Source organism: Mucilaginibacter sp. MD40, assembly GCF_002288635.1.
Lineage (GTDB): Bacteria > Bacteroidota > Bacteroidia > Sphingobacteriales > Sphingobacteriaceae > Mucilaginibacter.
In genome coordinates, this window is sequence record NZ_NRSW01000001.1 from 2,850,209 (window position 1) to 2,907,879 (window position 57,671).

General features: G+C 41.6%; 44 protein-coding genes (2 of these 44 running past the window's edge). 20 read left to right on the forward strand and 24 right to left on the reverse strand.

What is annotated here, in order from left to right; all coding sequences use genetic code 11:
- A protein-coding gene (locus CKK33_RS12980) for a DUF5723 family protein (RefSeq protein WP_095704515.1) crosses the window boundary here: on the forward strand, positions 1-1,032 show its 3' portion. The gene continues 423 nt to the left of window position 1, outside the view; only the last 1,032 of its 1,455 coding nucleotides appear in the window; the start codon falls outside the window, past its left edge; the stop codon is at positions 1,030-1,032.
- Here CKK33_RS12980 and tsaB read toward each other — a convergent pair.
- The 4 genes from tsaB to rpmH all read right to left on the reverse strand — a co-directional run bounded on the left by tsaB (position 1,029) and on the right by rpmH (position 2,655).
- On the reverse strand, positions 1,029-1,712 hold the full coding sequence (gene tsaB, locus CKK33_RS12985) for a tRNA (adenosine(37)-N6)-threonylcarbamoyltransferase complex dimerization subunit type 1 TsaB (protein WP_095704516.1): 684 nt from the start codon (positions 1,710-1,712) through the stop codon (positions 1,029-1,031). The genes CKK33_RS12980 and tsaB overlap by 4 nt on opposite strands.
- An 86-nt stretch (positions 1,713-1,798) precedes the next feature.
- Positions 1,799-2,041 carry a membrane protein insertion efficiency factor YidD gene (gene yidD, locus CKK33_RS12990; protein ID WP_095704517.1) on the reverse strand — a complete coding sequence of 81 codons (243 nt, stop codon included), beginning with the start codon at positions 2,039-2,041 and terminating at the stop codon, positions 1,799-1,801.
- Complete coding sequence (locus CKK33_RS12995; protein WP_095704518.1) at positions 2,038-2,421, reverse strand: ribonuclease P protein component; 384 nt, start codon at positions 2,419-2,421, stop codon at positions 2,038-2,040. The genes yidD and CKK33_RS12995 overlap by 4 nt, the downstream gene beginning before the upstream one ends.
- Before the next feature lie 75 nt (positions 2,422-2,496).
- On the reverse strand, positions 2,497-2,655 hold the full coding sequence (gene rpmH, locus CKK33_RS13000; protein ID WP_078348371.1) for a 50S ribosomal protein L34: 159 nt from the start codon (positions 2,653-2,655) through the stop codon (positions 2,497-2,499).
- Between the two features lie 139 nt (positions 2,656-2,794).
- On the opposite strand from rpmH, the gene CKK33_RS13005 reads away from it, so the two are divergent.
- Positions 2,795-3,673 carry a ChaN family lipoprotein gene (locus tag CKK33_RS13005; RefSeq protein WP_095704519.1) on the forward strand — a complete coding sequence of 293 codons (879 nt, stop codon included), beginning with the start codon at positions 2,795-2,797 and terminating at the stop codon, positions 3,671-3,673.
- Positions 3,674-3,780: 107 nt separating this feature from the next.
- On the opposite strand, the gene mscL is transcribed toward CKK33_RS13005, so the two are convergent.
- A complete protein-coding gene (gene mscL / locus CKK33_RS13010) occupies positions 3,781-4,170 on the reverse strand; it encodes a large-conductance mechanosensitive channel protein MscL (protein WP_095704520.1) in 390 nt (129 codons plus the stop codon).
- A 163-nt stretch (positions 4,171-4,333) separates the two neighbouring features.
- Here mscL and rpoN point away from each other — a divergent pair, with 163 nt between their 5' ends.
- Positions 4,334-5,806 (forward strand): RNA polymerase factor sigma-54, encoded by a 1,473-nt coding sequence (gene rpoN / locus CKK33_RS13015; protein WP_095704521.1) that lies wholly within the window; start codon positions 4,334-4,336, stop codon positions 5,804-5,806.
- A 66-nt stretch (positions 5,807-5,872) separates the two neighbouring features.
- Here the strand turns inward: rpoN and CKK33_RS13020 are convergent, their stop codons facing one another.
- The 3 genes from CKK33_RS13020 to fucP are packed head-to-tail and all read right to left on the reverse strand — an operon-like array spanning position 5,873 to position 8,947.
- A complete protein-coding gene (locus CKK33_RS13020) occupies positions 5,873-6,889 on the reverse strand; it encodes a type IX secretion system membrane protein PorP/SprF (protein WP_095704522.1) in 1,017 nt (338 codons plus the stop codon).
- Positions 6,890-6,940: 51 nt separating this feature from the next.
- Positions 6,941-7,645 (reverse strand): NUDIX domain-containing protein, encoded by a 705-nt coding sequence (locus CKK33_RS13025; RefSeq protein WP_095704523.1) that lies wholly within the window; start codon positions 7,643-7,645, stop codon positions 6,941-6,943.
- A 27-nt stretch (positions 7,646-7,672) separates the two neighbouring features.
- Positions 7,673-8,947 (reverse strand): L-fucose:H+ symporter permease, encoded by a 1,275-nt coding sequence (gene fucP / locus CKK33_RS13030; RefSeq protein WP_095704524.1) that lies wholly within the window; start codon positions 8,945-8,947, stop codon positions 7,673-7,675.
- Positions 8,948-9,115: 168 nt separating this feature from the next.
- Here fucP and CKK33_RS13035 point away from each other — a divergent pair, with 168 nt between their 5' ends.
- A complete protein-coding gene (locus tag CKK33_RS13035; protein WP_095704525.1) occupies positions 9,116-10,429 on the forward strand; it encodes a DEAD/DEAH box helicase in 1,314 nt (437 codons plus the stop codon).
- Here CKK33_RS13035 and CKK33_RS13040 read toward each other — a convergent pair.
- The 4 genes from CKK33_RS13040 to CKK33_RS13055 all read right to left on the reverse strand — a co-directional run bounded on the left by CKK33_RS13040 (position 10,426) and on the right by CKK33_RS13055 (position 14,301).
- Positions 10,426-10,653, reverse strand: coding sequence for a VF530 family DNA-binding protein (locus tag CKK33_RS13040; RefSeq protein WP_095704526.1), 228 nt, complete (start codon positions 10,651-10,653; stop codon positions 10,426-10,428). The genes CKK33_RS13035 and CKK33_RS13040 overlap by 4 nt on opposite strands.
- Before the next feature lie 35 nt (positions 10,654-10,688).
- Complete coding sequence (locus tag CKK33_RS13045; RefSeq protein WP_095704527.1) at positions 10,689-11,162, reverse strand: DUF4920 domain-containing protein; 474 nt, start codon at positions 11,160-11,162, stop codon at positions 10,689-10,691.
- Between the two features lie 43 nt (positions 11,163-11,205).
- Complete coding sequence (locus CKK33_RS13050) at positions 11,206-13,581, reverse strand: GAF domain-containing protein (RefSeq protein ID WP_095704528.1); 2,376 nt, start codon at positions 13,579-13,581, stop codon at positions 11,206-11,208.
- A 129-nt stretch (positions 13,582-13,710) separates the two neighbouring features.
- A complete protein-coding gene (locus CKK33_RS13055) occupies positions 13,711-14,301 on the reverse strand; it encodes a phosphatase PAP2 family protein (protein ID WP_233138213.1) in 591 nt (196 codons plus the stop codon).
- A gap of 219 nt (positions 14,302-14,520) precedes the next feature.
- On the opposite strand from CKK33_RS13055, the gene ppk1 reads away from it, so the two are divergent.
- From ppk1 to CKK33_RS13070, 3 genes are read left to right on the forward strand one after another with little or no spacing between them, the layout of a single operon-like run.
- The gene (gene ppk1 / locus CKK33_RS13060) at positions 14,521-16,563 is read left to right on the forward strand and encodes a polyphosphate kinase 1 (protein WP_095704530.1); all 2,043 of its coding nucleotides are present in this window, start codon (positions 14,521-14,523) and stop codon (positions 16,561-16,563) included.
- Positions 16,560-17,411, forward strand: coding sequence for an SdiA-regulated domain-containing protein (locus tag CKK33_RS13065; protein ID WP_095704531.1), 852 nt, complete (start codon positions 16,560-16,562; stop codon positions 17,409-17,411). The genes ppk1 and CKK33_RS13065 overlap by 4 nt, the downstream gene beginning before the upstream one ends.
- Positions 17,412-17,426: 15 nt before the next feature.
- Positions 17,427-20,003: a BamA/TamA family outer membrane protein gene (locus CKK33_RS13070; protein WP_095704532.1), complete on the forward strand. Its 2,577-nt coding sequence runs from the start codon at positions 17,427-17,429 to the stop codon at positions 20,001-20,003.
- Between the two features lie 66 nt (positions 20,004-20,069).
- Here CKK33_RS13070 and CKK33_RS13075 read toward each other — a convergent pair whose 3' ends face one another.
- The 7 genes from CKK33_RS13075 to CKK33_RS13105 form a co-directional block, all read right to left on the reverse strand.
- Complete coding sequence (locus CKK33_RS13075; RefSeq protein ID WP_095704533.1) at positions 20,070-21,479, reverse strand: efflux transporter outer membrane subunit; 1,410 nt, start codon at positions 21,477-21,479, stop codon at positions 20,070-20,072.
- A gap of 102 nt (positions 21,480-21,581) precedes the next feature.
- Positions 21,582-24,782 carry an efflux RND transporter permease subunit gene (locus tag CKK33_RS13080; protein ID WP_095704534.1) on the reverse strand — a complete coding sequence of 1,067 codons (3,201 nt, stop codon included), beginning with the start codon at positions 24,780-24,782 and terminating at the stop codon, positions 21,582-21,584.
- A 171-nt stretch (positions 24,783-24,953) separates the two neighbouring features.
- The gene (locus CKK33_RS13085) at positions 24,954-26,081 is read right to left on the reverse strand and encodes an efflux RND transporter periplasmic adaptor subunit (protein ID WP_095705848.1); all 1,128 of its coding nucleotides are present in this window, start codon (positions 26,079-26,081) and stop codon (positions 24,954-24,956) included.
- 321 nt (positions 26,082-26,402) lie between these two features.
- Positions 26,403-27,005, reverse strand: a complete 603-nt coding sequence (locus CKK33_RS13090) for a TetR/AcrR family transcriptional regulator (protein WP_095704535.1) — start codon at positions 27,003-27,005, stop codon at positions 26,403-26,405.
- Positions 27,006-27,113: 108 nt separating this feature from the next.
- On the reverse strand, positions 27,114-27,581 hold the full coding sequence (locus CKK33_RS13095) for a MarR family winged helix-turn-helix transcriptional regulator (protein WP_095704536.1): 468 nt from the start codon (positions 27,579-27,581) through the stop codon (positions 27,114-27,116).
- A gap of 50 nt (positions 27,582-27,631) precedes the next feature.
- Positions 27,632-30,208: a DUF5686 and carboxypeptidase-like regulatory domain-containing protein gene (locus CKK33_RS13100; RefSeq protein ID WP_095704537.1), complete on the reverse strand. Its 2,577-nt coding sequence runs from the start codon at positions 30,206-30,208 to the stop codon at positions 27,632-27,634.
- 44 nt (positions 30,209-30,252) lie between these two features.
- Positions 30,253-30,513, reverse strand: coding sequence for a hypothetical protein (locus CKK33_RS13105; RefSeq protein WP_095704538.1), 261 nt, complete (start codon positions 30,511-30,513; stop codon positions 30,253-30,255).
- Positions 30,514-30,843: 330 nt separating this feature from the next.
- Between CKK33_RS13105 and CKK33_RS13110 the strand changes: the two genes are divergently transcribed.
- Together CKK33_RS13110 and CKK33_RS13115 are read left to right on the forward strand one after the other, a co-directional pair.
- A complete protein-coding gene (locus tag CKK33_RS13110) occupies positions 30,844-32,175 on the forward strand; it encodes a cytochrome ubiquinol oxidase subunit I (protein WP_095704539.1) in 1,332 nt (443 codons plus the stop codon).
- Between the two features lie 6 nt (positions 32,176-32,181).
- Positions 32,182-33,207 (forward strand): cytochrome d ubiquinol oxidase subunit II, encoded by a 1,026-nt coding sequence (locus tag CKK33_RS13115; protein WP_095704540.1) that lies wholly within the window; start codon positions 32,182-32,184, stop codon positions 33,205-33,207.
- 10 nt (positions 33,208-33,217) lie between these two features.
- Here the strand turns inward: CKK33_RS13115 and nhaA are convergent, their stop codons facing one another.
- Entirely contained in the window at positions 33,218-34,372 is a 1,155-nt protein-coding gene (gene nhaA / locus CKK33_RS13120) for a Na+/H+ antiporter NhaA (protein WP_095704541.1), read from the reverse strand.
- Positions 34,373-34,522: 150 nt separating this feature from the next.
- Here nhaA and CKK33_RS13125 point away from each other — a divergent pair, with 150 nt between their 5' ends.
- Positions 34,523-36,859, forward strand: a complete 2,337-nt coding sequence (locus CKK33_RS13125) for a mechanosensitive ion channel family protein (RefSeq protein WP_095704542.1) — start codon at positions 34,523-34,525, stop codon at positions 36,857-36,859.
- Here the strand turns inward: CKK33_RS13125 and CKK33_RS13130 are convergent.
- Both CKK33_RS13130 and CKK33_RS19535 read right to left on the reverse strand, forming a co-directional pair.
- On the reverse strand, positions 36,831-38,054 hold the full coding sequence (locus tag CKK33_RS13130; protein WP_095704543.1) for a glycosyltransferase family 1 protein: 1,224 nt from the start codon (positions 38,052-38,054) through the stop codon (positions 36,831-36,833). The genes CKK33_RS13125 and CKK33_RS13130 overlap by 29 nt on opposite strands.
- A 25-nt stretch (positions 38,055-38,079) precedes the next feature.
- Entirely contained in the window at positions 38,080-38,238 is a 159-nt protein-coding gene (locus CKK33_RS19535; protein ID WP_158223437.1) for a hypothetical protein, read from the reverse strand.
- Between the two features lie 292 nt (positions 38,239-38,530).
- Here CKK33_RS19535 and CKK33_RS13135 point away from each other — a divergent pair, with 292 nt between their 5' ends.
- From CKK33_RS13135 to CKK33_RS19720, 6 genes are all read left to right on the forward strand, one after another.
- Positions 38,531-40,060, forward strand: coding sequence for a GAF domain-containing protein (locus CKK33_RS13135; RefSeq protein WP_095704544.1), 1,530 nt, complete (start codon positions 38,531-38,533; stop codon positions 40,058-40,060).
- Complete coding sequence (locus tag CKK33_RS13140) at positions 40,061-44,911, forward strand: chemotaxis protein CheB (protein WP_095704545.1); 4,851 nt, start codon at positions 40,061-40,063, stop codon at positions 44,909-44,911.
- 124 nt (positions 44,912-45,035) lie between these two features.
- Entirely contained in the window at positions 45,036-45,425 is a 390-nt protein-coding gene (locus CKK33_RS13145) for a hypothetical protein (RefSeq protein WP_095704546.1), read from the forward strand.
- An 89-nt stretch (positions 45,426-45,514) separates the two neighbouring features.
- The gene (locus CKK33_RS13150) at positions 45,515-46,660 is read left to right on the forward strand and encodes an efflux RND transporter periplasmic adaptor subunit (RefSeq protein WP_198952468.1); all 1,146 of its coding nucleotides are present in this window, start codon (positions 45,515-45,517) and stop codon (positions 46,658-46,660) included.
- A gap of 39 nt (positions 46,661-46,699) precedes the next feature.
- Positions 46,700-49,864, forward strand: a complete 3,165-nt coding sequence (locus CKK33_RS13155; RefSeq protein WP_095704547.1) for an efflux RND transporter permease subunit — start codon at positions 46,700-46,702, stop codon at positions 49,862-49,864.
- Position 49,865: 1 nt separating this feature from the next.
- A complete protein-coding gene (locus CKK33_RS19720) occupies positions 49,866-51,311 on the forward strand; it encodes a TolC family protein (RefSeq protein ID WP_233138214.1) in 1,446 nt (481 codons plus the stop codon).
- Between the two features lie 98 nt (positions 51,312-51,409).
- On the opposite strand, the gene CKK33_RS13165 is transcribed toward CKK33_RS19720, so the two are convergent.
- The gene (locus tag CKK33_RS13165; RefSeq protein ID WP_233138215.1) at positions 51,410-51,772 is read right to left on the reverse strand and encodes a DoxX family protein; all 363 of its coding nucleotides are present in this window, start codon (positions 51,770-51,772) and stop codon (positions 51,410-51,412) included.
- A gap of 177 nt (positions 51,773-51,949) precedes the next feature.
- Here CKK33_RS13165 and CKK33_RS13170 point away from each other — a divergent pair, with 177 nt between their 5' ends.
- The 4 genes from CKK33_RS13170 (at position 51,950) to CKK33_RS13185 (ending at position 57,490) form a co-directional block, all read left to right on the forward strand.
- Entirely contained in the window at positions 51,950-52,432 is a 483-nt protein-coding gene (locus CKK33_RS13170; protein WP_095704549.1) for an SRPBCC family protein, read from the forward strand.
- Between the two features lie 100 nt (positions 52,433-52,532).
- Positions 52,533-53,762: a Pycsar system effector family protein gene (locus CKK33_RS13175; protein ID WP_095704550.1), complete on the forward strand. Its 1,230-nt coding sequence runs from the start codon at positions 52,533-52,535 to the stop codon at positions 53,760-53,762.
- Entirely contained in the window at positions 53,762-54,649 is an 888-nt protein-coding gene (locus CKK33_RS13180) for an SdiA-regulated domain-containing protein (RefSeq protein ID WP_095704551.1), read from the forward strand. The genes CKK33_RS13175 and CKK33_RS13180 overlap by 1 nt, the downstream gene beginning before the upstream one ends.
- A 246-nt stretch (positions 54,650-54,895) precedes the next feature.
- The gene (locus CKK33_RS13185; RefSeq protein ID WP_095704552.1) at positions 54,896-57,490 is read left to right on the forward strand and encodes a hypothetical protein; all 2,595 of its coding nucleotides are present in this window, start codon (positions 54,896-54,898) and stop codon (positions 57,488-57,490) included.
- Positions 57,491-57,493: 3 nt separating this feature from the next.
- Here CKK33_RS13185 and CKK33_RS13190 read toward each other — a convergent pair whose 3' ends face one another.
- Positions 57,494-57,671 carry the 3' end of a family 16 glycosylhydrolase gene (locus CKK33_RS13190; protein WP_198952469.1) on the reverse strand. It continues 614 nt past the right edge of the window, so 178 of the gene's 792 nt are visible here — the last part of the coding sequence; its start codon lies off the right edge, out of view — the gene reads right to left on this strand; its stop codon occupies positions 57,494-57,496.

A 57,671-nucleotide genomic window follows, 5' to 3' on the forward strand; every position in this document is an offset into this window, starting at 1 on the left:
CTTAACGGAACAAAAAACTTTGTTGACGGCGCACCATATATTAACGTACTTAATAACAACTTCCGTTACCAGGCTTATCACCAGTTTAGCTTTGCTTACCGTGAAAAGTTCAGCAAACAATTTGCTTTAGGTATAAAATTAAGTGCTTTGTTAGGAATTCAATATCAGAGACTTAATATAGATCAATCTTACCTGCAGATAGACAATGCAGCGAATAATGCCCAATTAGGCCTACAGGGGGATTATAGAATAAGCTATACACCAGGCAAATTTAGCGGTCATGATCTATTGCCGTCATTCCGCAACCCCGGTGCTTCTATTAGCATTGGTACGCTGATCAAAACACGTGATAACTTCAATATACAGGCAAATCTTAAAGATCTTGGTTTTATTCACTGGAGTAACAAATCAATACAAAGTTTATTTAATGATGTAAATAATCCCTATGTTATTCCCAACGCTAATGATGGTTACAAGCTTGAGGAAAAATTATACGGAAGCGCACGCGAAATTGTAAGATCAGGCGATAAAACAACCGGTTTTATGTCGCCAACCAATGCTAAATTTGAGCTAAGCGCTAATAAATCTTACTGGTTGGATAACCAGATGACCTTAAGGTACTCACCTACCCTTATTGTTCAAAAAGAGCTTTTTTATGATGGCTATACAGCGGCGCTATCTAACCCCATTCAATACAAAAACTTCACCGGAACAGTTGTAGCAGCTTATAATAATTACAAAGTTTTTAATGCCGGTTTACAGTTGATGGTTAAATCGCCCAACGCCGAATTTTTTATTGGCAGCGACAGGCTATTTCAAAGTGTGAGTTTTGCAAGTGCCGCAAGTAAAAACAATAGTAGTATTAATAGTAACCCATTTTACACCGGGGCCGATTTCTTTTTGGGATTCTCCGTTAAATTCGGCAACGTAATAGAGCATCCGCTTAATTCCAGCCATATACCACTTGGAGAAAAGCCGGGATTAATTAAACGTATGTGGAATGGTATATGGGGAAAAGATAACGGCGATTAACTAATCGCTTTTTTACCGGCAATAAAATCTTTTAAATAGTAGGGCTCAAAATAGGCAACATCTTCAAACAGCCCTTTTTCAAACTTATTTTGTACTATTTGAGTTAAATGCCTGGCAGAATTGGTAAACCCTTCAATAAAGATAGCGTTGGGATGTGTATCTAATAACTCGCGGCATTTTTCTGAACCATCGCCGAAAAAAGAAATCTTATTTTCCCGCAATATATCGGCAAAACTTTCCGGTGTTATAATTTCAGCGGCTATAGGCTTTATTTGATTGCCACTTTGGTCATAAATAGCGGTATAAACCTCCATTCGCCTTGCATCAATCATAGGGCATAATAGCGTGTTGCTTTCTATGGTTTTAGTAGAAGCCAGTCCGCTTGCCATGGATGCCAGTGTATCCACAGATATTAGCGGCTTGTCTAAAGCAAAGCATAAACCTTTGGCAGTTGAAACCCCAATACGTAACCCCGTATATGAACCCGGTCCACTGCTTACGGCTATCGCATCAATATCGTTATAATTATAATTCCCTTGTTTCAATATCTCATCTATATATAAAGTAATTACCTCGGCATGTACATTGCGCATGTTTATCTCCCGGTAAGCAATTACTTTACCAGCTTTGGCAATAGCAACAGAACAAGATGTAGTGGCAGTTTCTATCTGTAAAATCATAATGAAATTCAAAAGTAGAAATTCAAAAGTAGAAATTGAGGATCGTGCATTATTTTTGACTTCTTAATTTGAATCCTGACTTAATGTCAAGGCACCGGATCATGGCCATGACCTCCCCAGGGATTACAACGCGCTATACGCTTTAAAGTGAGCCAACCGCCTTTAAAAGGGCCATATTTACGGATAGCTTCTACACCATATTGCGAACAGGTAGGCGTATACCGGCAAGAATTAGGTAATATGGGTGAGATGAGATATTGGTACAGCCTTATCAACAGCAAAAAAAAAGCGCTGAAGATGGCTTTTATACCACTCCACAGCGCATTCATTTGGTAGCCTCCGCAGCAAGTTGAGCTAAAAGCTTTACCATTTTCTTTTCAAAAAAATCATATTGGGCAATTTCTTTACCAATATAATTTACTGACAATATGAGCCTTTTACCGTTATCGTTTAAATGCTGATATAAAATTTGGTGCTTGTTTAGGCGATAAGCTTCACGCATACGCCGTTTAACCACGTTACGGTCAACAGCGCGTTTGTAGCGTTTTTTTGATACCGCGAAAACTATCTGCACGGGGTATAACTGCTCCTCAGCAGTGTACATCCACGATACACGGAAGGGATAACATAAAAAAGAAGAACCGTTATGAAAAAGCCCATCAATAAGCTTCTTATTACATAACCGTTCTTCTTTTTTAAAAGTATACATAGTTGTTAATGCTGAACCGGAGCTATGAGATAATCAATCGGTTAGCTTTCTGCACGTGCAGAAAAACAACCATGATTAAGCTTTGTGGCTGCGCTCGTCAGATACAGTTAATCTTTTTCTGCCTTTAGCTCTTCTTGCAGCAAGTACTCTTCTGCCATTGGCAGATGACATACGCTCACGGAAACCGTGTTTATTTTTTCTTTTCCTCTGTGAAGGCTGGAACGTTCTTTTCATGGCTATATTTTATTCTATTCGTCTTCTAAATCGTTGGGTTTAAAAACAAGAGTGCAAATGTAGTGTAATTTTTAGTTTTTTCAAATACTTATGCAGTTATTTGGCTAAATTTATTAACAGTCAGTTCAACTACCAACGCATGAAAAAACTTGTAGCCATACTATTTTTAATTGTGCCGTTAATTACTGTGGCGCAAGAAGACATGTCTGCGCACTATAAAATTTATAACACCGCAAAAAAAGCGCCCGCCACAATAGATGATATTGTGAACGCTTTGGCTAAAGCTGATGTGCTCTTTTTTGGCGAAGAACATAACGACTCAACGGGCCATTACCTTGAAGCATTATTGTTACAGAAGATCGTTGAGAAATACCCTGACAAATCAGCTTTATCCCTGGAGATGTTCCAGACGGATTGCCAAACTGTACTGGACGAATACCTGGCAGGGTTTATCCGCGAAAAAAACCTCATAACAGAAGGCCGTGCCTGGAATAACTATAAAGATTACCGCTCTATGATTGAACAGGCAAAAGCAGCGCACATACCTGTAATTGCAGCTAATGCGCCTATCCGCTACACCAATATGGTTACCCGCGATGGGCTGGAAACTTTAAACCGGCTAAGCAAGCAGGCCAAAAGCTGGTTGGCGCCGCTGCCAATTGATACTGCAACAGGGGCTTATTACGAAAAATTTGTGACTATTATGGGCGGGCATAATGCCATGGGTAACATGAAGATCTATCAGTCGCAAAATGTGTGGGACGCTACCATGGCTTACCATATTGCTCAATTTCTTAAAACGCATAAAGGCTTTAAAGTAATGCAGGTAAACGGAGGTTTCCATAGCGAAGAAAAGCTGGGCGTTGCCGCCCAGCTTAAAAAATATCTATCGACCGTTCGTATGGTCAACATTGCAGCCTACGCTGATGACAGCTTTGAAAACCCCGACTGGGCCAAATTTGAAAAAATGGCCGACTTTATTGTACTTACGGACCCTAAATTACCAAAGACGTTTTAATTTGGGGGCATTCGGTCGTTAAGGAGTTCTCAAACCCATTATTGCTATAGTATATCAATAGTGACTCAATGACAGAGAAGCGTAATGACCCAATGACCAAAATAAGTTTAAGCCTTTTTAGCTAACAAATCTCTTATCTCGGTTAATAATACTTCTTCTTTAGTTGGAGTTGGCTCTACTGTAGGTGCAACAGCTTCTTTCTTTTTAAAGCTATTAAGGCCTTTAATGATAATGAACAACGCTAACGCGATAATGATGAATGAAATAACTTGAGAGATAAAGTTACCGTATTTAATAGCTGTACCGGGTATTACCAGCTCGCTTAGGTTACTTAAATGAGCAGCCTTTAATGCAGGCGTAAGTATTGCAGGAGTAATAATATCATCAACCAATGATTTTACGATACTACCAAAAGCACCACCGATTACTACTGCAACTGCCAGATCTAATACGTTGCCTTTAACGGCAAATTCTTTAAACTCTTTTACAAATCCCATAATGTTTTCCGTTTGTTGTTTTAACTAAAGTTAACAATAAATATCTCTTTACGCCAAACAAAAGCACACCCAAAAACATTTTACAACGTAAATGCGGCTTTTATAAGTTATTTTAAAACTTACACGTAATTGCTGTATTTTTGGCTCCGCGTCTATTTTTATTATGCTAAAACAAAATCTTCAACAGAAACTTTTACAAAAGCTTTCGCCGCAGCAAATACAATTCATCAAATTGCTGCAGGTGCCTACCGTATCATTAGATACCCGTATCAAGGAAGAACTGGAAGAGAACCCGGCACTTGAAGATATGAGCCTCACCAATATAAATGAGCCTGAGGAGCAATACCCGGATCGTGATCCTGATGATAATTATGATAACGATAACGAGGGTGGTGAAATGGACGAATTTAACATTGACGACTATTTACAGGACGACAGTGTAAATGATTATGGCAGCCGTTACGATAATAATGGCGATGACGACGACGACCGCAAAGAAATACCAATAGCTGTACAAAGTTCATTTTTTGAAAACTTACAAGCTCAGTTAGATCTGTTACCGTTATCTGATAAAGATTTTTCTATTGGCAAACAGATCATTGGCAGCCTTGATGATGATGGCTATCTCAGACGCCCTATTATGTCGCTCACAGACGACCTGGCATTTTCGCAAAATGTGATGGCCGAGGATGAGGAAGTTGAAGACATGCTGAAAGTGATACAGGGTTTTGACCCGGCAGGGGTTGGCGCACGAACATTACAAGAGTGCCTGCTTATACAACTACGCCGTAAGGATGTAAATGACCCGGTAATTAAAAAAGCCATTTTAGTGGTAGAAAATTACCTTGAAGAGTTTACCCGTAAACATTACGATAAGCTGGAAAGAGCGCTCAGCATGAACGCTCATGAATTACGGGCTGTAGTAGGAGAAATCCTTAAACTTAACCCTAAGCCTGGCGATAGTAATGAGGTAAGTACCAAACAAATGCAGGTTATACCCGATTTTCATATCAAAAACAATGATGGTGTACTGGTACTTACACTGAACTCTAAAAACGCGCCCGAATTAAGAGTAAGCCGCTCTTATCAGGAAATGTTTCAACATTATGATAAAGCTTCACAAAAAGATAAAAAGCTAAAAGAGGCCGTTCAGTTTGTTAAACAAAAGCTCGATTCGGCAAAATGGTTTATTGATGCTATTAAGCAAAGGCAGCAAACTTTGCTTAAAACCATGAATGCCATTATGCAATATCAATACGATTTCTTTTTAACCGGCGATGATAAGAATCTGAAGCCAATGATCCTGAAAGATATTGCCGACCGTATAGGTATGGATATATCAACGGTATCACGTGTGGCTAATTCCAAATATGTACAAACAGAGCATGGCACCTTTCTGCTAAAATCATTCTTTAGCGAAGCTATACAAACGGAAAGCGGCGAAGAGGTTTCTAACAAAGAAGTTAAAAAAATACTGGAAGAGCATATAGGCAAGGAGGATAAACGCCATCCATTAGCCGATGAAAAACTTACAGAAATTTTAAAGGAAGCCGGTTATAATATTGCCCGCCGTACGGTTGCTAAATACCGCGAACAGATGAACATACCGGTTGCAAGGCTAAGGAAAGAGTTATAAGATTTGAGCTTTTTTACTGCCGGAAAAATATCCGAAAATACAGAGCTGTAAGCTTAAATAATACTGTTACCAACCATGTTGCGGGCCCGTAAGCTTATATTTATTATTGAGTAGTATCCCCAATACCAGCTCGTGTGAGCCGTTGCTTACCGTTCTGAGCGGTGATGTGGTAGCATCGTAAGCGTAACTCACATTAATAAGTGAACTGAGGTTAAAACCTGCCAATACGCCAAAGGAATCATTACGCCTGTAAGAGCCTCCAAACCAAAACCTCTCTCTAAAAGACATCTTCACATTTACATCAAATGTAGCCGGTAGCGGATCAATAAACTTTAGCAATGCCGATGGCAGTATCGAAACGTCATCAGAAAGATAAAGCCGTACCCCTGCCGTTACAAAGTAATGCGGAACAGTTTTATTAATGTTAGCATTATTGGTAGAGGTAGAAATATATTGTGTTTGAGGTAATATTTGCTGCGCCGAAACACCAAAATAATAGTTGGCAGAGTATGCCCACAACCCTAACCCTAAATCCGGCTTCCATTTATTATTTTCAAGATAATTAAGTACGGGGTCATTTGGGTTTTCAAAGGTTAACTGCGATGTATTTAAATGCAGGTGATTGGCACCTGCTGATACACCAACCGCTAAATTAAGTTTACTGGTAATACCCAAGTGATAGGCATATGTCACGGCAACATTTGTTTGATCTAATGGCCCTGCCTTATCAGTTACCAACATAAACCCTATGCCGTGGTGCGGCTCTGCCGCGCGATAGTCACTGGTGTATAAACGGCTGTATGGGCTTTCCCCTCCCATCGGCTCTAAACCGGCAGCATCACCCTGTGTAAACGCTGTTCCTATCGGCGCATTTATGGTAGCGAACGCTGTGACAGGTGCGCCGTCTATCCCGCTCCACTGGCTTCTGTAACCGAGCTTAACATCTGTATAATTCTCAATGCCAGTAACAGCGGGGTTCAATAAAAAGTTATTAAGAACATACTGTGTGTATTGAGGTTTTTGCTGCGCGTTTACCAATGCAGCAAAACTTACAAGAATAATAAGTGATAAGGCTCTTTTCAATTAAATTGCAGGAATAATTACCGTAACAGTTAACAGGCTAACTCCGTAAAATTATATAAATTTATCTGGGTTAGGTACCAGGTTAAGAAATTTTTCGATGTTCTTTTCATAACTTGATTGATCGAGCTGATAATAAAAAGCGCCTTTTTTTGATGATTGCTTATCTTTCTCGTTCTGCTTGATGAGTAAACCGGTTGATAATAATTTACGGCTAAAATTTCGGTCGTCAAATTTGGTTTGGTAAACCCCTTCGTAGAGTGTTTGCAATTGCGGTATGGTAAATTTACCCGGCAATAACTGAAATAGTATAGGATGCAAAGCGGCCTTATAGCGTAATTGCTTTAAAGCAAGCTTAACCATTTCGCTGTGGTCAAAAATAAGTTCGGGCATTTCTGTAAGCAGGAACCACTCCGGATGGTTTACATCCACCAATTGTTTCTCGTATTGATGGATATCTATCAACGCAAAGTAGGCTATAGATATCGTACGGTCTACAGGGTCGCGGTCTGGGTTACCAAAAACCCTAAACTGCTCCATGTATACATTTTTTAAACCGGTGCGCTCATACAAAACCCGGTTGGCGGCATCTTCGGGGCTTTCGGTTGGGTTAATAAAACCACCCATCAGGCTCCACTTCCCTATTCCCGGTTCAATGGCACGTTGTACCAGCAAAAGTTTTACGTTCTGCCCGTCAAATCCAAAAATGATACAATCTACAGCAACTAATATTTTTTTTTGACCCGGATACTGGTGCATTTTTCTATAGTTTATTGATCTGAATACTTAATGAGCGTTAACTACATCAAGCTTTTTAACACGCAGGTTTTTAATGCCAAACCACAGTATGGCCGCAAAACATATACATGGTACAATATACGAAAATTGGATGTTGGTTAAATCGGATATCTTACCCATTATTGGAGGCAGCACGGCACCGCCAACAATACCCATAATAACCAGTGATGAGCCCAGCTTCGTTTTCTTACCAAGATCACGGATACTTAATGAGAATATGGTTGGAAACATAATCGACATAAAGAACCAAACTGCCATTAACACATATATAGCTGCATGGCCTTCTATGTTAATTGCTGTGATAATTAAAGCGATATTGATGATAGCATAAGTAACTAACAGCCTAACCGGGTTAAATATCAACATAAGCCCTGTGCCCGAAAGCCTACCGATCATAAATAGCAGGAACGCAATACTTAATAGTTCAGCAGCATCTTTTTCGCCAATACCTGCAACGTGATAGCTATAACGTATAAAAAAGCTGCTTACACAAGCTTGTGCGCCAACATAAAAAAATTCGGCCAGCACACCAGACATCAGATGTTTATCTTTCAATAGTTCACCAATACGTGCAGACAAAGGCATCTTGTTATCGAGCGCCTCATCTGTTTCTTCTTTTACTTTCGGAAAATGAGTACGCCATACCATCACTGCAACCGAAAAAACAAGCAGGCCGATCACCAGGTAAGGTATTTGTACCGAAGAGGCTTCATGCGTAAGGTAAGCATCCAGTTGCTGAGGTGACATTGCCTTTTCTTCGGCCGGACCAAGCAGTTTACCCGATAAAATAAAACGGCCGCCAATTAACGGCGCCAAAGTAGCTGCAAGCCCATTGAAGGTTTGAGCCAGGTTAATTCGCACTGTAGCGCCTTTGGGTTCACCTACCAATGTTATAAGCGGGTTGGCAGCAGTTTCGAGGAAAGCCATTCCTGAAAACACAATAAAAAGCGAGCCCAAAAAAAACGCGTAATTACGTACAGCAGCAGCCGGGTAAAACAATATGGCGCCTACAGAAAAAAGCAATAGTCCAAGAATGATCCCTCCCTTGTAGCTATATTTTTTCATGAACTGGGCTGCCGGTATGGGTAAAATAAAATAAGCGATGTATGACGCGGAATCAATTAACGATGATTGGAAATCTGATAACTGGCAGGCTTTTTTTAAATGCGGTATGAGTATAGGGTTAAGGTTTAACGCTAATCCCCACATAAAAAAAAGAGATGTAATAAGGGCCACTGCGGCCAGGCTCTTGTCTTTTGACATTATAGGTATAATTGGTAAAATTAAGCGCTGAATATAAATATTTAAAGGCAGCTAAATAAATAAAGCTGTAAAGAATTAATTACCATCATAAATAAAGGCGTCCTTGGTGTTGCATGGGCATAATTGCACTTGTGTTTTGGTATCTTTGCAAATTCTATACATAATCATATGGCCTGGGCAGAAAAAATTAAGCTAAATAAACAATTGATAAGAGCGGTAACTGAAGCGGGATTCAATGCTCCAAAAGAAATTCAATTAAGAACGCTTAACAGGATTATTGGCGGGCAGGATGTAATAGCCATTGCACCACAGCAAAGTGGGAAAACAACTACGCTTGTATTAGCAACGCTTAACCGCTTTAAGCATAGTGCCGACAATGTGCCAAAGGCCCTCATTTTGGCCCCCGACCAGGAAACGGTTGAAAACATATACAACTCTTTCGACCTTATTAATCGCAACAAAACTATACGTATCATTACATTACATAATGGAGCTGGGGTTGATAGCCAATTGGATGAACTGGCCGAAGGTGCTGATATTGTCATAGCTACCCCAGATCGTGCCCGGGCTATTTACCTTAAACTCGGCCTCAATCTCAATAAAGTTGAATTACTGATTATTGATGATGCCCATGCCATAGTAAAAAAGGGCCTGCAACTTCCGGTTGCTGAATTATCAAACAGCATTGATAAAGCACAACGACTGGTATTTACCGAAGTGATGCATGATAAGATTGATAAAATGGTAACGCCGCTGATGGTACAACCCGCTACAATAGAAATTGACGAGTTGGGTTTAGAACAGGTGCCGGTATACCCGCAGATGTTATATCATGTACCCAATTTTGGCACCAAATTAAACCTGCTTAATCTTTTTTTACAAGATAGCGAAGTGTTTACAAAAGTGGTTGTTTTTACTAATACCAGGCTAACTGCGGAAACTGTTTTTAAAAGCTTGTTGAGAAAGCCACGGCTTGCCACAGCCTTTATTAAACCGCTTTCATTTGAGTATAAAGCAGTAAATACTATAAGCGAGTTTATGCACGATGATAAACTGAGGGTTTTATTAATAGCAAATGAGCTTGAAGAGCAACATGCGCTTGATGAAATTCCCTTTATTATCCACTTTGACCTGCCGGATGACAAACAGGTTTACATCAATCACATTGAAGCGCGGGATACCGATAATAATGAAACTATCGCGCTAACCTTTGCAACCGATCTTGAACTTGACCAGGTACGCAGGATAGAACAGGTTACAGGGCATAAATTGCAACGAGCCGATCTGCCTGATGATCTGGTTATTGAAAAAGACCGCAAAGAAAAAGAGGCTCTAAAGGCTGCAAAACAAAAACAGGTACATAAAGTGGCAGAAAAGTATGTACCCGGAGAAGCCTTTCATGAAAAGAAGCCTGAAAACGCGAAAAATTACAACTATAGTTCTTCAAAAAAAGCAAAAATGAACAAGAAAAAAAATCATTAATTTTTTAGCTCCGGGGCATATTGCAGATACAAATCTTCTACTTTCTTACGTGCCCAGGGTGTTTTTCTGAGGAACTTAAGGCTTGAATTAATACTGGGATTGTCTAAAAAGCAGTTTATATGTATCCTGTATCCCAGCTCGGCCCAACCCAAATGCGCTACAAGTGATTTTAATATTGCTTCAAGGGTTTTACCATGCAAGGGATTATTAGGCTGTTCGTTCATTCCTTAAGTAGTAAAAGTTAAATAGTGTGTGTGTATTACTTCACTACCAACACGCCATCGGCCATAATTCCAATATCGCGCTTGGGTTCTTTTATGGCAGCAATCTCCTCTTTTGTTTTACCAGCATCAGCCGCGTAATGGCGTAACCGTTCAACAGGTGTTTCTTTCACTTTTGCTTTTCCCTCAACTACAACGGTTTTCCCTACAATATCCTGAGGCATAAAGTAAGCATAGTCTGTAAACTGAACCATTATGGGCGCGCCATTAGCTTGTTCCAACTTCATAAAACAACCTTTTTTCTTACAAACCTCAACTACACGCCCCGTTATCTTGCCGTTGTATACACTATCATTTAGCAATGCTTTATTTAACACTTCCGTATTTATGGCGTTTTGCACTGTAATGGTTTTACCATAGCTTACACCTGCCTGCGCGGGTTTTATCTGCGCCTGTACAACACCCATAACACATAACATAAGTAAAACAGCAAGTTGGAATATCTTTTTCATATGTTGGAGAAAAAAGTATAAAAGTAAATATATTATTAAAAAATTAAGCCGTGATAATTTTCTTTTGATGATCAAGCATCTCCTTGTAAGTATAAAACTTTCTGACAGGCAAGCTTGCATTATAACAAATGCCTACACGCAGCGCCTTTAAACCTGAAACTCCCTGGAGATCCTCCACCTCCAACATCCCGATATCATTTTCAAGTAATTGCTTTTGCTGTAAAAAATGCAAATACTGCAGGTATTCTTCTTCCTCATCATGGTTGGAGTATACGATGGTTAACTTACCTACCATAGTAAGCCGCTCCGTTGTACCCTTTATCACAGCCTTATCTATACGCTTCTTCACAATCTCAAAACGTGCATTATAGCTACCATCAACATCAAAATGCTTTTCGTCCATTCTAAAGCGTATAGACATTTCCTGACTATAGACAAGTATAAGAGAAGCTACCTCAAGCGCGTACGGAAGATCGGCCTGTAAGAACCGGTGTTCAAGCTCCATCTGGCACATGATCTGTAGCTGCCATAGCCTAAGGTTATAAAGCTTGGTATCATCGTACGTTTTGGCTGGTACAATTGAAGCACCTATGTACATATTGTGCTCAATGCCATCGGTTTTAAAACGCTCATAATAGTGAGGAAAGGCAGCTTGCGCATCTATTTGTGCCTTATCAATCAAACTCGCCATCTTTTGGTTGATGACAGAAACTGTCTCCTCGTATTTACGCCTGTTTTTATGAAAATCTCCTGTTTTGCCAGCCTCCATAAAATATGTATTCACACGCTCTCGTTGGTTATCATCTAAATTTTCAGCATTCCTAAGCAGCGGGTGAATATGTGTATCCAGGTAATTTTGAATAAGTTGCTCGGTATCAGCCTTCAGCGCGCTTTGTACATCCATAACCAGTTCCTGCAGGTTATGTATATTTTGCCTGAGGTTTTCATCGCTGCTTGCCGAGCAGATCTCTTCAACAATAGGGATCAGCGCTGTAAGCTGATCCTGCAGGTCGATCTGTACACTTCTGTTGCGTGTTTCCGACGATCCTTTAATATCTATTTGCCCGTATAGTGGGGTAACGTCCGTAAACGTGATCTCCTTTAAAGTATATGGCCTTTTCTCAGCATGGGCTGTAATGGCCTTCATGGCCTCTTTCCTGAATTTCCAGTACACGCTTGGGTGTATGGTGGTATACTCGTTCTGGATTATGGCCTGTATCTGGCTTTGCATGTAACTAAGCTGCCTGTCAATTGTGTCAGTAATATAGGGCATTACGATTTGCAATTGATTAGCATTAACACTATTCAGATCACCTATGTTGGGTGATACTAATTCAATAACACCTAACAAGTGGTTATTCTTCACGACAGGCGCCATTATCACACTCTTGATGCCCTGCTCGATGAAACGCCTTGCCATTACATTACCAGGGCTATCACTTAAAAATTTTGGCACGTCAGCTATCGCGAAATATTTCCTATCGAAAACGATGCGCGACATCGATCTTTCGCAGATAGCCTCAAAACACTCTTCCTGTCCTTCATTATTTAACAGGTAACTTTTTACAGCAGGTGTAAAGGCTGATACGTTAAATTTATTATCTGCCTCGTCAAATGAGGTAAAACCAAGCTTCATGTCCGGCAATTTGTATATAGACCGGAACACTTCCAAGATTTTAACATGCAGTTCATCATCATAATCAATGCCCAGCAACGAACCTTTTAAAGCTGATATTGCGTTCTCAACCGTAGCATCATATAAATTAACAATGGCAAAGCCTTTCAATATCCAGCTCCCCGGAGGAAAGAATTTTTTCCATAGCTCAAGATCTTCAAAGTTGTCACGTAACAACTCAATGTCATCAGGTGTAATTTTAACGGCTCGTTCGGTAGGGATCATTTCCATATAATCCGCATTATATAAAATGCGGTAATGCTTCATGATGCCCTGAGCATTGGGTATATCATAGAACAGCGGGCGCGAGAAATTGAAATTGGTGCCGTAGTGCTCATTAAGAATGATACAACAGGTGTTCACGTACATCTGATGGTCATTAAAATCGCGTATAGTGATATCAAAAGCCGGGCCCGCCTCTGCTAAAATTTGCTGTAATCTCTTAGTTGGGTTAATTAAAATATCCTGAAATGGTACCGTTATGGCCTTTATCTCATTGCGTGTAAGCATCTCAGGAAAAAGATCTGCCAGAAGTTCACTTATAATGTTAACATGGGCGGCTATCCAGTCTGCATTATCTGTTCCTGCGCGGAACTCAGGATAGGGTTCAATTAATTTTAGCAGATACTGCGCCCTTTGCGCTGGGAAACCTTCGCCCCGGGCTATTTCTTCCAACTGCTCAATCACCATATGGAATGAAATACTCAGCTGTAAAGGTGTTTCAGTGTATCTTTTAAAATTCATATGTATTACGGCGCATAAATTGCCCGCACGTTAAAACTAATGCGAAGTTATGCAATATCTCACCTCAATATACGTGATAATTACATTTTTGACTTTTACAGGAAGAACATTTTTTCAGGATTCTGCGGCTTAGTTTTTTATTGGTTGTAATAACAATGCTGTGCCTGTGCCTAATATAGCACCAGCCGTAACATCTGTAGGATAATGAACACCCAAATACATACGTGAATAGGCCACAGAACCAGCCCACAAATAGGATGGCGCAATAACATACCATTTAGGATAAGCCCTGGATAATGCCGTAGCTGTAGAAAAAGTACTTGTTGCATGCCCGGATGGGAATGATGTACTGCTGGCTCTGTAAACGGGTACAATATTAATATTCTGCACAAAGGGACGACGGCGCTTGGTAATATGCTTTATAAGCAGCATGGCACCATATGAAATAGCTGTGCTGCTGGCAATATATAAAGCATTTTGGCGCATCTGGCTGTCATTAGTTATGATGCCGCCAATAAGCAGCCCGGCCGGCACGCCAACATCAACGTACTTATAGCTACGTGATAAAAAGAGCATTACCTCTGTTTGCCCGGGCGTGCGGCTTGCAGCAAGATCAAGCATTACTCTGTCATCAAACTGCTGAATTTTTGATTGCGCACAAGAGATGTTTACAAATGACACAAATATCATTACGTATATGGCAACAACCAATACCTTCATTAACCGATAACAACCCTGCTTCATTGATTGAGCCTTTCTGTTAATTTTTTATTTTTACCAAAGTAAAACAAAAAGGCAATACATGGTTAATTATCGGTAAAGTAACAGAGTACTATCCTTACAAGATACTTATTTTTAGTAATTAGGGCTTATATTACTTATTGAAGAACACATCATGACTGATGCTTTAATTTATACATCAAAAACCGGCCATTGATAATGATAGATCCTCCATATTTTAACCGCGATATCAGTTGGCTAACATTTAACGGAAGAGTACTTGAAGAAGCTGCTAACGAGCGCGTACCAGTGATGGAACGAATACGCTTCCTGTCAATCTTTTCTTCCAATCTCGACGAATTTTACCGTGTGCGTTTTCCCGTAATTAAAGCGTTGAAAAAGATAGGTGAAAAAAACAGTGAACATGCTGACGCCGGTGAACAGGAAAATATTATACAAAAAGCCAATAAGTTAATACTCAAACAACAAATACACTTTGGGCAGCTACTCACACAGAAATTGATACCCGCTTTAAGCGAAAATAATATTAACCTTGTTTATAATAATGCGCTGCCAGAAGAACTAAACGGCGAGACCACCGCCTATTTCCTTTCGGAGGTGTTGGCATTTCTCCAGCCGGTATACATTGCAGAAGACACCGCCTTTTTCCCCGAGAATAATAAGCTGTATTTCCTTGTTCAGTTGTATGATGGTGTACAGCAGGAAAAACTGGTATTATTGAATATCCCTTCAGACCATCTGCCCCGCTTTTTTAGCAGTGTTGCAGATGGTGTACAGCATATTTGTTTCCTCGATGATATCATACGTGCAAATCTTTCAAAAATCTTCCGTGATGTAACTATCGGAGGCTGCTATAGCATAAAGATCACCCGCGATGCAGAGCTGGATTTGAAGGACGAATATTCGGGCGAATTATCTGAACAAATTGAAAAGCAACTGCAAAAGCGGGATCAGGGCCTTGCTACCCGTTTTTTGTACCAGGCAGATATGCCGCTACGTATGCTGCAAATGTTAAATGAACATTTAGGACTACAAAACGCGAATGCTGTTGAAGGCGGCCACTATCATAATCTTAAAGACTTTTATGGTTTACCGGTAAATAATAAAGCGCTCTTTTACAACCAATGGCCCGCACTGCCACTTAATTTAACCGACAAAGAATTGTTGGCTGATATCATTTCCCGTAATGACCTGTTAGTGAATACTCCTTATCAGTCGTACGATACCATTTTGCGCTTTTTTAATGAGGCCGCGGTAAACCCGGCTGTAGAGGAAATAAATGTTACTTTATACCGCGTTGCAAGTGATTCAAAAATTGTAAATGCGCTTATAAGTGCTGCTAAGAATGGTAAATCCGTTAAAGTTGTTATAGAGCTTAAGGCAAGGTTTGATGAAGAAAACAACCTTAAATGGGCTAAAAAAATGAAAAATGCCGGCGTGCAGATCATTTACAGCGTTACAGCGCTTAAGGTACATGCTAAAATCGCGCTTGTAAAAACCCGCCGTAATAACCGGATAGTTTATACCGGCCTGCTGGCTACCGGGAACTTTAATGAAGGCACCGCCCGCTTTTACACCGATCATATCTTACTTACGGCCAACCATAAACTGCTGCGCGAAGTTGAATTGTTATTCATTTTCCTGGCTAAACGCGAAAAACCGACGTCGGATAATCAGATAAATTTTAAAGAGTTATTGGTTGCCGGCTTTAATTTGCATAAACGTTTTATAGATCTTATTGATAGGGAAATTGACCTGGCAAAAAATGGTCACCCGGCATCTATCACTATTAAATTAAACAATCTCGAAGAACGGGTGCTCATTGATAAGCTTTACGAGGCGTCTGTGGCTGGTGTTAAGATCAGGCTGATTGTACGGAGTATATGTTGCCTTGTACCCGGCGTGCCTGGACTAAGCGAAAACATTTGTATAAAACGTATTGTTGACCGCTATCTGGAACATGGGCGTATATTTATATTTGGTAATGGTGGCAACGCGGAAGTGTTTATGGGTTCGTCCGACTGGATGAACCGCAATATCTATCATCGTATAGAAGTTTGTTTCCCGGTTGAAGATACCAACATTAAAAAGCAGGTAAGCGATCTGGTAGAAATTCAGTGGAATGATACCGAGCAGGCCGTAATAATTAATGACCAGCTAAACCAGGTAAAGCCTGTTATTGAAGGACAGCCATTAGCTTCCCAGGAAAGTATTTATCAATATCTCAAAACGATTGTATGAAAAAACTGAATCTGATTTTACTGGGGGGCTTTTTAAGTTTAAGTGTGGCTTCATGCGGGCAAAACCGAAACAGTTATAAAAGCCCCGCAGGTTATGATTTGAATCACCCGGTTAAGTATAACATGCCCGCTGATCTACTGGAAATTTCGGGTATAGCCTTTAATAATGGCGATGCTAATACCATTTATGCCGAACAGGATGAGGATGGCAAGCTTTTTTATTTTAAGCCCGGCGACAAAAACATCAGGCATACCAAATTTGCCAAACATGGCGACTATGAAGATGTGGCTGTTATTAATAATTATGCAGTCTTAATGCGAAGCGATGCTACCTTTTTTACATTCCCCTTAAGTGGCATAAAAAATAAGGACGCCGAAAATGTACAAGAATTTAAAAAAATACTACCCGATGGCGAATACGAAGGTATGCATGCCAACGGTGGCAAACTCTATGTACTGTGCAAAATAGGCACCGGGGTTGACCATAACAAGTGGTGTAACGGCTATATATTAAATATTGATGCAGAAGGCAAACTGGAGCAATCCGGTAACTTTGTAATCGCTGTTAAAAATATTGCTGCCAAATTAGGCGAAAAAAAGATGAAGTTTCACCCTTCGGCGCTGGCAAGAAATCCAATTACCGGCCAATGGTATATTTTATCGTCAGTTAATAAAATCATCGTAACAACGGATAATAACTGGAACGTACAACAAGTTTATCCCATAGATCCTAAAATTTTTCTGCAACCCGAAGGTATGGCCTTTGACCGTCAGGGCAACCTGTATATATCTAACGAAGGCAACAAAACACAGCCGGGCAACATACTTTTCTTTAAACACCATCCCTAAAGCTTATCTCATTATATGACCTGCAAGAAGCAACTGCTTACCACTATATTTTTGATTACTATCACTTTTGCCGCATACGCCCAAAAGGATGTAGAGCCCGATTACCATTTCCGGGACAGCACAGTAGTAAAGGTACACCCAAGATATAATGATGCCGGGAAGGTTCATCGTTGGTTGTTCGGTAATAACCACCGCACCGAGTGGGCAACTGCTGTAAAACTTCCGGTGATACATATATCAGAAGTAATGGGCGGTCTTGTTCCTGAAAAAGAAGGCGGTGGCATGCAATCAAAGTCTTTAAGATTAAAAGACAAAACCGGGAAAGAATGGGTGATCCGCAGCGTGGAAAAAACACCGGATAAATTATTACCACCTACATTAAGGCAAACCTTTGTAATTGATTGGCTCGACGATGCCTTAAGTGGACAGCATCCATTTTCGGCGTTAGTAGTTCCGCCATTGGCCAAAGCGGTTAATGTACCCCACTCGCATCCGGTTATAGGCGTTATTGCGGCTGATAAAGCCTTGGGAGAATATAGCGATAAGTTTGCAGGCATGGTTTGCCTATTAGAAGAACGCGAACCTATTGGCGATTCTGACAATACCCTAAAAATGCTGGATAAACTGGTTGATGATAACGACAACCATTTTGATGGCGACGAGTTTTTGCGCGCACGCATGCTTGATTTGCTGATTGGAGATTGGGACAGGCATGAAGATCAATGGAGATGGGCCGACCTTCAAAAGGGTAAGGGAAAAATGTATGTAGGCGTACCACGTGACCGCGACCAGGTTTTTCACCTTGAAGAGGGTCTGTTCCCTACCATTGCCGCCCTACCCTATATCAGCCCCTTACTGGGCGATTTCAGTTACGACTTACCAAAGGTAAAATATAACCTGGCTAAAACACGGTTTCTGAACCCCTATTCTGATTTCCAGATGTCGCACGAACACTGGATGCAGGTAGTAGATGACTTTGTAGCTAAACAAACGGACGCTGTTTTTGAAGAAGCATTAAAACGGTTGCCCGGCGATACCTATAAAATGGGGCATGATGTTTTACTGGCCAAGTTGAAATCGCGCAGAGCCGCTTTGCCCGAAGCTATGGACCGTTATTACAAGTTCATATACCGTATTGTTGACCTCAGATTAAGCGATAAGAATGAACAGGTACTTATAACCGGCCAGCCCGACAGTAGCTTGCTCATACAGATAAATAAAATAAGTAAGGAAGGAAAAATTAAAGACACTTTGTTGTACCATGCTTATCTGCCGCGTTATACTCACGAGATACGACTTTATACATCAAAAGGTGACGACCAGGTAACTGTTGATAATAAAACTTCGCCTATACATGTGCGCCTGATTGGGACCGACGGTGAAAAAACCTATAACATTGTTAATTCAGATGCTATACTGCAGGTTTATACCCCACCGGGTGCAAAATTTGAAGGTTTGGACAGAAAAGTAAGTAAGCATATTTCCGCAGATACCACCAATACACGCTTCCTGCAAACCAACTTATATAATATATGGATGCCTTTAGCCACAGCGGGACTTAATGCCGACGATGGCTTATTGTTAGGCGCCGGTGTTAAATACATTAAAAAAGACGGCTTCCGCAAGTTACCTTATACCAGTTCGCAGCAGATAATGCTTACTCATGCCTTTGCTACAGATGCATTCAGAATAAAATATAATGGTGAGTGGATAAAAGCCATTGGGAATGCGGACATTACTATGCAGGCCTACATACAAGCGCCTGATAATACTACAAATTTTTTCGGGTTGGGTAATGGTACGCCTATCAATAAAAACCAGCCTAATTACCGCCGGTATTATCGTACCCGATTTGATACTTACCAGCTTGACCCTGCTCTAAGATGGGTAACGAACAATAACACCACTTTTAGTATCGGGCCCTCGTTTCAGTTTTATCACCTGGACCTTAGGGATAATGAGGGTCGTTTTATTACCCAAACAGCCAGGATAGGCTCCTACGACAGCCTGATATTGGATAAAGATAAAGCTCATTTGGGGATAGTGCTCAATTACAATTCCAATCAGCGTAAAGGTAGCATACTTCCGGTTGGAGGTTATTATTTCAATATTAATGTACAGGGGTATAATGGCTTAAATAATTATTCTAAGTCTTACATTCAAATACGGCCCGAATTTAGTTTTTATCAGAAATTGAATAATAAAGGCACCATAGTTTTATCAGACCGTGTGGGCGGTGGAGTAACATTTGGAAATCCGGCGTTTTACCAGTCTATGTTTTTAGGTGGGCAGGGCAACCTCTTAGGTTATTTGCAGTACCGTTTTGCAGGAAAGCATATGATATATAACAATTTACAGGCACGGATAAAACTATTTAATATTGCCAGTTATATTGTGCCCGGCCAAATGGGTATTACCGGATTTTATGATGCCGGGCGCGTTTGGGCCGAAAGTGAGAATTCGGATAAAATACACCAGGGTGTTGGTGGCGGCATATACTTCTCCCCTGCAGGCTTAACCGTTTTACAGGTGCTAATGGGCCATTCAGAAGAAGGTTGGTACCCATATATATCCATGAATTTCAGAATCTGATAATTAAAAAAGCCGCTCCCAACTTGCGTCGGGATGCGGCTCCTCAGATCACTCATCAACAAGAGATCATTTCCAGCCACCACCAAGCGAGCGATAAAGCTCTGCCACGGCGCTTAGCTGCTGGCGTTTAATGGAAGCCAGTTCCAGTTCGCTTTGCAACACATTACTTTGGGCAGTTATCACCTCAAGGTAATTGGCCATGCCGTTTTTAAACAGCAGGTTAGCATTGCCGGTTGCCTGCTGCAAGGTTTTTACCCTGTTAGCAGCAATGGCTTGTTGCGCTTTTAGCTTTTCTATTTTTACCATTGCATCTGATACTTCGCCAACGGCATTTAGTACTGATTGACGGAACTGTAGTACAGTTTTTTCGCGTTCAACCTTAGCTACTTCGTATTGGGTTTTTAACCTTTTGCGGTTGAATATCGGTTGTGTGATACCACCGGCCACCGTACCAAATAAAGAAGCAGGCAGGCTGAACCAGTTGCTTGCCCTGAAGGAGTTTACACCACCCTGCGCGGTAATGGTTAGTGACGGGTACATATTGGCAGCAGCTATACCCACGTTGGCATTAGCTACATTTAGTTCCAGTTCCGCGCTGCGCACATCCGGCCTGCGGCTCACAATGGCTGATGGCAAACCGGTAGGTACATTCTCAGCTACAGGTAACTGATCTAAACGAGTATTGCGCTCAATTGCGGAAGGCAAGGCACCTGCAAGTATGCGTAAGGCATTTTCCTGTATGATGATGTTTTGCTCAAACTCGGGCACCAGTTGTGCAGCTGCCAGGCGCTGTGCCTCAGCTTGCTGTACAGCCAATGAAGTAACCTGCCCCGATTTGAATTGCAGGTTTAAAATCCGCAAAGTGCTATCGGTCAGTGTTACATTACGTTTAGCAATTTGCAACTGCTCATCCAGCATCAGCAGGTTATAGTAACCTTGAGAAACGGATGCGACTATGTTAGTTTGAATGGCCTTGCGCGCCTCATATGTTTGCAAATACTGCGCTAAAGCGGCGCTGGTTTGATTGCGGATCTTACCCCAAATGTCTGCCTCCCATGATAAGCCGAGGTTAGCGTTGTAATCCTCTATATGTTTTGAGCCAAGAAACTGACCAAGGCTTAAGCCGTTAAGGCTGTTATCACTTGGGCGGGTGGTGTTGGCGGTAACGTTAAGGTTTACCTGCGGGGTGTAATTAAACTTGATCTGGTTGAACAATAACCGTGACGATTCAATATTTTTCAAAGCGATCTGCAAATCATAGTTGTTGCGGATGGCATCGTCTATCAGCTTTTGCAAAGTTGCATCAGCAAAAAAGTTTTTCCACTGGACATCTGCAATACTGCTGGTATCCGCAGTGGTTACTGCATTCCTGAAAGCCACAGGCAGTTCAGGTTTTGGTGTTTTAACGTTTTTTGAAACGTTGCAGGCGCTTATGATCAGTGACAATACAAATAGCCCGCTTAATATCTTTTTCATTTTGTTGTTGTGTTGAGGAGCCTCTACCCAACCCCTCTCCAAAGGAGAGGGGCTAAGATATTCCTGAACCCTCTCCTTTGGAGAGGGCAGGGTGAGGCATTTTTAATTTAATTCCGGTTCCAATTGTTTAGCGTGTTGGTCGTGGTTAGTACCGTCAAGGTGCTTTTCTATGGGCGTACCGCTTATTTTTTCCTGTAAATGCTGGAAGATGACAAACAGTACCGGTATAATAAATAATCCTAATACTACACCGCTCACCATACCTCCGGCAGCACCAATACTGATAGAGTGGTTACCTTGTGCTGATGGCCCTGTTGCAATACTCATCGGGAATAAACCGAACACGAATGCAAGTGAGGTCATTACGATAGGGCGAATCCTTAGTCGTGACGCTTCTATTGCCGCGTTAACTAAGCTCATACCCTGGCGGCGTTTCTGTACCGCGAACTCCACAATCAAAATAGCGTTCTTGGCCAGCAAGCCGATAAGCATGATGAGCGCTACCTGCACGTAAATATTATTCTCGATACCAGTTAAGCCCAATACAGCAAACGTACCGAAGATACCCGTAGGGATCGATAGAATAACGGCCAACGGCAGGATGTAGCTCTCATATTGTGCCGATAGCAGGAAATACACAAATACCAAACACAGCAAAAACACTACGGTTGATTGTCCGCCTGATGAGATCTCCTCACGGGTTTGACCCGAAAACTCGTAGGCGTAACCCGCAGGTAACTCCTCTTTAGCAGTTTCTTCAATCGCCTTAATAGCATCACCGGAGCTGTAGCCGGGTTTTGGTATGGCGTTCACCTCAATTGAGTTGAACAGGTTGTAACGAGAGGCGGTTTCCGAACCATATACGCGGGTGAGTTTAACCAGGGTGTTAATAGGCACGGTTTCGCCTGCTTTGTTTTTCACGAATACACGGTCGATAGTTGTAGGGTCGGTGCGGTCGGCAATATCAGCTTGTACAACCACACGGTAGTACTTACCAAAGCGGTTAAAGTCTGATGCCTGTGCGGTACCGAAGTAAGCCTGCATGGTAGATAGGATGTCTTTTACGCTCACACCCAATTGGTTGGCTTTTTCGTCGTCGATCTCTAATTGCAGTTGCGGATAATCCGCCTTGTATGAAGTGAAGGCATAAGCAACAGCAGGTTTTTGCATCAGTTTAGCAATGAAATTATTAGCCACACCGCTGAATTTATCAAGCTTGCCGTTTGTCTTATCCTGCAGCATTACGTCAAGCGCTTCTACGTTGCTGAAACCGGGCACTGTTGGGAAGCTGAACACGAAGAATGTACCGCCTGTTACAGCGCCTAACTTACCACGAACAATATTTTGTATCTCATCAATGTTCTTTACTTCGCCGCGTTCTTCGGTAGGCTTCAATAACAGGAATATAACACCCGCTGATGGACTGCTTGATTGCGTTAAGAAGTTAAAACCTGATAGCGCAGTAACAAACCTTGCGGATGGCAGTGTTTTTAACTGGTCCTCTGCATCTTTAAAGATTTTGTTAGTACCTGCAAGTGATGTACCTGATGGTGTTGATACCGCAATGGCCACAAAGCCCTGGTCTTCGGTAGGGATAAAGCCTGTTTTGGTGCGGTTCACCATAAATATGGTGATAGCAGTCAGCAATACAAGGCCGGCAACGCTTATCCATTTGTTTTTGATCAACACTTTAATACCACCAACGTATTTGTTGGTCATGTAATTAAAGCTGCCGTTAAAGCCTGCATAAAACCTTTGTACAAAGCCTTGTTTTGGCGCGTTATGGTCGCGGCCGGTATGGTTGTTCTTTAAAAATAAAGCAGCCAGTGCAGGACTAAGCGTTAATGCATTTACCGCAGATATGATGATAGCAATAGCCATGGTCAACGCAAATTGGCGGTAGAAAATACCGGTTGAGCCTGTCATGAAACTTACTGGCAGGAACACTGCTGCCATCACCAACGTAATGGAGATAATTGCGCCGGTAATTTCGTGCATGGCTTCGGTAGTAGCCTTCTTAGGCGTAAGGCTCGGGTCGTGCTCCATTTTGGCGTGCACGGCCTCCACCACCACAATCGCGTCATCCACTACAATACCGATGGCAAGCACCAGTGCGAAGAGCGTAAGCAGGTTAATGGAGAACCCGAAGAGGCTCATGAAGAAAAACGTACCTACAATAGCTACCGGTACTGCAATTGCCGGGATCAGGGTTGAGCGGAAATCCTGTAAGAACAAGAACACTACGATAAACACCAGTACGAATGCTTCTATCAGCGTGTGCTCAACCTGGTTGATAGATTCATCCAAATCTGTTTTGGTTCGGTAGAACTGATTGTACTTGATACCCACAGGGAAACTTTTGGATGCTTTCTCCATCAGTTTATCAATAGCTATCTGTATCTCGTTGGCGTTAGAGCCTGATAACTGGATAATACCTATGATCACACCATCTTTACCATTCAGGTTACTGTAGCTGTTATATGAGTAAGCACCCAGCTCAACCCGTGCCACATCTTTAAGGTGCAGTACAGAACCATCTGCATTGGCGCGGATGGCGATGTTTTGATATTCTTCGGGCTTAGTAAGTTTACCTTTGTATTTGATCACATATTCAAAAGCCTTATCGCTGCGTTCCCCAAAACGACCCGGTGCAGCTTCTAAGTTTTTATCTTGGATAGCTGCCATTACCTCCGCAGGAGTAATTTTATAGGCGGCCATTTGCGCAGGATTTAACCAAACACGCATACTATAATCCTTAACACCACCAAATACCTGTGCAGAACCTACACCCGGGATACGTTTGATCTCGGGTATGATGTTGATCTGCGCATAGTTGGCAACAAAGGTTGCATCATATTTTTTAGGATCATCGGTATAAATAGCCATAGCACCAATAAAGCTGTTTTGCTGTTTGGTGGTGGTAATACCGTATTGTACTACCTCGGCAGGTAACTGACTGGTAGCCTGCGAAACGCGGTTTTGCACGTTAACGGCTGCCTGATCGGGATCGGTACCTTGTTTAAAATAGACGGTGATACCCAATGTACCATCATTACTTGCAGTAGAGGTCATATAGGTCATGTTCTCTACACCGTTAATGGCTTCTTCCAATGAAGGGGTTACCGAACGCAAAATGGTTTCGGCGTTAGCGCCCGGGTAAACAGCAGATACCAATACGGCCGGAGGGGCAATATTAGGGAAACGCTCTAAGGGCAGTTTGGTAAGGCCGAGGATACCTACTATCACCAACAGGATAGAGATAACGGTTGAAAGTACCGGCCTTTCTATAAATTTCTTAAACATTATATTAATTATTGCGGAATTTGAGGACAAAGCAGTGGCCAATAGATGGCATTTGCCATCTATAATTACCGTGTATGTTCCTTAATTCCCGGTTCTTGTTTTCGTTTTGAGAATGAAGTCAGAGATAAAAATCAAGAGCCTTGGTTCCTGATTCATATCTCTTGATTCTACTTAGTTAGCAGCTACTTTATTACCTTGAGGCTGTGGTTTTATCACCATACCTTCCTGCAGTTTATCAACGCCACTGGTTACTATCTGGTCACCAGCTTTAACACCGTCTTTCACCAGGTAGTTGTTACCGCTTGTGCCAATGATGGTGATAGGCAGTTTCTTTACTTTATTACTATCGGCAAGGGCGTAAACAAATACTTTATCCTGCATTTCAACGGTAGCATCCTGCGGGATGATCAGCGCATTTGGATGCGGCAAGCTTAATCTTACTTTGCCGGTATTACCAGAGCGTAACAGGCCTTGTGGGTTAGGGAAGCTTGCCCTAACGCTAATAGCACCGGTGGTTTTATCAAATTGGCCATCGATCATATCTATGTGGCCTTGTTTTGAATATTCGGTATTATCAGCTAATAACAAACCAACAGCAGGCAGGTGCTTTAATTTTTCATGGATGCTTGCACCGGCATATTGCTCTTTAAAGGCTACGAAGTCTTTTTCGCCTAAGGAGAAATAAACATGCACATCATGCACGTCAGAAAGTTGGGTTAATGCAGCAACATCTTGCGGCGATACCAAACTGCCTTGCTTTTTCTCCAGGCGACCGATGTAACCGCTTACAGGCGCTTTTATTAGGGTATACCCTAAGTTGATCTGAGCGGTTGAAACGTTTGCTTTAGCCGACTCGATATTTGCTTTAGCTACCTGTTGTGCGGCTTTGGCTGATTTTAACTGAAACTCTGATACCACTTTGTTCTGTACAAGCGGAGTAAGTTTTTCGATCTCCAATGCAGCGTTAGCGTAAGCAGCTTCTGCGGCATGTTGGGCAGCTAATGCGTTATTTAAGGCAGCACGATATGGCTGATCGTTGATCTTAAATATTGGCTGACCGGCTTTTACAAAAGCGCCTTCGTCAACAAATACTTTGTCTAAAGCGCCGCTTACCTGAGGGCGAACCTCAACATTAACCGTACCCTCGATAGATGCAGGGTATTCCTGATAGGTTGTTCTGTCGCCGGTTTCAACGCTGGTTACCGGCAGTACAGGCGGTGGCGGGGCCTGCGGCGTTTGCGGCCCGCTCGAGCAGCTAAATAAAGCTGTTGCTATTATAGCAGCTAAGATAATTTTCATGATGATGAGTTTTGATGATGATTTACTTGATGTGAGTGCAGCCTTTATGCTGCTGATGTATATTGTGTCGGTTGTTTTTGTATTATTATAGTACATGGCGCTAAATAGGTTGGGTTTTAATAGATGTTAAAGTTTCAGTGTGTATATCACCGTAGCTAATAGTGCCTGAGTGTAAAAGTTGTTAACATTGATAGATTATTTAACAGTGTTAAGTAAATATTAAAAGTTGTTGATGGCGTTTTCATATCTGCTTAAGTTTAAAGTTTTTTAATTTAACACCGTTAAATTGTTTAACGATGTTGTAAAATGCTTAAATTTTTTTTAAGGAGTGATGGACCTAATGATACCAGTGATAGCATCTCTCAATACCTGCTTGTTAACCTCATCAGAATTACCGCGATCTACCAGGTTGATAGATACCAATCCATGCACTACCGACCAGAAGGTGTAATATTTGGTACAGATCACTTCCGATTCCATGTCTTCAATTTTCATGAGCTTCCCTATCGAGTCGGCTATAATATCCCATGGGCATTCAGCTTCAGGTAATTTATTAACCATCTCGCAGCTGCAGCTTGCATTTATACCAAACATTATCTGGTAAAGCTCTTTATTAGCAAAAGCGAAATTCCAGTAGGTAAGCCACATCTCCTCCAATTGTTTGGCCGGTGAGGTATGTTTGTCCTTAGCCTCCTGTAATTTTTTAGATAGTTTTAAATACCCCTGGCGGGTAAGCTCCAGTATAATAGCCTCTTTATTAGCAAAGTACTCGTATATAATAGGGGCTGTATATTCAATGGCGTCAGCAATCTTACGCATGCTTAATGCCTGCCAGCCCTCCGTTTTTACAATATCAAAGGCAGCCTTCAGGATGTTTATCCTGGTCTCTTCTTTCAGTCTCGCAATTCTGTCCTTGCTGGCCATTGACTAATTTTCTACTCCTATTAGATTATTTAACAGTGTTAAGCAAATGTACAACGTTAAAATCAACATCGTTTCATTTAATTGTCATTTACACCTTCTATTTAAAATTTATTCTGTGCAGTTATGCTCTTCGTGAAACTGAACCAACTTTAGCATCACGTCAATGGCGATATCGTAATTTTTGGCTCCCACAACTTTTTTATATTTTTCCTCGAGGCCGTTCACTTCGTTTTTAAGACTATGGTAAAACTCCTCCCCTTCGGCTGTAAAATATAACATTACTACCCGTGCATCGTCCGGGCTTTTTTCGCTTTTAACCAAATTAATTGCTTCTAACTCTTTTACCATTTTACTGGTAGCTTGCTTAGAAACGTTCAGTTTACCTGCAAGTTCATTGTTGGAAATACCTGTTTTGCCTATACTCATAAAAAGTGGCAGGTGCGCGCCGGTGAATCCCGGTCTCTCAATTCGGCAAAGCTTTTTTACCATCCATTCATCAAGCAGTCGCTTAAGCAGATAAACCAGCTTCGGGGCTACCTTCTTAGTTTCTTCCGTTATCATGCAAGGTGTTGCCATAATTATTACTATTTAACTATAAAAGCTGAACTTGGTTTATAATAGCATGGTTAAAAGTCAAACTTAACAAAAAACCTTATCCCCCACTCAGGCGCTCCGGGATGGTCAAGATAAGTAAAACGCTTCACCAGATCGACACGTAAAAGCTTAAATATGTTGCCCACACCAATACTTCCTTCTACGTAAGGTGTGCTTCCTAATGTATAAGTACCAACACCTCCTTCACCTGCTTCACCAAGATTACGCGGGAAACGCAACAATGAAGGATCATTATTAGGGTTGTTTTCAGAACGGATACCGCCCCATAATGCTTTCACATCTATAATCTCTCTTAATTTGAGCCTTTTTAACAACGGTACTTTATTGAAGAAGTACCCGTTAAAATTATGATCTACAAATATGCTGGCATAATGGTCACTCACAAATTCCTGGAAGTTCATTAAGTTGTATGATTGTAACTGAAATGCGTAGGTTTGGTTAGCATGATGGATATCCAACAGCGGGAAAGGTACTTTTCCAAAAAGGTATCCGCCCTCAGTTGTTACATCTGTATAACCATAGGTAGAAAAATAAAAACGTTTGCTAATATTACCTATAACATTTTGGTAGTTATACTCACCGCCAAAGAAACCGGCTATACCCTGTGTGTAATTAAGCGTGAATATAGGGTACTTATCCGGTATAGGGGTACGATAGAGCTTGCCTTGGTAGAAGCGCTCGTGCGGTGCCCAGCGTAATTGTGCCGAAAGTTCTGTAGTTCTGATCTCATTAACATTGTTCAGAGTGCCATCCGGCAGCAGGTTTTGATAAACTAATGCGCCGGCCGGGTTCTGATTCCATTTTTTAAAGCCTAAAGCATAAGAAAAGTGATTACTAAACTCATGCACATAATCTAACCTGAAAATATCATTATACAACCAGATATCATTCACACCCCGCTTAAACGATAACAGGAAGTTACTCTCCTGGACAAACTGTAATTCCTGCCCCGGTATTTTGGTATCGTGCTGAAAACTTGCACGTATATAATTCTGCGGGAATGAATAAATGGATTTGTTATTAAGCGAATAAGTACTGCTTAAAAAATACTTGAACCTTTCGTCACGGAAACCATAAGCGCCATAGGTTTCAAAATAATAGCGTTTGCTCAACTCGGGCGTAGTGCGGCCACCCACGCGCAGCCTGAAACCTTCAACCGGGTTAAAACTGTAGAAAGTATTTGCCGGCCCCATCTCAAATTTGCCGAAGTTTTTATAACCTGCAAGCAGCAGCGTAGCAATGTCCATTGTTTTTTTGAAAGATGGTATGGTTTGCAGGCTATCTATATTCTTATAAATACTGGCCGAAGCAGCGTCAAGTGTATCTGGCCTAGCCGATTTCCAGTAAGCGTCATCTTTATCTTCAGAATTAAGTGCTATTACCTGTGACGGGCCTTCGTAAGTTTGTTTAGGACGAGGGTTGTTAACCACGAAATTATTGATGCTTACCAATCTTTCGCCATACATACCGCCACCTTTTTCTTTATTGATACCAAACTCAATTTTCAGGTCGCTTTGGCTTAAATGATATCGTCCATCAGTATTTTTTTCAAAAGACAAATTGGCTTGCAGCTGGCGAACAAAATTGAGGTTGATATTTTTATTTACCGTAAGAAAAGCGTTTTGTACCGCGTAATTACCGTCCATCGTAATATAGATACGGCCTTCAAACAGCATGTTGTTGGTGTTACGAGGCGTAAAACTCAACTCTATCAAATTAGGCTGTACGTCCTTAAGGGTGTCAGTAATAAAAAACTTGTAGAACGACGGAGAGTTATCAGCAATAGGGCTTAATAACTGGTTGCTTAGCAACGATACATTATTATCGTAGATATTAATGTCCTGGTACATACGGTCGAAGTATGATTTAAGACCATTATTGTCTACGAAGTTCTCATCATATTTTACCTGTTTACTTGCTGTAATAATTTGCTTTTTTGCATAAGGATCCTTGCGATAGTAGTTGTCAGAGAGCTTTTCTTCCTGGTAAATAGGCAGCATTATCTTTCCTCCCATCGCCGTTGAATCGGCCTGCTCACGGAACAGGAACTGATAGTTTTTAAATATCTTTTTGTTTTTAAACTTTTCTGTAAGGTTGCTTAACGATACATTCATACGCTCGTATTGCTTATACTCGGCGTAATTGTAATTCTCAACCTGGTTTTGTTGCTTATGGGCAATTACTTTGCGTATAAGTTCAACGGCGGGATTGTTTTTGTTACTATACTTCTTTTTTTTGCCAGATCTTACTATCACCTCATTTAACTTGTGATTGTCCTCACTAAGAGCCACATTAACAGTTTGCTCCTGCCCCGGTGTAATAGTGCGAACAGCTGTGCGGAAACCCACAAAAGATACCTGGATCTGTTTTACATCCTGTGTTGTCGTAATAGTATAACGCCCATCTGTATTGGTACCTGCCCCTATTGTAGTACCTGCAAAGGTTACTGTAACATACGACATGGGCTGTTTGGTTTTGGCATCGGTTACAATACCCGTAACTTTAGTTTGCGCAAAAGTTGTAAAGGATAAAAGTACAAGTGATACTATGTAAAAAGCTTTTTTAAAATATGAATAGGATAATTTCATTTTGTGTTATAGTGAATGAGATAAGATAAAGGCAGATAAGTATATTACTTTACTTTGTGTACGAGATTGCGTATCGTTTTAGCAGAAGCTATCGCGTAGCTACGGACCGTCAGCGTTAAAAATTCCATATTGATGTCGGCACCCAAAAAGTTTTGTTTTAAGCCTTCCCCTATTACACCAATTACATAATTACCTATGTTGATACGCTTATTATTTAAGTTCTGCGCAGGCTTGGAATTAGTTATGGTAAACCGCTCTTTATAGAATGGAACTGAATTAGAATATGGTAAGGTAAACGCTTTCATGATATGCCCTTTAAATCTGGCACAAATGTAAACCAGGTTGACTATATTCGTCAACCTGATTTACTAAAATTAACAGTTTTTAACTTTTATCTGACAAAAGTCAGCCGGCTGGATATTCTCATGACAATAAAATTTTATGAATGTGTTAATTATACACTTAGATATTCTCAAAATCCCTTCATTTTTAAAGCAAAGTAGAACATTCTGTTAGTGATTAATTGCAACAATTACAATACAACACATTAATTTTATTTAATTACTATTCATTCTAAATTGCTAAAAACCTGCATATTATAGTATAAAACCCATAATAGTACTTAAACTTGTGGTATGGATAATTTTATGGCTGCGAGGTCGCAGATGGCACTGTCGCTGGGCTTCCACATTATTTTTTCATGCATAGGCATGGTTATGCCTTTCTTTATGGCGGTATCGCATTTTTTGTGGCTGCGAAAAGGAGAACAGGTTTACCAAAACATTACCAGGGCCTGGAGTAAGGGGGTAGCCATATTTTTCGCAACCGGTGCTGTATCGGGTACGGTATTGTCATTTGAACTGGGTCTACTGTGGCCTACATTTATGAAACATGCCGGCCCCATATTCGGGATGCCCTTTTCGCTTGAGGGGACCGCTTTTTTTATTGAAGCCATAGCGCTGGGGTTTTATTTATACGGCTGGAAAAGGTTTAACCGGTGGTTTCACTGGGTAACCGGTCTTGTGGTGGGCATCAGCGGCTTAACTTCCGGTATATTGGTGGTGGCGGCTAACAGTTGGATGAACAGCCCTACCGGATTTGAATTAGTGAACGGGAGCTATATTAATATTGACCCAATAAAGGCCATGTTTAATCCGGCCTGGTTTTCACAAGCGCTGCATATGTGTATAGCGGCATTTGCTGCAACTGGCTTTGCTGTAGCCGGTGTGCATGCCCTAATGGTCTGGCGCAGACGTAATGTTGATTTCCATATGCGCTCTTTTAAAATTGCAGCAATATTTGGTGTAATTGCCGCACTGCTGCAACCCATAAGTGGTGATATTTCGGCTAAAATGGTAGCCAAACGGCAACCCGCCAAACTCGCGGCTATGGAAGCCCATTTTAAAACAGAGCCCTATTCGCCACTTATTTTAGGCGGTATACCTGATGAAAAGAACAGGAAAGTGAATTATGCCATTGAACTGCCCGGCATGCTCAGCTTTTTAGTGTATGATAATTTTAAAACCCCGGTTAAAGGCCTCGACCAGATACCACAACAAGACCATCCACCGGTAACGGTGACGCACTTCGCCTTCCAGATAATGGTTGGGTTGGGAATGGCGATGATGGCGCTCGGAGTAATCTATCTGTTAGCCATATGGAAAAAAAGAAACTGGTTTAATAAAGGGTGGTTTCTCAAGCTTTTTATTGCGGCCACACCAATAGGATTTATTGCTGTTGAAGCCGGGTGGACGGTTACTGAAGTTGGGCGCCAGCCATGGATCATACAAGGGGTTATGCGAACCGCAGACGCGGTTACTCCTATGCCTGGAATACACTATTCATTTTACTTATTTACCGTGGTATATTTTACGCTGAGTATAGTGGTGATATTTTTACTCTACAGGCAAATAAAAATGGTACCTGTTATATATGATGTAAAACCTAAAAAGCTGCACACCAATTAAGATATTATGCTATATGTAGTTATCATTTTTTTATGGGTATCGCTGCTGCTTTACCTGGTAATGGGCGGTGCCGATTTTGGTGCGGGTATTATTGAGCTCTTTACATCTACCCAAAACAAATCACGTACGCGGCGCATCATGTACAATGCCATCGGGCCAATTTGGGAGGCCAACCACATGTGGCTTATTATTGCTATAGTTATCCTGTTTGTTGGCTTTCCTACTATTTACGCCACCATGTCAACCTATCTGCACATACCGCTCACAGTGATGCTTTTGGGCATTATCGCTCGTGGTACTGCGCTTACCTTTCGTAATTACGACGCGGTGCATGATAACATGCAAAAATTGTATAACAAGATATTTGTTTACTCCAGCTTTATTACACCGCTTTTCCTGGGTATTATTGCGGGCAGCGCGGTATCAGGCCGCATAGATCTGCAGGCCAATAATTTTGCTGATGCCTATCTATACAGCTGGTTCAACTGGTTTTCGGTAGCTATAGGCTTTTTCACAGCTTCGCTATGTGGGTTCCTCGCGGCAATCTACCTGATTGGCGAAACTCATGATGATACAGAACGCCGTAGTTTTATACGCAAAGCACGTATTATGAATGTAGCTGCTGTTTTATCAGGAGCTGTAGTGTTTATCGCCTCAACAAAGGAAAACATCCCATTGGTACAGTGGGTTTTTGGTAATTTTATTGGTATTGCAGCGGTAAGCCTTGCTACTATTTCGCTTATTTTATTGTGGTATCTCATTAGTCGGGGTAAAAGATATATCATACGGGTATTAGCTGGTTTTCAAATGACCATGATATTATTCACCACCACTTACCGGCACTACCCGCGTATTGTTATACTCAAGAACGGAGGGTATCTTTCCCTGATAGATCACAGAGGTGCAGATAAAACTATATATGCGTTAGGTATGGCTTTATTGGTAGGAAGTGTGTTTATACTACCGGCGCTATTTTACCTCATATGGAGTTTCAGAAAGAAAGATGGCACTGCCGATGCGTTACAACACTGATCCAATATAATTAAGATCGGGTCTTATCAGGTAACGGAATCACCAATTGCTTACGAAGATACAGATAGCCACCAATACCGGCTATCAAGGAAGCCAGCACAATGGCCAGTTTAGCGCTTTCTGCCTGCATGGTATTTCCGAATGATAATAGCGTAATAAATATAGACATGGTGAAGCCTATTCCCGCTAAAACGCCGGCACCAGCCATCAATTTACGATTAACATCATGCGGCAAAGTACCTATACCTGTTTTAACCGCTAATAAGCTGGATAGCGTTACCCCAAGCGGTTTGCCTAAACAAAGCCCCGCTATAATGCCCAAACTTAATCCGCTACCCAAGCCGGAAACCATACCCGTAGTAAAAGTAATATTGGTATTGGCCAAAGCGAATAGCGGCATAATAACGTAATTAACCGGCCGGCTCAAGTGATGTTCCAGTTTCTTTAAAGGTGAACCTTTTTTTGACTTAGCCGGGATTGTTAAAGCGGTAAGCACGCCTGCTATGGTTGCATGCACTCCAGAATGATGAACAAAATACCACATTAATATCCCAGGTATAATAAAAAACACCGGTTGCTTAACACCCATTTTGTTCATGAGCAACAGCAACAAAAACAACATAGCCGCTATGCCCATATTTAACCAATGCATACCCGTAGCATAAAAGATAGCAATAACTAATATAGCCAGCAGGTCATCAACTACGGCAAGCGCTGATAAAAAGGCCCGTAGACCACGAGGGACAACGCTTCCCAATAAAGACAACACACCTAATGAAAAAGCGATGTCGGTAGCCATAGGGATACCCCACCCCTTCCCGGCCGTAGTTCCGGAATTAACAAGCCAATAAATCAGGGCAGGTAACAAAGCACCGCCTAACGCCGCTATTACCGGCAAAGCCGCCCTTTTTGCACCGGATAGATGCCCATCGAGTATTTCTTGCTTGATCTCCAGCCCTACCAGAAAAAAAAATACAGCCATCAGGCCATCGTTTATCCAGTTAAGTACCGATAAACTTATTATACCTGCATCTATCTGTGCAGACAATAAATGACTAAATCCGTTTCTCAACGGCGAATTAGCTATGATTAATGATACAATTACACAAAGCAATAATACTATCCCTCCTGTAACATCAGATTTAAGTAAGGCCGGAAACTTCATAGTTAATGCAGAGTGTGGCAAATATACCATTCCCTTTAAATAACGTTTATTGAAAACAAAAAACCCTTATCAAGGTGTTATAAGCGATAATGTTACACCAAAATGGTGTACGTTCATACATATTGTGTTTATCAAACTAAAGTTGAAAAAATGAAGTTTACAGGCGTATTTGCAAAATCGGCAATAATTTTACTTTTAGTCTTAATAGCCAATGTCCTGCACGCGCAAACGCCACAAATACAAACAGACTCGGCCGAAACTATACCTGATACTTTACTTTTTAGATTACAGCGCGCCCAGGCTGCCATAACTGAAATTAACGCGTCTAATAAAAAAGGATATGCTACTGAACAAACAAGGCAGACGTTAACAGATGTAAGGCAAAACATAGCACCCATAAAAGCCGACCTGAAAGTTTCTGCACGAGTAATAGAACCCAAAACGCTTACCAGTTACGACCTTATCCTCCGTACCTCCCAGGAAGATCTGCTAAATGTGCAAAACAAACTTTCAAAGGCAAGCAGCGATCTGCAGCGCATGTCAAAAGAAGTACTTGAGTTGAGCAGAGACTCGGTACTAACGGTTACCGCGAATGATACATCGGCCAAAAATCTATACCGTGCTCAACTGGTAAATATTAAACTAAGGCTGCAAAACGCAGGTAAACTCACAACGGCTAACCTGGACACAGTAAGCCGGCTGCTTGCCGATGTTTCTGAAACAACCTTATTAATAACCGATCTAGAGGCTAATATTGCCGAGCGAATGCAAATATCAGGCAAAAGCGCCTTGAGAAAAGAGTCGCCGTACATTTGGTCGGCACCGGTTGAGCGCAAAGGCGACGATATAGGCGAGCTATTATCATCATCCATAAGAGGCCAGAATAAAATACTAAGTTATTTCATCAATTCTACATGGGATAATCGAATCCTGCTTATTTTGCTTGGCGGTATATTCTTTCTATGGGTGTTTCTTAATTATCGCAAAGCACAGCAAGCCGATATCAGGGATAAGATAGGACCGCTAAATTTCAAATTCCTTAGCAGCATACCTATCATACCATCCCTTATTGTTATATTGGTATTTACGCCTCTTTTCGAACCCGACTCACCTTCGCTTTATATAGAGATCATATCATTCGCACTGCTGGCATTACTTACCATAGATTTTTGGAAAAAGCTGCCGATAAAGCAACTGCGCCAATGGCTGTATATTGTTGGGCTGTATATACTGGTAATGGCTGTTACAGCAACCATACATGATGCTATTTTAATGCGTTTGCTACTGATAGCTGTAAATGTTGCTTCGCTTTATATTGGTTATAAGTTTTACAGCAAGCTCAAAGAAATTAATTTTAAAAAGGGATTTATAAAACCTGTGCTTATTATATTCCTAATTCTTAACATCTTATCCGTAGTGTTAAATATATTGGGCCGCATTAGCCTTGCCAAGATCAATTCTGTTACCGCCATTATTGGGCTTTCGCAAGTAATAGGACTGGCTATATTCATCCAGATACTTACTGATGCGCTTGAATTACAAATAAAGGTAAGCTCATGCAGAGGTGGTTTATTTTCGAGGTTAGATGTATCTAAAACCCGCCAGTCATTTCAGCGTATGCTGTCTATCATAGCCGTGGTGCTATGGCTACTGGTATTTTTCATCAACCTTAATGTGGCTGGGGGCGTTTTTAGTTTTTTCCACCAGATACTTATTAAGGAACGTAGTTTTGGTACACTAAAGTTCACGCTTAGCAACATCCTGTTTTTTGCCATTATTGTTTATATATCCAATATACTTCAAAAAAATATAGGCGTGCTGTTTGGTGAAAAATCCATTTCTATCAGTAGTACCGAGGTGGAACATAAAAGTTCTAAATTAACGCTCATACGGCTGATTATAGTCATCTTAGGTTTATTACTGGCAGTAACAGCATCGGGCATACCAGTTGACAAACTCACCGTTGTACTTGGCGCGCTTAGTGTGGGCATAGGCCTGGGCATGCAGAACATTGTGAACAATTTTGTTTCAGGCATTATTCTCATATTCGAAAAGCCTTTTGAAATAGGCGACTTTATTGAACTGGCCGATAAAAAAGGTAAAATACAGGATATAGGCATACGGTCCAGTAAAATGCTTACACAATATGGCTCTCAGGTGATTATCCCAAATGGTGACCTTTTATCAAACAGGCTGGTGAATTGGACCCAGGGAGCATCTTTCGTAAAATCCGAACTGCTATTTAAGGTAAATATAGCTACTGATTTGAATGCGCTTAGCAAAGCTATTGAAGAGGAAATAACCCAAAGCGATCATACGGTTAAAAACCTTGCTCCTGAAATACTCATTAACACCATTACCGCTGACGCTGTTGAAATTAAACTATTGATATGGCTTACCAGTGTTTACATAGAGCCGGCATTTAAAAGCATGTTATTTGCCAACCTTATAAAACGTTTTACCAGCATGCAGATAAAAGTGATGTAATAAAATGTAAACGTGGTTTTATGCTTTTTTCTGTTAAAGGTGCAGGTCCGGTTGCCAGGCTGCTAATATCGTTGAAATAAGTTTGCGCAAGGCCATCCCAGCTTAGCTCTGCCATATGCCGTATACATGCTGTAGCGAATTGATGAGCCAATGGTTTGTTATCAAGTAATGTTTCCAGCTTTTGTACATAATCATCCGCAAGGTAGGGGCTGCACCTGAAACCATTAACACCGTGTTCAACAAAGTCTTTTGATCCTCCACCATCAGCTATCACGCATGGTAAACCTGATGCCATTGCTTCAGCTACCACATTCCCATAGGTTTCAGAAACTGATGGGAACAAAAAAACATCTGCCGAAGCATATAACAGCGCAAGATAGTGGTGGTCAACCTTTCCGGTAAAATAAGCGTTTTTCATGCGGCGTTCACAAACCTGCCTCGCGCTGCCGTCGCCTACTATCAAAAAATTCACTTTCCGGTCTCTTTCCATAAAACTGTTGTAAACGGCAAACAAAGTTTCCAGGTTTTTTTCCCATACCAGGCGACTGGCAAACATAATAGTTGGGTTCTGGTTACCGGTAAGGCGCTCTATTACTCTTTTATCGCGATTAACCGGATTAAATAAATGCGTGTCTATCCCCCTTTTCCACAACTGCATTTTTTCAGGAGCTATTCCCATTTCCAGTAATTCATGTTTAATGCTGGTTGCGGGTACATATACTTTATTACACCTGTTATAAAAACGTTTGTGCCCACGGGCAATACGGTTCTTAACCGGCTTTATTAAAAAAGGCAGGTATTTGAAATAATAATCAACATAGGAAATAAAATGAGTATGATAAATAGTAAGTACAGGCAACTGGTGTTGTTCAGCATACGAAAGAGCGAAATTACCCAGGTAAGATGGCGTTGCAATATGTACTACTTGTGGTGCAAAATCTTTTAATTTTTTATTTAAAGAAGACTTTACACGGTTCGGTAAAGCCAGTGAGTACCCGGCGTTTACCGGTAGGTTAATATGAGGCACCCTAAAACTATCAAAACTTAAAATGCTTTCGGGACCGGCGCCATAAATAAAAAGATATTCGAAACGGGTTGTATCTATCCGGTTAATGAGCTGGTACATGGTACGCACAGCGCCATCAAATTTTTCTGCCAATATATCGGCAAAAAATGCTACCTTAATCTTATCCAAAAAACAGCCCTTTCAGTACAGATGGTTACAAAGAATGAAAATGCTGCTGACCGGAATTAAGGCCGGGCTCTTGAACACGCGCTTCAGCATCATTCTTTTTTATTGGCGTACGTGAGGCTGCCCAGATAACAACTGCAGCTATCAGTAGCATAAACAGATCAAGTGATGAATAGCCCATTTCCATTGGTTTTATATTATAACACAAACCTACCCAGTTAGTTTAAGGGAAATGTTAATAGCACATTATCAGATAAATAATATTTAGATTAAAAGTAATTTTTATGTTAAGAGTTAAATCACTCTTTAAAGTTGTACGATAAACGGTTGTTTTATGCGTTATTTACCTATACCTTAGCAAAACATCTGCTTAAGCTTTTAATTTGTTCTTTAATTTTTATTCCGTTTAAAAATTTTACACTTTGCCGTTACCCAAACTATAAGCTAATAGTTGATACACACTTGTTTTACATCTACTAATGAACAAAAAAAAGAATTACGATTCTGAATTTTGCGGAAGCTTGCCTCTTCATAATATTAATGTTATCCAGGCTTATGGATACCTGATGGTATTAGACAAAGAGTCTCTCGAGATTTTACAGGTAAGCGAAAATATTGCTGATCTGCTTAATAAACCGGTAACGGAAGTTGTGGGTAAACCCCTGGCTGAGTTTGTTAATGATGATACGGTTGTCAAAAATATTCAACAGCGTTTCAATAATAAAATAAAGAATAAGGTACCAGCCACCCTTGTTTTGGCGGGCAATACAGTACAAGCTTTAATTCATTTAAAGGAACAATACCTGATAGTTGAAATTGAAAAACCATCGGTTGTAAATGAACGGAGTTTCAGCAGCGTATTTGATGAGGTAAAATACGCCATTGCGGCTATTGAAGAGGCCGAAACCATTGCGGACATCAGCAATGTAGCTGTGCAAGAGTTACGCAAACTAACCTGCTTTAATGGTATCATGATGTATCGTTTTGATAAAGACTGGAACGGTACTGTAATAGCCGAAGATAAAGTACAGAGCCAGGGTCTCGAAAATTATCTGGGCCATACCTTCCCTGCATCTGATGTTCCTAAACAAGCGCGTGAACTTTATTTAAAAAACACTTACCGGCTTATACCCAATCGCGAGTTTAAACCGGTACGCCTGTATCCGGTTATCAATCCTAAAACCAATACGTTTATTGATCTTAGCGACTGTAACCTCCGCGGTGTGGCGGCCGTTCACATTGAATATTTAAAGAACATGAATGTGCAGGCAAGCATGTCCTTGAGGGTTATTCATAACGGCCAATTGTGGGGTCTGATCGCCTGCCATCACCTAACACCGCTATACCTTAGTTTTGAACTTTGCAGTGTATGCGAGCTCATATCATCTGTCATATCAAACCGTATCACAACAATACTTTATAAGGAAACGTTTGAAACAGAGGCGGAACTGCAAAAGAAACAAACCGCGCTTATTGCGCAGGTTTATGCAGAAGATGATCTTATAAGCGGTATATTAGAAAATACAGATCTAAACCTGATGCATTTACTAAACGCAGATGGTATCGCGGCCATGATTAATGGCAGAGTAAACACCATAGGTATTGTACCCGACAAAGGTTTTTTAGAAAACATGCAACTCTGGTTACAAGGCAAAGATATTGACAGGGTATATGCTACAGATCATCTTCCTGAAGAATATGACGAAGCCCTGTCCTATGCAGAAACTGCCAGTGGTGTATTAGCCATACCAGTAAACAAGGAACAGGGAGATTATATTCTATGTTTCAGGCCGGAGGTTAAACAAACTATTAACTGGGGTGGTGATCCTAATAAAGCCATCAACTTTGAACCTGATGGTAAAAACTATCATCCAAGAAACTCGTTTAAGTTGTGGAAAGAAACCGTTCATAATACTTCAGCAGCATGGAACAAGTATGAACTTGAGATGGCTGAAAATATGAGAAGTTTTATTTACGAATTTATAACAAAAAGCACAGCAGGCAATTAAGTGAAAGAAAACAAATTACAGTTTCCGGATATCACAGTTACCGACAGGTATATTATTGCCATTGGCGCATCCGCTGGTGGGCTGGAAGCTATACATGAGTTTTTCGACAATATGCCGGCTAACTCGGGCTTCACTTTTATTGTTATACAGCACCTGTCACCAGATTACAAGAGCCTACTCGTAGAACTTGTTTCCAAGCACACCCATATGAAGGTTTTTGAGGCGGAAAATGACATGACGCTCCAGCGCGATTGTGTATACATTATCCCCAACAAAAAGCTCATGACCATACGTGGCCATAAATTACGCCTGGCGGATAAAGGCACTCAAAAGGCTCCTAATACTGCTATAGATACTTTTTTGTTTACGCTCGCCAAGGATAAAAAAGAAAAAGCGATAGCTATTATCTTATCAGGCACCGGCACAGATGGTACAAAAGGTATTGAGATGGTTAAAGAATGCGGCGGCATGGTGATTGTTCAGGAGCCGTCAACCGCAAAGTTTGATGGCATGCCCAATAATGCCATTACTTCCGGTAATGCTGATTTTATATTGCCACCGGCTAAAATGCATACAGAAATTTACACCTATGTTAGTCAGCAGCATAAACCATCTTTAGAGGATAACCAACCCGATGACGCCCTCATGAACCAGGTTTTTAAACTGGTGCATACCAACAGCGGACAGGATTTCAATCTGTATAAAACACCAACTATCCTCAGGCGGATTGACCGGCGCATGAATGCTTTAAATATTAAAGACTTTAAGCGCTATGTTGAACTCTTGAATGAGAAACCTGCCGAGGTGAAAATTTTGGCCAAGGATTTTCTGATCAACGTTACTAAATTTTTTCGTGATAAACCCGCTTTTGATATACTGGCTAAGGATATCATCCCTAAAATTATAGAGCGTAAGGCAGATGGCGAAATGCTTAAAGTATGGATCTGCGCCTGTAGTACAGGGGAAGAGGCTTATTCAATAGCCATTCTTATCACTGAAGAATTACAGCGTACAGGCAAAAAACTGGAACTTAAAATATTTGCTACTGATGTTGACGAATCAAGCATTGATATCGCCTCCCGTAATAAATATCCTTTAAGTATAGACAAAGAAGTACCGGCCAGCCTGCTTAAAAAATATTTCATAAAAGAAGGTAAAAGCTATTCTATTATACCATCGGTACGCAAACAAATTGTTTTTGCCAAACATAACGTTATTAAATCGCCACCATTTATAAAAAATGACCTGGTGACTTGCCGTAATATGCTTATTTACATGAATAATCTATTACAGCAAAAGGTATTAGCCACCCTTCATTATTCTCTTAACCGAGATGGGTATCTTTTTTTAGGCTCAAGTGAAAACTCTTCGAGCTTAAAGGATGGATTAACAGAAATAAGTGGCAAATGGAAGATCTATCAAAAAACCGGCACCATTAACTACGGTTTACACCACACTTATTCAGCAGCTACCACCGGGCTTAAATATGCTGACAGGAAGCTATACGTCGCTAATACTGATTCTCCCAGAACACTGGAAGACGAGTTCAGGGACCTTATACTCGAAGAGTTTGGGACGGTAGGTATTTTTATTGATAAGAGCTACACTATAAAAGAAACTATCGGGAATTTCAATCAGTTCCTTACTCTACCGGATAAAAAACTTGATTTGAATATCCTTAACATGCTCAGCAAAGATATATCTGTGGTTTTAAACACAGCGATACGCAAGGCCTGGAAAGAAAATAAGAAGACCCATCTTAACCGTGTTCGCTTTAAACGTGGAGATAACGATATCCTATTACAGATAACGGTAAAACCGCCGGATTCGAGGTCGTCAAACGGTTATACGCTGCTCATGTTTACTGAAACAAAGACAGAAAGCCTGCCTAAAGATGGTATAGAAATCACTCCTGTTGGCAATGAGCAACAATCTGAGTACCTCATGGAAATGGAAGCGGAACTCAATGAAACCCGCACCAACCTGCAAATGGCCATCGAAGAGATGGAAACTACAAATGAGGAGCTGCAGTCAAGTAATGAAGAGTTATTGTCAGCTAATGAAGAATTGCAATCCGGTAATGAAGAACTACAGTCCCTTAACGAGGAACTTCATACATTAAATACAGAGCACCAGCTTAAGATACGTGAGCTTATAGAGCTGAATGATGACCTTACCAACTACTTCCGAAGTACGGATATAGGGCAGATATTTATTGATGCCAATCTGCGTATACGTAAGTTTAACCCGGCTGCCATAAAAATGATCAATCTGATAGAGGCCGATATTGGTCGCCCTATCAACCATATATCCAGTAATATCAAATATGATAATCTCATAAATGATATACATACCGTGCTTTCACGCGGGCAAATGATGGAAAAAGAAATTATGCTCAACAATGGTAAAAACAACCTGATGCGCATAATGCCTTACATCAAAAAAGACAGAACCGCGGATGGAGTGGTCATATCTTTTGTAGATATATCTGTTATTACAGAATTGAATAACATTATCTCCGGGGTGTTCAATGCCAGTTCAGCGGCTATCATGGCGTTTAGGGAGGTGCGTAATACCAACAATAAAGTGATTGACTTTGTATGCATTGCCTATAACAACGCTGCATTAGGCATGGTTGGTAAAAGCAGCGACCAAATGGAATCTCAGCCATCCATTAAGGACCTGCCCGATCTGAATAACCTGATAAAGTTTGACCAGTATATCAAAATTGCCGAAGGGGCCAAACCTGTTAGCACCGAACTTAAAGCGGACAATGATGAATGGTACCAGGCTGTGATAGCCAAAATGAATGATGGTTTTGTAGTAAGCTTAACCAACATTACAGAACGCAAAAAATCGGAGCAAAAGCTAAAAAATAATTACAACGAACTGATAACTGCCCGCGAAGGCTTGCGCAATTTAAATAATGAATTGGAGCAGCGCGTATTAGACCGTACAAAAGAACTTACTGAAAGTGAAGAACGGTTTAAGTTGGTATCAAAAGCTACTAACGATACCATTTGGGACTGGGACCTGGTAACCAACACCATGTGGCGTAGCGAAAATTTTACTACTATGTTCGGCTATCCGTTGGATGAGAGGGTAAACAACATCAGCTTTTGGTTTGAGAAAATACATCCCGATGATCGCCAACGTATTGAACAAGGCGTTTACGAGGCAATTAACACCCACCAGGGGCAATGGTCGGCAGAATACCGCTTCCTTAAGGCCGATGGCACTTATGCTATCATACTGGACCGTTGCAGTATACTTGAAGACGAATTTAATACACCACACCGTTTAGTAGGTTCTATCATTGATATTACCCGCCTGGTAGAAACTGAAAAACGCCTTTACGAAAGTGAAAGTAAGTTCCGTAAGGTGTTTGAAAGTAACATGATCGGTATGGTGTTCTCCAACATGGATGGCCGTATCATTGAAACGAATGATGCTTTCCTTAACATGCTCGGTTACACAAGGGAAGATGTACAAAAAAATCCGCTCAATTGGCGGGAGATCACTCTGCCTGAATACATAGCTATAAGCGAATGGGCGGTAAACGAGTTAAAAGAAAAAGGTGTTGTTCCGCCTTTTGAGAAGCAATACAAAAAACGTAATGGAGATAAGCTTTGGGTACTGATGGGCTCGGCTGTGTTAACACAAGATAATACCGCCATTAACTCCGTAAGTTATATTATTGATATCACCAAGCAAAAACAGGCCGAAAGCCGCCGTAAAGAACTGCTACAGTTAGTTAAAAAACAACAGGACGAGTTCTATAGTATATTCACCAATGCCCCTGCCCTTATTACCATTAAACGTGGCCCCGAGTTAATTTACGAATTTGTAAATAAGGCCTTTGAAAAGTTTGATGGTCAAAGGAGTTACCTTGGCCGCAAAAGCCTCGAAGTGCATCCTGATATGAAAAACTCAGAGCTTTTCAAGGTAGAAAATCAGGTACTAAAAACAGGGAAAACCATTGTAAAAAATGCCTTCCACGTATATCGGTACGATCACAAAACCGGTGAAAAAAAGGACTGCTGGTTTGATTTCATTTATACCCCCGTTTATTCAGAAGATGGCAATGTTGATGGTATTGCTTTCTTCGGATTCGAGGTTACCGATTTAATTAAAGGCCGTAAAGCTGCCGAAGAGCTCATGCAAAAGAAGGATGAGTTTATGAGCATTGCCAGCCATGAACTTAAAACACCTATCACCAGCATAAAGGGCTCGCTTCAAATACTTAAGCGTATGGTTGATAAGACCGACGGGAAAGATACCACCCTGGCCTCGTTTATTGATAAGGCTAATAAACAAACCGGCAAGTTAACCACCCTGGTAGATGATCTTTTGGATGTTACCAAAATACAGGAAGGTAAAATGGTGCTCAATTATTCGTCTTTTGACGCTGCTGCCATGGTTAAAGAATGCCTTGAGGAGGTGTATGCGCAAAATACCACGCACAAAATAGAATATTTGGCCGATTGTGAAATGATGGTGAGTGCCGACAGGCCCCGTCTTGAGCAGGTAGTGACTAACTTCCTTACCAACGCCATTAAATATTCACCTAAAGCCAATAAAGTGATTGTTACCTGTAGTTTAGATAAAGATAATTTTAAGGTAAGCGTTAAAGATTTTGGCATAGGTATTCCGGATGATAAAAAAGATTTCTTGTTTGACAGGTTTTACCGTGTGCAGGAATCATCAAGCCATATTTCAGGCCTCGGCCTTGGCCTGTATATATCAGCCGAGATCATCAAGCGTCACCATGGTGAAATAGGTGTAAACAGTACGGCTGACCAAGGCTCAACATTTTGGTTTACTATACCCATAAAAGGTAAAAACCAATAGGGCATTATCATTATTAGATTGCACGTCTTTTTTTGCGATAATGTGTATACTTTACACATATATATAGTAACTTCGCAATTACAGAAACCATATCTGTCCGTTTCTGTTTAAGGAAGATTGATACATGTTAAAAAAGTGGAGTACATATTTACTTTGCGCATGGCTCATTAACGCCCTGGTTTGCTATCACCCTACCAATCCGTTTGAGAACCACCGTTTTAACAGCCACTGCGATATCGGCACTTGCTTTAGTGACGATACACTTTTGTCGTTTCTTGTTAATTTCCCCGGTAAATGCAAAAAGAACGACCAACAGGAGCAGCATAAAATAAATACCCGTAACCGGTACACGGTTAACAACCAGGTAAGTTTTATAGCTAACCTGCCCGTAGCCGAGGTTTTTACCTGTTCTGATTTTGCAAAACATCTTCGAATAAGCAGCCATAGCTTTTTTGAACACCGTACTTTTTCACTTGCCCAGTACGAACATCTCTTTCGTTTAAGTCCTTTCTGATCTGCTGTAATTTAACACTGCTTCTTGCAGTATTTTCCTGCTTTTGCGGCTAAGCCGTATCAAATATTTAATTACAGCAATTATTAAAAATGAAAAAATCATATGCGCCGGTGTATACCATGCTGGCGGTTTTAACAGTACTTATATACGGATGCGCAGGTGGTAACGCCAGCGACAAAAAGAAAGAAGAAGCACCCAGCTTTCCGGTTTATACACTTAAACAAACTGATACCGTTTTACAAACCGGTTACGTAGCCGACATACAGGCCATTAAAAACGTAGAGGTACGTACCCGCGTTAAAGGCTTTTTAGAAAAGATATTTGTAGACGAAGGTATGGCCGTTAAAAAAGGCCAACTCCTGTTCAAAATAAATGATGAAGAGTTCCGCGTCATGCTAAGCAAGGCGAAGGCTGCATTAAGCAATGCCCGTGCCGCTGCCCGGGCTACGGAGGTAGAAATGGAACGCATCAAAATATTGGTTAACAAAAATGTGATCTCAAAATCAGAATTAGATGTTGCCGAAGCCAAATTGAATGCGGACAGGGCAACGATTGAAGAAGCCCAAAGCGCTGTTCAAAGTGCCAATAATCATATTGCCTATACCAGCATTCGCGCACCGTTTGATGGCATTATTGACCGTATACCACTTAAAGCCGGAAGCCTTGTTGAAGAAGGCACACTCCTAACCGATATTAGTGACATAAGCGAAGTATTTGCCTATTTCAGTTTCCCCGAAACAGAATACCTGCGTTATGAACGCGCACGCCGGAATGCAACCAAGCAAGATGATGAGCAAGTGAAACTTGTACTATCTGATGGCAGTAAATACAACCATCCCGGTAAGATAGAAACTGTTGAAGGGCAGATTGAACAAAGCACAGGCTCGATAGATTTTCGAGCTCGTTTCCCCAACCCAAACAAATTACTAAGGCACGGTGCATCGGCCAAGCTATACATCACTACAGAAATGGATAGTGTGATATTGCTGCCACAGCAAGCCGTATTTGATATACAGGACAAAAGCTACGTTTACACGGTAGACGCTGCTAATAAATTACACATGCAGGCATTTAAGCCAATTACCCGTTTAGCCAGCTACTACGTGGTAAAGGATGGCCTTAAACCCGGAGAACGCATACTGTTGGAGGGTGCCCAAAACGCCCGCGACGGTATGACCATTAAACCGGTTGCGCCGCCCAAAAACCTGCTTGCCATGAAAGCGCAAGACGAGTAAGTCTTTCTTATTTTAATGTAATTATTAGCAATAGTAAACATGTTTGAAGTATTCATAAAACGACCGGTGTTATCACTGGTCATTTCCCTTATTATAACGCTGTTGGGCGTGCTGGCACTTATACAGTTACCGGTAACCCAATTCCCGGATATTGTGCCGCCATCCGTAACGGTAACGGCCAATTATACCGGTGCCAACGCGGAAGTTTGTGCCAAAGCAGTAGCAACCCCGCTGGAGCGCGCCATAAACGGTGTGCCCGGCATGACCTACATGAGTACCGTGTGTAGCAACAACGGGCTAACGGTTATCGAGATATTCTTTAATGTAGGTATCGACCCAGACCAGGCGGCGGTGAACGTGCAGAACCGTGTTTCCACTATTATTGATGAGTTACCCGAGGAGGTGATAAAAGCCGGGGTAACTACCGAGAAAGAGGTAAACAGTATGCTGATGTACCTTAATGTAATGAGTAAGGACAGCACGCTCGACGAGAAGTTCATTTACAACTTTGCAGATATTAACGTTTTGCAGGAGCTTAAAAGAATAGACGGTGTTGGCCGTGCCGAGATCATGGGTGCCAAAGAATACGCCATGCGTGTTTGGCTTAAACCCGATCGCATGTCGGCCTACCATATCTCTACCGACGAAGTTATTGCCGCTATCCGCGCGCAAAACGTAGAGGCTGCGCCGGGTTCTACCGGGCAAAGCTCTGATAAATCGCCGCAGTTGCTGCAATATACCTTACGTTATCCGGGTAAATTTTTTGAGCCGGACCAGTACAAGAATATCGTATTGCGTGCAGACAGCAGCGGTACCGTACTTAAATTATACCAGGTTGCTGATGTAGAGTTTGGTGCTTTAACCTATGGCATGATCTCCAAGACAGATGGCCGCCCATCGGCATCTATCATGATCAAACAGCGGCCCGGCTCCAACGCCCGAGAGGTGATCAACAACATCAAAAACCGCATGGCCGAGTTAAAGGAAACGCAGTTCCCATCCGGCATGGAGTACAACGTAAATTACGATGTATCCCGCTTTCTTGATGCATCCATCCATGAGGTTTTGCGCACATTGGTTGAGGCATTTATACTGGTGTTTATTGTGGTGTACCTTTTCCTTCAGGACCTCCGCTCTACGCTGATACCGGCATTGGCGGTACCGGTTGCCCTGATAGGTACGTTGTTTTTTATGCAGATGCTGGGCTTCTCCATTAACCTGCTTACGCTGTTCGCACTGGTGCTGGCCATCGGTATTGTGGTGGATAATGCCATTGTGGTAGTTGAGGCCGTGCACGTAAAAATGGCCGAAGAACATTTGTCGCCAATGGATGCCACCCTAAGTGCCATGAAAAGCATCAGCGGTGCCATCGTCGCTATTACACTGGTAATGTCCGCAGTGTTTGTTCCGGTGGCGTTTATGACCGGGCCGGTTGGCGTGTTCTACCGGCAGTTCTCGCTAACGCTGGCAATATCCATTGTAATATCCGGTGTTAATGCGGTAACCCTTACCCCTGCTCTTTGTGCCCTAATGTTAAAGCCGCACGATACCAGCAGGCCATCAAAAGGATTACTCGGCAGGTTCTTTACCGGCTTTAACAAACGCTACGATGGCATTCAAAACAAATACTCGGGCCTTATTACGCGTATTGCCGGTCGGAGAATAATTACCGTTGCCATGCTGCTGTTCTTTTTAGCGGCTACATGGGGCTTAAGCGCCATTTTGCCAACGGGCTTTATTCCAACGGAAGACCAGGGCGTTATCTATGCCAACATCACCACCCCGCCAGGCGCAACTGTAGAGCGTACAGAGCAGATCATGTCGTCCATTCAAGCGCAAAGCAAACAGATCCCTGAAATTGAATCGGTATCTACCCTTGCCGGTTATAGCCTGGTGAACAGCGTTGCAGGTGCATCATACGGTATGGTGATGATCAACCTGAAGCCTTGGGAAGAACGCGACAAGTCCATTGCTAAAATAACCGAAGAGTTAACGCAGAAGACTGAGTATTTAACTGATGCTTCTATACAGTTCTTCCCGCCGCCTACGGTACCGGGCTTTGGTAATTCCAGCGGTTTTGAGATACGGGTGCTGGATAAAACAGGTACCGGCGATCTGCAGAAAACAGCCGCGGTAACCAATAAGTTCCTTGCCGATCTAAATGCTACCGAACAGGTAGATGGCGCGTTCAGTAGTTTTGATGCTAACTTCCCGCAGTACATGATATCCGTTGACCAGGTGATGGCCGCCAAGAAAGGTATCACCATTGATGAAGCCATGTCTACCCTGCAAACGCTGATGGGAAGTTTCTATGCCTCAAACTTCATCCGTTTTGGGCAGCTCTACAAAGTGATGGTGCAGGCCTCGCCGGAATTTCGTACCAAGCCCGAGGATGTTCTCCAACTGATGATCAAGAATAAACATGGCGAAATGGTGCCGTTCTCTACCTTCATCAGTATGAAACGTGTTTTTGGCCCGGAGCAGCTAACACGTTATAATATGTACACATCTGCCATGGTAACGGGCGATGCCGCGCCGGGTTACAGTAGTGGTGACGCCATTAGTACCATTAAAACCATTGCGGATAAAAGCCTGCCGAAGGGCTATACATTTGAATGGTCGGGTATGACGAGGGAGCAGATCCTATCAGGTAGCCAGGTGATCTATATTTTTATCATCTGTTTGATATTCGTTTACCTGCTTTTATCAGCGCAATACGAGAGCTTCCTGTTGCCTATCCCGGTTATTCTCTCATTACCTACAGGTATTTTCGGGGCGTTTTTCTTTCTAAAGATCTTAGGGCTCGAGAATAACATTTACGCGCAGGTAGCATTGGTGATGCTCATCGGTTTGCTGGGTAAGAACGCCATCCTCATTATCGAGTTTGCCGTTCAACGCCAGCGCGAAGGCTTAACCGTTTTACAAGCTGCGGTAGAAGGTGCCGTGTCACGTCTGCGTCCTATCCTGATGACATCACTGGCCTTTGTAGCGGGTTTGATACCGCTTTGTATTGCCAGCGGTGCGGGCGCATTGGGTAACCGCTCAATTGGTACAGCTGCTGCCGGAGGGATGCTTTTCGGTACCATCTTCGGGCTTATTCTCATCCCCGGCCTGTACGTGATCTTCGCATCCATCGGCCAAAAGAAAAAGCCGGCACCAGAGACAGCTCACCACCTAATTGAAGTTCCTGAAAATGTAAATTAAAATGCACGTCAAACAATCAACTACATACAAATCGGTTTTACTCCTGCTGCTGGTTATGGCGGCAGGGTGTAAAACTTTTAAACCTATCGAGCCAAAAACAAATGAGCCTTTACCGGCAACGTTTGATGGCAGTACCGATACATTAAATGCAGGTTACCTGCCTGCTGCAAGTTTTTTTAAAGATGCCCGTTTGCTGAAACTGATAGACACTGCTTTAAGGGTAAACCCCGATCTGCAATCGGCTTTGCAGCGCATTGATATGGCTGCGGCAAATGTTAAGTTCAACAAATCGCTTTTGCTGCCAACGGTCAACTTCAATGCACGCGCAGGTTTGGAGCGTTATGGCGATTATACCATGAACGGCGTTGGTAACTACGATACCAACCTATCGCCAAACATCAATGATAAGCAACGCATCCCTAACCCTACCGCCGACCTTTTCGTGGGCTTCAGGGCATCATGGGAAGTTGACTTGTGGGGCAAATTAAAAAACCAGAAGAATGCCGCCCTGGCGCGTTTCCTGGCATCGCGCAGTGCCTATCGTTTGCTTACCACGGAGTTAACGGGCCAGATTGCTACTGCCTATTATCAACTGCTGACACTTGAGGTGGAGCAGAATGTGATCAATAAGAACATCAAACTGCAGGAAAACGCGCTTGAAATAGTTAAGGTACAAAAGTTAGGCGGCAGGGCCACTGAGCTGGCCGTACAGCAATTTGAGGCACAACTAAGCCATACACGCGGTTTACAATACAGCACGGCACAACAGATCATCGAAACGGAAAATCAATTGCGTTTACTCACAGGGTCATTTAATGGAACCATTGAACGCGACACCTCCCTGTTAACGCTAACGATGCCCGAAAAACTAAAGACCGGCGTACCAACCCAAATGCTGCTTAACCGCCCGGATGTGAAACAAGCAGAATTGGAATTAGCCGCGTTGGATGCTGATATTAAAAGCGCGCGTGCCGCATTTTTCCCGTCCCTTACATTATCTCCCTACACAGGCTACAACGCCTTTAAAGGCGCGTTACTTTTCAATCCGGGATCTGCAGTTTATGGGCTATTAGCAGATGTAACCGCACCGGTATTAAACCGCGGTCGTTTAAAAGCGGATTACGCTTCACGGATAGCTGAAGGCAAAGCGGCATTATTTAACTATCAGAAAACTGTTTTGAACGGGTACCAGGAAGTGATCAATAACCTCAAAGGCATGGAAAATTACAGCAAGTATTTTGAGCAAAAAAAGCTGGAGGTGCGTGCACTTAAAAACGCGGTTAGCGTGGCCAATGATCTTTATGTGGTTGGCCGTGCCAACTACCTGGAAGTAATTACCGCCCAGCGGGATGTGTTGACCGCGGAACTGGAATTAGCCAATATCAAAAGAGATGTATTTATAAGCGAAGTAAACCTCTACCGTGCCCTTGGCGGCGGCTGGAGATAAGATAGTTTTGTTTCTACTCGTGTTTTAATGATTGAAGCCGTACGTCGCGATGAGGTACGGCTTTATTTTAATAGTTTTCTCTATCTATGCAATATCAATTAAGCTGTTTTCTTACGCCAGAAAATATACGAACCGAATATCAGCACTAATGCTATAACTATCGGCGCCCAGGCCTTTACAGGATCACCGGCTGCTATGAACAGGTACATGGCACCTAAAACATCGAATGTAAAACCGGCATAAGCCCATTCTTTGAGCGTTTTTAAGCCTGGTGTAAGTAAAGCGGCTATGCCAAGTAGTTTAAGTACAGCAAGAAAAGGCATAAGTGCCGGGGCAATTCCTATGTGGGCCATCATTTGATCGCTTTCCGGCGTGCGTTTGAAACTCATTACGGCAGAAAAACCCATCATTAACACCAACAGGATAGTGAAGATCCAATAAGCAATGTTTACTTTTTTCATCATATTTAGGTTTGGTATGTTACTAATTTAATGCATAAACCTCATAACGCAAATTTAAACTGAAAAGGCTTCAAGAGAAGTTGTCATAAATGACAATATACCGGTATAAATGCGACACAAGTGTTGTAGGATGCCGAGATGCATCGTTGTATCAAAAATTAACTTAAATTTACTCTCATGAAAAAACAATCCGCTGCAAAAGGACCTGTTGCTGATATCGGTATGCTTATACACAGGCCGGCAGGTAAAGTTTTTGATGCCGTATGCGACCCTAAACATACCACCCAGTTTTGGTTTACCCATAGCACCGGAAAAATACAGCCAGATGCAGATTTGACATGGACATGGGAAATGTATGGTCACTCTATTCCTGTAAAGGTTAAAGCCTTTGAACGCAATAAACTTATTGTACTTGAGTGGGGCAGCGAAACACCTACAATTGTTGAATGGAAATTTACCGCGGTAACTGATACCGCTACATTTGTACAGATCATCAATTCAGGATTTAAAGGCAGCAAGGATGAACAAATGAAAAGTGTAATAGATGCCACTGGTGGCTTTACTTTGGTGTTAGCCGGGCTTAAGGCATGGCTGGAGTTTGGGGTAAAGCTTAACCTCATTGCTGATAGGTTTCCTAAAGGGTTGGAAAACAAAAACTAATTTTATCGACAAAAAAACTATAAAATAACATCACAGTAAGCATCTATTTTATAAAACATTTACGGGCGTTTACGCTTATCAGTTATTATCAAAACCATAAATGAGCTATCAATCGCAATTAGAACAGGTTAAACACTATGTTTTAACTTTTTTCGAAACTCACCACAATCATAAACTTGTTTACCATGATCAGCAGCACACCGAGGATGTAGCGTCTGCATGTATGCAAATTGGTAACCATTACCAGTTAAATGATACCGATTTTTTTATTGTAGTAAGTGCCGCCTGGTTTCATGATACCGGCTACCTGGAAAGCCTTGACCAACATGAACAACATAGTGCCAATTTAGCTCAAAACTATCTGCGTTCTATCGCTATAGATGAAGAAGTGACCAATCAGGTAGTAAAATGTATTATGGCTACCCGTATGCCTCAAAAGCCGGAAACCTTTTTAGAGCAGATCATTTGCGATGCTGACCTTTTCCATCTGGGCGGAGACAGCTTTAGCGAAAAAAGTAAATCGCTGAGAAAAGAAGCTATTAACATTACCGGGCATGATATCAGCAAACATCAATGGCGCCAAAAAACTATTGCCTTGATGGAACAACACCGTTACCATACGGATTATTGCCGTTTGCTACTGGATGCCGGAAAGCAAAGAAACCTGCTTGAACTGGTAAAAAAAGAGAACGAATGGAATATTGACAATCCGAAACAAGCCAAACAAGAGGCCAAAAAGAGTAAAGTTAAAGAAAACGCTAAAAGCATGGCAGTTGCCAAAGAGAAAAAAGAGGATAAGCAGGATAAAGGTGTCCAAACCATGTTTAGGGTGAGTTCAACCAACCATCAGCGGCTAAGCGACCTTGCCGACAATAAGGCGCATATCATGATTACCGTTAATTCCATCATATTATCAGCTATCATCAGCTTGCTTTTGCGCAGGTTAGAAGACCACCCGTATTTTGTTATACCTACCACCCTTATTATCGCGGTAAGTTTATCCGCCATGATATTTGCTATACTGGCCACCAGGCCATCTATACCCGATGGAACCTATACCCAGAGCGATTTAGATAAAAAAAAGGTAAACCTGCTTTTCTTTGGTAATTTTTACAGCATGAGCCTTGAAAATTACAAAGCCGGTATGCAGAAAGTTATGCATGATAGTGAATACCTTTATGATAGCCTTATTACGGATATCTACTCACAAGGGGTGGTTTTAGGTCATAAGTACCGTTTATTAAGATATTCATATAATATTTTCATGTTTGGCTTAATTGTATCAGTTGTGGCTTTCATGATATTTGCGGTAGTTAATATTAAGCACTAATGGCAAGCCAACGCTATTCAGACAGGCCTCTTTTTTTGATCATAGCCTTGCTATCTGTTTTCCTGCAAGCTTGCATTGACAACGGCCGAGAAAAAATAGTAAGTCCACCCGGTTATCAACTGGATAAACCGCAACGATTTAAAATGAGCGAAAACCTGCTTGAAATTTCTGGTATCGCTTTTAAGAATAATGAGGCTGATACTATATATGCCGTTCAGGACGAAGACGGGCGTGTTTTTTATTTTAAACCCGGCGATCGGAAGCCGGCTTACACACACTTTGCTAAACAAGGAGATTATGAGGATATCGGCATTCTTCACAACCGTATCATCGTGCTTAAAAGTAACGGCACTTTGTTTACTTTTCCTATTGAGCAAATTAAACAACTTAAGCCTTCCAATGTACAACAACTGAAAGGCATACTTCCCAAAGCCGAATACGAAGGTTTATACGTTGATAACACCACAAACAAAATATATGTGCTATGCAAAGACTGTAATATCGGAAACGAAGGTGTACTGAACGGCGGTTATATAATTGATGCTACCGATGAAAATAACTTGAAGCAGACGGGTACTTTTCAAATAGCCTTACCGAAATTATCTAAAAAAAGCGGGGTTGACGAGGCGTTTCATCCCTCAGCACTCGCTAAGAATCCTGTAAACGGCCTATGGTACATACTTTCTGCAACCAACAATCTTTTGTTGATAACAGATGCTCAGTGGCGTATAAAGGCAACCTACAAACTTCCACATTCACGCTTTACTCAGCCTGAGGGTATCGCTTTTGATAAAGAAGGAAACCTGTATATTTCTAACGAGGGAGACGAATTTGAAAACGGTAATATCCTTAAGTTTACCTACAACAAGCCTGCGGTAAAAAAATAATTTATTCCCCCTATAGCTTTTAACCTATATGAGGTTATTCCGATAAAACCATTTTTGTAGTTTCCGGCTTAGTTAAGCAGTTACTTAGCCTGCGATTACCGCTCATAATACAATCAGACTACGTACAAAGAGTTTTTAATAACGCATAGATATAAAGTAACTATAATAATAGTGGATATTATTATGATGAATTATTAAATGTAATTACAGCAAGTTATATTTAAAGCTAATTAGCTGAACCATTACATGAAGTATTTTTTACCTCTATATTTAGCGTTTGTAATGGGTTTAACCGTATGTGCAACAACCTATGCACAATCCATAAAAAATGATAGCATCACCGTTGCCATTGCACCCCAATACAATAGGGTAAGTAATTTACACAGAGTATTTTTAGGCGAGAATTATCGCAGGCTTTGGGCCGTTCCGGTTAAACTACGGGTTCTGCATTTACAAAAGGAAAAAGGTGGGCTGTTAATTGAACGGAAAGGCGGTGGCATGCAAACATCATCGCTGCGGCTAAAAGATACAAGCGGGCAGGAATGGGTTTTGCGCTCTGTTCAAAAAGATGCCGCAAGAGTTTTATCGCCTAAGCTCCGTCAGTCTGTTGCGCGCGATATTCTGCAGGATCAGGTATCAACCGCTAATCCTTTCGCAGCACTCACTGTACCCCCTCTCGCGGAGGCCTTGGGCATTGAGCATACTCATCCGGAAATAGTTTACCTCGCTGATGAGGAAGCTTTAGGGGAATACAGAAAAGACTACGCGAACAAGGTATATCTCTTTGAAGAACGACAGCCTGAGGATGCCACTAAGACCGACAACACCTTTAAGGTACAGAAAAAAATACGAGAGGATAATGATGTAACCTTTGATGCAAAAATAGTGTTGAGAGCCCGGTTATTGGATATGATCTTGGGAGATTGGGACCGGCACGAGGATCAATGGAGATGGGAGAAACATAAAAGCGGGAAGCAGACAGTTTATATCCCCATACCTCGCGACCGCGACCAGGTATACTACAAAACTTCCGGCATACTTCCCTGGATTGTTGCTCATCAATGGTTAAAATCTAAATTTCAACCCTACCAACAAAACATAAGAGACGTTAAAGCGTGGAATATCAACGCGCAATATTTTGATCGGTATTTTTTAAATGGATTAGATGAAGCTGATTGGCATGAACAGATCAGCTACATACAGCAACACCTGACGAACGAGGTAATTGAGGCTGCATTTAAACGGCTCCCCCATAAAATTTACGAACTGTCGGCAGCGCAGCTCATTAACATCATGAAAGCCCGGAGAGACCACATGCCGGACTGGGGCATGACTTATTACTATTTCCTGGCGCAAATTGTAGATGTACCGACATCTGATAAACGCGAAAAATTTGATGTAAATTATTTACCGGATAGTTCTATTGATGTTACCGTGCATAAAATCGCCAAAAGTAACGAGGAAAAACAGGTTATCTACCACAGAACGTTTATTGCTCAACAAACTAAAGAAATAAGGCTTTATGGCTTTGATGGCGATGATGATTTTAATGTATCCGGAGCCGGTAAATCGCCCATAAAAGTGCGCTTGATAGGTGGCAGCGGTATAGATACATTTAATTTCGCCGATAATGTAAAGAATAAGCATAGGCTATTGGTGTATGATCGGCCTGACCAGGAGAATGTTATTTCAGGAAAATCTAAAGCTACTTTAAGACTTTCTACCGATACAGCAGTAAATACCTACAACCGGGAAAATTACAAGTTTGACCGATCGGAGCCGATTATTCTGGCCAATTATAATAATGATTACGGGCTATCATTGCTTGCCGGTTTTGCCATTACTAAGCACGGTTTCAGAAAAGAGCCATATGCTTCACGGAACGAGTTTTTAGTTAATTATTCGTTGGCAAGGCATTCATTTGAGCTAACCTACCAGGGCATTTTCAAAAAGGCTGTAGGCAATAATGACCTTAACATCAATGTACATTCGCTTGGCCCCAACCGTGTCAACAACTTTTTTGGCATTGGTAACGAAACCGTTTTTGAGCAGAATCATTTAACCGATGAAAAGGGCGATCTGCAAAAGCCCATCGAATACTATCGCAACCGGTATGATCTGGTGAATGCCAATATCAGTTTGTCGCATAATTTTAATAAACTCATTATATATGCGGGTTTAGCAGGGCAATACTACACCAGTAATGCCGGCAGTAATAACCTAAAATTCCTACAGGCTTATGATCTATCCCACCCCGATCAAAATGTTTTTTCCAGCAGGACCTACGCCGGATTCATTACGGGTTTTACCTATGATACCCGTAACAGTGTTATCCCTACTAAAGGCATTTACTGGACAACTAATATAACCGGCCTGCAACAACTCAATAATGCTCATAAACAGTATGCGCAATTATCTACAGAGTTTAGCTTTTTCCTCAATCCTGGAGGCGACTCTACGTTAATTATTGCCAACAGAACAGGCTGGGGTACAACAATAGGTAATGCCGAATATTTCCAGCAACTAAAACTTGGGGGATTGCAAACTTTAAGGGGTTACCATACATGGCGGTTCACCGGCAAGAGCATGGCCTACAACGGATTAGAACTACGGCTTAAAGTCTTGAATTTTAATTCTTACCTTTTCCCGGGCTCTATTGGTATTACGGGATTCAACGATGTAGGCCGTGTTTGGGTGCCGGGCGAGGCGTCCTCCAAGTGGCATGATGGTTACGGTGGTGGAATATTTATTAATCCCGCCGATCTGATATCCATTCAATATTCACAAGGCTTTTCTACTGAAGGATCAATACATTATTTATCATTTAACTACCGATTTTAGGCGTCAATTATCATTTTGAGTTACTTTGACCCAATCTACCATCATTTTTGCTTTGCCGGCACGTATTGAATCTAATGTTTTCTGTGATAAGCCAAAATAAGGTTTTTTAATGCCATTCACCTTAAAAGGGTAAACCCCTCCCACCGCGAAGTTCAGGATAAGATATTGCTTGTTGGTAAAT

Excerpts from the sequence above, each read along its gene's own strand:
- CKK33_RS13040 (WP_095704526.1), bottom strand. The coding sequence starts at position 10,653 with ATGAACGAACAGCCTAATAATCCCTTGCATGGTAAAACCCTTGAAGCA.
- mscL (WP_095704520.1), bottom strand. The coding sequence starts at position 4,170 with ATGGGATTTGTAAAAGAGTTTAAAGAATTTGCCGTTAAAGGCAACGTA.
- CKK33_RS13165 (WP_233138215.1), bottom strand. The coding sequence starts at position 51,772 with ATGAAAAAAGTAAACATTGCTTATTGGATCTTCACTATCCTGTTGGTG.
- rpoN (WP_095704521.1), top strand. The coding sequence starts at position 4,334 with ATGCTAAAACAAAATCTTCAACAGAAACTTTTACAAAAGCTTTCGCCG.
- CKK33_RS13025 (WP_095704523.1), bottom strand. The coding sequence starts at position 7,645 with ATGCACCAGTATCCGGGTCAAAAAAAAATATTAGTTGCTGTAGATTGT.
- CKK33_RS13115 (WP_095704540.1), top strand. The coding sequence starts at position 32,182 with ATGCTATATGTAGTTATCATTTTTTTATGGGTATCGCTGCTGCTTTAC.
- ppk1 (WP_095704530.1), top strand. The coding sequence starts at position 14,521 with ATGATAGATCCTCCATATTTTAACCGCGATATCAGTTGGCTAACATTT.
- CKK33_RS12995 (WP_095704518.1), bottom strand. The coding sequence starts at position 2,421 with ATGTATACTTTTAAAAAAGAAGAACGGTTATGTAATAAGAAGCTTATT.
- CKK33_RS13095 (WP_095704536.1), bottom strand. The coding sequence starts at position 27,581 with ATGGCAACACCTTGCATGATAACGGAAGAAACTAAGAAGGTAGCCCCG.
- CKK33_RS13155 (WP_095704547.1), top strand. The coding sequence starts at position 46,700 with ATGTTTGAAGTATTCATAAAACGACCGGTGTTATCACTGGTCATTTCC.
- CKK33_RS13070 (WP_095704532.1), top strand. The coding sequence starts at position 17,427 with ATGACCTGCAAGAAGCAACTGCTTACCACTATATTTTTGATTACTATC.
- CKK33_RS19720 (WP_233138214.1), top strand. The coding sequence starts at position 49,866 with ATGCACGTCAAACAATCAACTACATACAAATCGGTTTTACTCCTGCTG.
- CKK33_RS13005 (WP_095704519.1), top strand. The coding sequence starts at position 2,795 with ATGAAAAAACTTGTAGCCATACTATTTTTAATTGTGCCGTTAATTACT.
- CKK33_RS13170 (WP_095704549.1), top strand. The coding sequence starts at position 51,950 with ATGAAAAAACAATCCGCTGCAAAAGGACCTGTTGCTGATATCGGTATG.
- CKK33_RS13145 (WP_095704546.1), top strand. The coding sequence starts at position 45,036 with ATGTTAAAAAAGTGGAGTACATATTTACTTTGCGCATGGCTCATTAAC.
- CKK33_RS13080 (WP_095704534.1), bottom strand. The coding sequence starts at position 24,782 with ATGTTTAAGAAATTTATAGAAAGGCCGGTACTTTCAACCGTTATCTCT.
- CKK33_RS13185 (WP_095704552.1), top strand. The coding sequence starts at position 54,896 with ATGAAGTATTTTTTACCTCTATATTTAGCGTTTGTAATGGGTTTAACC.
- CKK33_RS13110 (WP_095704539.1), top strand. The coding sequence starts at position 30,844 with ATGGATAATTTTATGGCTGCGAGGTCGCAGATGGCACTGTCGCTGGGC.
- CKK33_RS19535 (WP_158223437.1), bottom strand. The coding sequence starts at position 38,238 with ATGGAAATGGGCTATTCATCACTTGATCTGTTTATGCTACTGATAGCT.
- CKK33_RS13150 (WP_198952468.1), top strand. The coding sequence starts at position 45,515 with ATGAAAAAATCATATGCGCCGGTGTATACCATGCTGGCGGTTTTAACA.
- yidD (WP_095704517.1), bottom strand. The coding sequence starts at position 2,041 with ATGAATGCGCTGTGGAGTGGTATAAAAGCCATCTTCAGCGCTTTTTTT.
- CKK33_RS13100 (WP_095704537.1), bottom strand. The coding sequence starts at position 30,208 with ATGAAATTATCCTATTCATATTTTAAAAAAGCTTTTTACATAGTATCA.
- CKK33_RS13090 (WP_095704535.1), bottom strand. The coding sequence starts at position 27,005 with ATGGCCAGCAAGGACAGAATTGCGAGACTGAAAGAAGAGACCAGGATA.
- CKK33_RS13085 (WP_095705848.1), bottom strand. The coding sequence starts at position 26,081 with ATGAAAATTATCTTAGCTGCTATAATAGCAACAGCTTTATTTAGCTGC.
- CKK33_RS13135 (WP_095704544.1), top strand. The coding sequence starts at position 38,531 with ATGAACAAAAAAAAGAATTACGATTCTGAATTTTGCGGAAGCTTGCCT.
- CKK33_RS13125 (WP_095704542.1), top strand. The coding sequence starts at position 34,523 with ATGAAGTTTACAGGCGTATTTGCAAAATCGGCAATAATTTTACTTTTA.
- CKK33_RS13175 (WP_095704550.1), top strand. The coding sequence starts at position 52,533 with ATGAGCTATCAATCGCAATTAGAACAGGTTAAACACTATGTTTTAACT.
- nhaA (WP_095704541.1), bottom strand. The coding sequence starts at position 34,372 with ATGAAGTTTCCGGCCTTACTTAAATCTGATGTTACAGGAGGGATAGTA.
- CKK33_RS13055 (WP_233138213.1), bottom strand. The coding sequence starts at position 14,301 with ATGAAGGTATTGGTTGTTGCCATATACGTAATGATATTTGTGTCATTT.
- tsaB (WP_095704516.1), bottom strand. The coding sequence starts at position 1,712 with ATGATTTTACAGATAGAAACTGCCACTACATCTTGTTCTGTTGCTATT.
- CKK33_RS13105 (WP_095704538.1), bottom strand. The coding sequence starts at position 30,513 with ATGAAAGCGTTTACCTTACCATATTCTAATTCAGTTCCATTCTATAAA.
- CKK33_RS13050 (WP_095704528.1), bottom strand. The coding sequence starts at position 13,581 with ATGAATTTTAAAAGATACACTGAAACACCTTTACAGCTGAGTATTTCA.
- fucP (WP_095704524.1), bottom strand. The coding sequence starts at position 8,947 with ATGTCAAAAGACAAGAGCCTGGCCGCAGTGGCCCTTATTACATCTCTT.
- rpmH (WP_078348371.1), bottom strand. The coding sequence starts at position 2,655 with ATGAAAAGAACGTTCCAGCCTTCACAGAGGAAAAGAAAAAATAAACAC.
- CKK33_RS13075 (WP_095704533.1), bottom strand. The coding sequence starts at position 21,479 with ATGAAAAAGATATTAAGCGGGCTATTTGTATTGTCACTGATCATAAGC.
- CKK33_RS13065 (WP_095704531.1), top strand. The coding sequence starts at position 16,560 with ATGAAAAAACTGAATCTGATTTTACTGGGGGGCTTTTTAAGTTTAAGT.
- CKK33_RS13045 (WP_095704527.1), bottom strand. The coding sequence starts at position 11,162 with ATGAAAAAGATATTCCAACTTGCTGTTTTACTTATGTTATGTGTTATG.
- CKK33_RS13035 (WP_095704525.1), top strand. The coding sequence starts at position 9,116 with ATGGCCTGGGCAGAAAAAATTAAGCTAAATAAACAATTGATAAGAGCG.
- CKK33_RS13180 (WP_095704551.1), top strand. The coding sequence starts at position 53,762 with ATGGCAAGCCAACGCTATTCAGACAGGCCTCTTTTTTTGATCATAGCC.